Annotated in this window: 54 protein-coding genes, 2 tRNA genes and 3 pseudogenes (2 of these 59 cut by a window edge); 47 read left to right on the forward strand and 12 right to left on the reverse strand. The window is 67.5% G+C overall.

The window, feature by feature from the left end; genetic code table 11:
* Positions 1-176: the beginning of a L,D-transpeptidase family protein gene (locus BJF87_RS02910; protein WP_281430766.1), read on the reverse strand. Its footprint begins 559 nt before the window's first position; the window shows 176 of its 735 coding nt (coding positions 1-176); its start codon is at positions 174-176; its stop codon lies beyond the left edge, outside the window.
* Positions 177-429: 253 nt separating this feature from the next.
* Positions 430-615, reverse strand: a complete 186-nt coding sequence (locus tag BJF87_RS27185) for a hypothetical protein (RefSeq protein ID WP_006360020.1) — start codon at positions 613-615, stop codon at positions 430-432.
* Positions 616-826: 211 nt separating this feature from the next.
* Between BJF87_RS27185 and BJF87_RS02920 the strand changes: the two genes are divergently transcribed.
* Complete coding sequence (locus BJF87_RS02920; RefSeq protein ID WP_230461801.1) at positions 827-1096, forward strand: hypothetical protein; 270 nt, start codon at positions 827-829, stop codon at positions 1094-1096.
* Positions 1097-1211: 115 nt separating this feature from the next.
* Here BJF87_RS02920 and BJF87_RS02925 read toward each other — a convergent pair.
* Positions 1212-1285: transfer RNA gene (locus BJF87_RS02925), tRNA-Gly, on the reverse strand.
* A 164-nt stretch (positions 1286-1449) separates the two neighbouring features.
* On the opposite strand from BJF87_RS02925, the gene BJF87_RS02930 reads away from it, so the two are divergent.
* From BJF87_RS02930 to clpX, 5 genes are all read left to right on the forward strand, one after another.
* Positions 1450-1523: transfer RNA gene (locus BJF87_RS02930), tRNA-Pro, on the forward strand.
* 87 nt (positions 1524-1610) lie between these two features.
* Positions 1611-2975, forward strand: a complete 1365-nt coding sequence (gene tig, locus BJF87_RS02935; RefSeq protein ID WP_006360018.1) for a trigger factor — start codon at positions 1611-1613, stop codon at positions 2973-2975.
* A gap of 258 nt (positions 2976-3233) precedes the next feature.
* Complete coding sequence (locus tag BJF87_RS02940; protein WP_006360017.1) at positions 3234-3833, forward strand: ATP-dependent Clp protease proteolytic subunit; 600 nt, start codon at positions 3234-3236, stop codon at positions 3831-3833.
* Between the two features lie 59 nt (positions 3834-3892).
* On the forward strand, positions 3893-4591 hold the full coding sequence (locus BJF87_RS02945) for an ATP-dependent Clp protease proteolytic subunit (protein ID WP_005198934.1): 699 nt from the start codon (positions 3893-3895) through the stop codon (positions 4589-4591).
* Positions 4592-4789: 198 nt separating this feature from the next.
* On the forward strand, positions 4790-6070 hold the full coding sequence (gene clpX, locus BJF87_RS02950; protein WP_075862606.1) for an ATP-dependent Clp protease ATP-binding subunit ClpX: 1281 nt from the start codon (positions 4790-4792) through the stop codon (positions 6068-6070).
* Positions 6071-6151: 81 nt separating this feature from the next.
* On the opposite strand, the gene BJF87_RS02955 is transcribed toward clpX, so the two are convergent.
* On the reverse strand, positions 6152-8458 hold the full coding sequence (locus tag BJF87_RS02955; protein WP_042375904.1) for an FdhF/YdeP family oxidoreductase: 2307 nt from the start codon (positions 8456-8458) through the stop codon (positions 6152-6154).
* A gap of 49 nt (positions 8459-8507) precedes the next feature.
* Here BJF87_RS02955 and BJF87_RS02960 point away from each other — a divergent pair, with 49 nt between their 5' ends.
* The 12 genes and pseudogenes from BJF87_RS02960 to proB all read left to right on the forward strand — a co-directional run bounded on the left by BJF87_RS02960 (position 8508) and on the right by proB (position 22512).
* The gene (locus BJF87_RS02960) at positions 8508-9155 is read left to right on the forward strand and encodes a molybdenum cofactor guanylyltransferase (RefSeq protein ID WP_084813141.1); all 648 of its coding nucleotides are present in this window, start codon (positions 8508-8510) and stop codon (positions 9153-9155) included.
* Between the two features lie 36 nt (positions 9156-9191).
* On the forward strand, positions 9192-9359 hold the full coding sequence (locus BJF87_RS02965; RefSeq protein WP_006357951.1) for an SDR family oxidoreductase: 168 nt from the start codon (positions 9192-9194) through the stop codon (positions 9357-9359).
* 52 nt (positions 9360-9411) lie between these two features.
* A pseudogene (locus BJF87_RS02970) lies at positions 9412-12083 on the forward strand (valine--tRNA ligase).
* Positions 12080-13606, forward strand: a complete 1527-nt coding sequence (locus tag BJF87_RS02975; protein WP_006357949.1) for a folylpolyglutamate synthase/dihydrofolate synthase family protein — start codon at positions 12080-12082, stop codon at positions 13604-13606. The pseudogene BJF87_RS02970 and the gene BJF87_RS02975 overlap by 4 nt, the downstream one beginning before the upstream one ends.
* A complete protein-coding gene (locus BJF87_RS02980; RefSeq protein WP_006357948.1) occupies positions 13603-13992 on the forward strand; it encodes a DUF4233 domain-containing protein in 390 nt (129 codons plus the stop codon). Before BJF87_RS02975 ends, BJF87_RS02980 begins: the two co-directional genes overlap by 4 nt.
* Positions 13993-14198: 206 nt before the next feature.
* Positions 14199-14675 (forward strand): hypothetical protein, encoded by a 477-nt coding sequence (locus BJF87_RS02985; protein ID WP_006357947.1) that lies wholly within the window; start codon positions 14199-14201, stop codon positions 14673-14675.
* A 38-nt stretch (positions 14676-14713) separates the two neighbouring features.
* Positions 14714-15130, forward strand: coding sequence for a nucleoside-diphosphate kinase (gene ndk, locus BJF87_RS02990; RefSeq protein ID WP_006357946.1), 417 nt, complete (start codon positions 14714-14716; stop codon positions 15128-15130).
* A gap of 436 nt (positions 15131-15566) precedes the next feature.
* Entirely contained in the window at positions 15567-18914 is a 3348-nt protein-coding gene (locus BJF87_RS02995) for a translation initiation factor IF-2 N-terminal domain-containing protein (RefSeq protein WP_075862608.1), read from the forward strand.
* Between the two features lie 281 nt (positions 18915-19195).
* On the forward strand, positions 19196-19507 hold the full coding sequence (rplU, locus tag BJF87_RS03000; RefSeq protein WP_006357944.1) for a 50S ribosomal protein L21: 312 nt from the start codon (positions 19196-19198) through the stop codon (positions 19505-19507).
* A 38-nt stretch (positions 19508-19545) separates the two neighbouring features.
* The gene (rpmA, locus tag BJF87_RS03005; protein ID WP_005198946.1) at positions 19546-19809 is read left to right on the forward strand and encodes a 50S ribosomal protein L27; all 264 of its coding nucleotides are present in this window, start codon (positions 19546-19548) and stop codon (positions 19807-19809) included.
* Between the two features lie 95 nt (positions 19810-19904).
* Positions 19905-21371, forward strand: a complete 1467-nt coding sequence (obgE, locus tag BJF87_RS03010) for a GTPase ObgE (RefSeq protein WP_035754083.1) — start codon at positions 19905-19907, stop codon at positions 21369-21371.
* Positions 21372-21391: 20 nt separating this feature from the next.
* Positions 21392-22512, forward strand: a pseudogene (gene proB, locus BJF87_RS03015) (glutamate 5-kinase).
* 19 nt (positions 22513-22531) lie between these two features.
* On the opposite strand, the gene BJF87_RS03020 reads toward proB, so the two are convergent.
* Together BJF87_RS03020 and BJF87_RS03025 are read right to left on the reverse strand one after the other, a co-directional pair.
* Positions 22532-23410, reverse strand: a complete 879-nt coding sequence (locus BJF87_RS03020; protein WP_006357941.1) for a Sir2 family NAD-dependent protein deacetylase — start codon at positions 23408-23410, stop codon at positions 22532-22534.
* Between the two features lie 21 nt (positions 23411-23431).
* Positions 23432-24019, reverse strand: coding sequence for a TetR/AcrR family transcriptional regulator (locus BJF87_RS03025; RefSeq protein ID WP_006357940.1), 588 nt, complete (start codon positions 24017-24019; stop codon positions 23432-23434).
* Between the two features lie 120 nt (positions 24020-24139).
* Between BJF87_RS03025 and BJF87_RS03030 the strand changes: the two genes are divergently transcribed.
* Complete coding sequence (locus BJF87_RS03030; RefSeq protein WP_075862609.1) at positions 24140-24991, forward strand: alpha/beta fold hydrolase; 852 nt, start codon at positions 24140-24142, stop codon at positions 24989-24991.
* Positions 24992-25040: 49 nt separating this feature from the next.
* Here BJF87_RS03030 and BJF87_RS03035 read toward each other — a convergent pair whose 3' ends face one another.
* The 3 genes from BJF87_RS03035 to ectA form a co-directional block, all read right to left on the reverse strand.
* Positions 25041-25481 (reverse strand): ectoine synthase, encoded by a 441-nt coding sequence (locus BJF87_RS03035; protein WP_042375860.1) that lies wholly within the window; start codon positions 25479-25481, stop codon positions 25041-25043.
* Positions 25478-26767, reverse strand: a complete 1290-nt coding sequence (ectB, locus tag BJF87_RS03040) for a diaminobutyrate--2-oxoglutarate transaminase (protein WP_075862610.1) — start codon at positions 26765-26767, stop codon at positions 25478-25480. Before ectB ends, BJF87_RS03035 begins: the two co-directional genes overlap by 4 nt.
* Before the next feature lie 218 nt (positions 26768-26985).
* Complete coding sequence (gene ectA / locus BJF87_RS03045; protein ID WP_075862611.1) at positions 26986-27513, reverse strand: diaminobutyrate acetyltransferase; 528 nt, start codon at positions 27511-27513, stop codon at positions 26986-26988.
* A 164-nt stretch (positions 27514-27677) separates the two neighbouring features.
* On the opposite strand from ectA, the gene rsmD reads away from it, so the two are divergent.
* From rsmD to BJF87_RS03185, 28 genes and pseudogenes are all read left to right on the forward strand, one after another.
* Positions 27678-28238 (forward strand): 16S rRNA (guanine(966)-N(2))-methyltransferase RsmD, encoded by a 561-nt coding sequence (gene rsmD / locus BJF87_RS03050; protein ID WP_006357935.1) that lies wholly within the window; start codon positions 27678-27680, stop codon positions 28236-28238.
* A gap of 38 nt (positions 28239-28276) precedes the next feature.
* The gene (gene coaD / locus BJF87_RS03055; protein WP_006357934.1) at positions 28277-28765 is read left to right on the forward strand and encodes a pantetheine-phosphate adenylyltransferase; all 489 of its coding nucleotides are present in this window, start codon (positions 28277-28279) and stop codon (positions 28763-28765) included.
* Positions 28766-28887: 122 nt separating this feature from the next.
* Entirely contained in the window at positions 28888-29736 is an 849-nt protein-coding gene (locus BJF87_RS03060) for an ATP synthase F0 subunit B (protein ID WP_075862612.1), read from the forward strand.
* Between the two features lie 42 nt (positions 29737-29778).
* The gene (locus tag BJF87_RS03065) at positions 29779-30462 is read left to right on the forward strand and encodes a DUF177 domain-containing protein (protein WP_187346454.1); all 684 of its coding nucleotides are present in this window, start codon (positions 29779-29781) and stop codon (positions 30460-30462) included.
* Positions 30455-31183 (forward strand): ribonuclease III, encoded by a 729-nt coding sequence (gene rnc, locus BJF87_RS03070; protein ID WP_075862613.1) that lies wholly within the window; start codon positions 30455-30457, stop codon positions 31181-31183. The genes BJF87_RS03065 and rnc overlap by 8 nt, the downstream gene beginning before the upstream one ends.
* A 26-nt stretch (positions 31184-31209) precedes the next feature.
* Positions 31210-32070: a bifunctional DNA-formamidopyrimidine glycosylase/DNA-(apurinic or apyrimidinic site) lyase gene (gene mutM / locus BJF87_RS03075; protein WP_035754090.1), complete on the forward strand. Its 861-nt coding sequence runs from the start codon at positions 31210-31212 to the stop codon at positions 32068-32070.
* Between the two features lie 223 nt (positions 32071-32293).
* The gene (locus BJF87_RS03080) at positions 32294-33688 is read left to right on the forward strand and encodes an HNH endonuclease signature motif containing protein (RefSeq protein ID WP_051405976.1); all 1395 of its coding nucleotides are present in this window, start codon (positions 32294-32296) and stop codon (positions 33686-33688) included.
* A 103-nt stretch (positions 33689-33791) separates the two neighbouring features.
* Positions 33792-34250 carry an OsmC family protein gene (locus BJF87_RS03085; protein ID WP_035754092.1) on the forward strand — a complete coding sequence of 153 codons (459 nt, stop codon included), beginning with the start codon at positions 33792-33794 and terminating at the stop codon, positions 34248-34250.
* A gap of 4 nt (positions 34251-34254) precedes the next feature.
* Positions 34255-34536 carry an acylphosphatase gene (locus BJF87_RS03090; protein WP_006357925.1) on the forward strand — a complete coding sequence of 94 codons (282 nt, stop codon included), beginning with the start codon at positions 34255-34257 and terminating at the stop codon, positions 34534-34536.
* Positions 34537-34594: 58 nt separating this feature from the next.
* Positions 34595-38203: a chromosome segregation protein SMC gene (gene smc, locus BJF87_RS03095; RefSeq protein WP_006357924.1), complete on the forward strand. Its 3609-nt coding sequence runs from the start codon at positions 34595-34597 to the stop codon at positions 38201-38203.
* Positions 38200-39747 carry a signal recognition particle-docking protein FtsY gene (gene ftsY, locus BJF87_RS03100; protein WP_006357923.1) on the forward strand — a complete coding sequence of 516 codons (1548 nt, stop codon included), beginning with the start codon at positions 38200-38202 and terminating at the stop codon, positions 39745-39747. Before smc ends, ftsY begins: the two co-directional genes overlap by 4 nt.
* A gap of 210 nt (positions 39748-39957) precedes the next feature.
* Positions 39958-41306 (forward strand): annotated as a pseudogene (locus BJF87_RS03105) (ammonium transporter).
* Positions 41307-41356: 50 nt separating this feature from the next.
* Positions 41357-41695 (forward strand): P-II family nitrogen regulator, encoded by a 339-nt coding sequence (locus tag BJF87_RS03110; protein ID WP_005198965.1) that lies wholly within the window; start codon positions 41357-41359, stop codon positions 41693-41695.
* Positions 41696-41810: 115 nt separating this feature from the next.
* Positions 41811-44351, forward strand: coding sequence for a [protein-PII] uridylyltransferase (locus tag BJF87_RS03115; RefSeq protein ID WP_075862614.1), 2541 nt, complete (start codon positions 41811-41813; stop codon positions 44349-44351).
* A 38-nt stretch (positions 44352-44389) separates the two neighbouring features.
* Positions 44390-45949 (forward strand): signal recognition particle protein, encoded by a 1560-nt coding sequence (ffh, locus tag BJF87_RS03120; RefSeq protein WP_006357920.1) that lies wholly within the window; start codon positions 44390-44392, stop codon positions 45947-45949.
* A 3-nt stretch (positions 45950-45952) separates the two neighbouring features.
* A complete protein-coding gene (locus BJF87_RS03125) occupies positions 45953-47047 on the forward strand; it encodes an amidohydrolase family protein (protein WP_006357919.1) in 1095 nt (364 codons plus the stop codon).
* Positions 47048-47448: 401 nt separating this feature from the next.
* Positions 47449-47901: a 30S ribosomal protein S16 gene (gene rpsP, locus BJF87_RS03130; protein WP_006357918.1), complete on the forward strand. Its 453-nt coding sequence runs from the start codon at positions 47449-47451 to the stop codon at positions 47899-47901.
* Complete coding sequence (locus tag BJF87_RS03135) at positions 47898-48140, forward strand: RNA-binding protein (RefSeq protein ID WP_006357917.1); 243 nt, start codon at positions 47898-47900, stop codon at positions 48138-48140. The genes rpsP and BJF87_RS03135 overlap by 4 nt, the downstream gene beginning before the upstream one ends.
* 26 nt (positions 48141-48166) lie before the next feature.
* The gene (rimM, locus tag BJF87_RS03140; protein WP_075862615.1) at positions 48167-48700 is read left to right on the forward strand and encodes a ribosome maturation factor RimM; all 534 of its coding nucleotides are present in this window, start codon (positions 48167-48169) and stop codon (positions 48698-48700) included.
* Entirely contained in the window at positions 48700-49419 is a 720-nt protein-coding gene (trmD, locus tag BJF87_RS03145; RefSeq protein ID WP_075862616.1) for a tRNA (guanosine(37)-N1)-methyltransferase TrmD, read from the forward strand. The genes rimM and trmD overlap by 1 nt, the downstream gene beginning before the upstream one ends.
* A gap of 35 nt (positions 49420-49454) precedes the next feature.
* Positions 49455-49808, forward strand: a complete 354-nt coding sequence (locus BJF87_RS03150; protein WP_075862617.1) for a YbaB/EbfC family nucleoid-associated protein — start codon at positions 49455-49457, stop codon at positions 49806-49808.
* The gene (locus BJF87_RS03155; protein ID WP_075862618.1) at positions 49805-50140 is read left to right on the forward strand and encodes a hypothetical protein; all 336 of its coding nucleotides are present in this window, start codon (positions 49805-49807) and stop codon (positions 50138-50140) included. Before BJF87_RS03150 ends, BJF87_RS03155 begins: the two co-directional genes overlap by 4 nt.
* Positions 50137-51138 (forward strand): hypothetical protein, encoded by a 1002-nt coding sequence (locus BJF87_RS03160; RefSeq protein ID WP_075862619.1) that lies wholly within the window; start codon positions 50137-50139, stop codon positions 51136-51138. Before BJF87_RS03155 ends, BJF87_RS03160 begins: the two co-directional genes overlap by 4 nt.
* A 156-nt stretch (positions 51139-51294) precedes the next feature.
* Positions 51295-51636, forward strand: a complete 342-nt coding sequence (gene rplS / locus BJF87_RS03165; RefSeq protein ID WP_005198975.1) for a 50S ribosomal protein L19 — start codon at positions 51295-51297, stop codon at positions 51634-51636.
* Between the two features lie 18 nt (positions 51637-51654).
* Positions 51655-52506 (forward strand): signal peptidase I, encoded by an 852-nt coding sequence (gene lepB / locus BJF87_RS03170; protein WP_075862620.1) that lies wholly within the window; start codon positions 51655-51657, stop codon positions 52504-52506.
* 22 nt (positions 52507-52528) lie between these two features.
* Positions 52529-53215, forward strand: coding sequence for a ribonuclease HII (locus BJF87_RS03175; RefSeq protein WP_075862638.1), 687 nt, complete (start codon positions 52529-52531; stop codon positions 53213-53215).
* Positions 53212-53523 carry a DUF2469 domain-containing protein gene (locus tag BJF87_RS03180; protein WP_005198978.1) on the forward strand — a complete coding sequence of 104 codons (312 nt, stop codon included), beginning with the start codon at positions 53212-53214 and terminating at the stop codon, positions 53521-53523. The genes BJF87_RS03175 and BJF87_RS03180 overlap by 4 nt, the downstream gene beginning before the upstream one ends.
* 114 nt (positions 53524-53637) lie before the next feature.
* Complete coding sequence (locus BJF87_RS03185) at positions 53638-54030, forward strand: YraN family protein (protein WP_075862621.1); 393 nt, start codon at positions 53638-53640, stop codon at positions 54028-54030.
* A 28-nt stretch (positions 54031-54058) separates the two neighbouring features.
* Here BJF87_RS03185 and BJF87_RS03190 read toward each other — a convergent pair whose 3' ends face one another.
* From BJF87_RS03190 to BJF87_RS03200, 3 genes are all read right to left on the reverse strand, one after another.
* On the reverse strand, positions 54059-55363 hold the full coding sequence (locus BJF87_RS03190) for a DUF4185 domain-containing protein (protein ID WP_075862622.1): 1305 nt from the start codon (positions 55361-55363) through the stop codon (positions 54059-54061).
* 98 nt (positions 55364-55461) lie between these two features.
* Positions 55462-56100, reverse strand: coding sequence for a 5,6-dimethylbenzimidazole synthase (gene bluB / locus BJF87_RS03195; protein ID WP_075862623.1), 639 nt, complete (start codon positions 56098-56100; stop codon positions 55462-55464).
* Between the two features lie 29 nt (positions 56101-56129).
* Positions 56130-57671 carry the 3' portion of a DUF222 domain-containing protein gene (locus BJF87_RS03200; protein ID WP_075862624.1) on the reverse strand. Its footprint extends 60 nt past the window's final position, so the window shows 1542 of its 1602 coding nt (coding positions 61-1602); the start codon falls outside the window, past its right edge — the gene reads right to left on this strand; its stop codon occupies positions 56130-56132.

Consider the following 57671-nt stretch of genomic DNA (forward strand, 5'->3'; position numbering starts at 1 on the left):
CCCGGGATCACGGTGACGGGTGCAGCGTTCGCAACGCCGGGGAGGGCGAGAGCCATGGCCAGGACGCCGACGACGATCCCGCTGAGGCGTCGAGTGGAGCGTCGACGAGACCGCGAGGTCGGCACTTTGTTGGTCTGCACTAGTCGTACCTTCGGTTCGATGAATATCTCGCGCATTACATCTGAAAGCGCTAATCCATCGTTACACAACCGTTGTCTAGCGGCCAAGGAGTGCGGACGTCTCATCGGCGCCACGATCGCGAACGGTGGGTGCGAGCTGGCAAAAAGCCGTGGTGAACGCATCGACCATAGCTCGTGTGACGGTAGTCACACTCGGATGACATACTGCGCCGATCATCTCATTGGCGTACATCATCGCCCCAGTTGTGGCGATGTCAACAGGATCGGTTGTCCACTGGGGCGTCGGGGATCAGGCAGGTTGCGGGTGCTCCGTGCGCACGTGTCGCACGGGCTGCGCACATGCCTCGTCGCGACAGACGAGCATGACGTCGACGCGTTCGAGTCCCGTCTCGGATTCGGTGACGTCCCTGCGTATATAGAGCGGCGCGCCGCAGGTCTGACACTTTCGCTGGGTTTTCGTGTGTGAAGAGGGCATGCACCCACCCTACGCGAGTGTGTCGTGGGTCACAGCTAGGTTTCGGCTTCGCGAACTGCTCAAACATGGCTGCCGGGCGGAGGAACGTATATGTCGGCACCCGGGAAGGAGAGGGCGCGTGCACGAGAGTGCACGCAGGTCGGGAGACATTTCCGCGCGGAGGGGGGTGCTGACGTCTGCGAATGGAAGACCGAGAGCAATGAACCGACCCTTGACCACCTTGACGTTCGCTGTCGCCACCGCCACCGCCGGGCTTTTCGGTGGCGCGGCACTTGCGAGCGCCGACGCACCATGCACGATGCCCATCGCCAACGGGCAGACAGCTCCGTGTCCGCCACCCGTCATCTCGACGGGTCCGGGGGAGAACGGTCCGCTGAAGGAAACCCCGACGACACCGCCACTGCCGGAACTCCCGCCGTTCTACGACTATCCGTACGACTTCTACGAGTTCGGCGACGGCTTCCCGTTCTTCGAATTCTGAGGTCTGCCGTGATCCGCGGTAGCTGACCGGCCGGAGAAACGAAACGACCCTGGTCCGTTCGTCTTTCGACGGACCAGGGTCGGGTCGTGTCCTCGACCGGATTCGAGGACTGTGGTGGAGCGGGTGACGGGAATCGAACCCGCGTAGCTAGTTTGGAAGACTAGGGCTCTACCATTGAGCTACACCCGCGTGCGATGAGTGACTGTACATGGCGGCGCGCCGGATTTCTAAATCGGGATGGGTGGCGCTGCGTCCGGCACCCGTTGGTCGCGTCGCAACAGGCGCCACGTACTATCTTCTGTTGGCCCTGATGCGCGGTCGGCCGTGAGGCCTCCACCGCGTGCGCAGGACCGCGGGATGTGGCGCAGCTTGGTAGCGCATCCGCTTTGGGAGCGGAGGGTCGCAGGTTCAAATCCTGTCATCCCGACTTGTCGATTGTGGCCGTGTGGGTCACGGGGGCACACCACCCGAAACCGAACTTTCATCACCACCGCAGATATAAGGAGCAGTAGGCGTGAAGAGCACTGTCGAGCAACTCACCCCGACCCGAGTGAAGCTCAATGTCGAGGTCCCGTTCGAGGAGCTGTCCGCAGACTTCGACCGGGCATACCGGTCGTTGGCCCAGCAGATCCGGATCCCCGGCTTCCGTCCGGGCAAGGCGCCCGCCAAGCTGATCGAGGCCCGCGTCGGTCGCGACTCGGTCCTGGCGCAGGTCGTCAACGACGCCATCCCCGCCAAGTACTCGGAGGCCGTCGCCGAAACCGAGACCAAGGCCATCGGCCAGCCGGAGATCGATCTGTCGGAGCTGAAGTACGGCGAGTCCGTCACCTTCACCGCCGAGGTCGACGTCCGCCCGGAGATCACCCTGCCCGACTACTCGACCCTCTCGGTCGAGGTCGACGCCATCGAGATCGACGAGGCCGCCGTCGACGAGCAGCTCGAGGGCCTGCGGGCCCGCTTCGGCACCCTCAAGGGTGTCGAGCGCGGCATCGAGAACGGCGACTTCGTGTCGATCGACCTCGAGGCCACCGTCGACGGCGAGCCCGTCGAGGAGGCCACCACCGAGGGCCTGTCCCACGAGGTCGGCTCCGGCCAGCTCATCGACGGACTCGACGATGCCCTCATCGGCCTGAAGGCCGGCGAGAGCAAGGAGTTCACCACCAAGCTCGTCGCCGGCGACCACGCCGGTGACGAGGCACTGGTCAAGGTCACCGTGCAGTCGGTCAAGGAGCGCGAGCTCCCCGAGGTCGACGACGAGTTCGCCCAGATGGCCAGCGAGTTCGACACCGTCGAGGAGCTGCGTGCGAGCCTGGCCGAGCGCGTCGAGCAGTCGGCGAAGCTCGAGCAGGCCAACAAGATCCGCGACGCCGTGCTCGAGAAGCTGATCGAGACCGTCGATGTCCCGTTGCCGGAGAAGGTCGTCGCCGAGGAGATCGAGGGTCAGCAGCACCAGATCATCCACGCTCTCGGTCATGACGACGAGCAGGTCGCGAAGTTCCTCGAGGCGCAGGGCAAGACCCGCGAGGAGTGGGACGCCGAGGCGCGCGAGGAGGCCGAGAAGTCGGTCAAGCAGCAGCTGCTCCTCGACGCGATCGCCGATCAGCAGGAGACCGAGGTCAGCCAGGACGAGCTGACCCAGCAGATCATCTTCACCGCGCAGCGCTACGGCATGCAGCCGCAGGAGTTCATCCAGCAGCTGACCCAGGCCAACCAGGTCGGCGCGGTCTACGCCGACGTCCGTCGCGGCAAGTCGCTGGCCGGCATCGTCGGCGAGTTCACCGTCACCGACACCAAGGGCGCGACCGTCGACACCGCCGAGTTCTTCGGCGGCAACGACGAGGACGCCGAGTCGGACGAGGCGGCCGACGCCGACAACTGAGTCGACCCGGAACCTCACCACGCATCACCGATCGCCGGTCCCCGTTCGCGGGGGCCGGCGATCGGCGTCGGGTGCACCGTTCTGCATTCGCCGTTCACTGTGACGACCCGTTCTGCTCTCAGCGAATAGACGTGTCCTCGGGAGTGCCGGTGGGTGTGGATTGGTTAGTGTCGGTGAGGACGCCATCAGAGAAGAGAACATGTGCGACGCCCGAGACGGCGCGCACAGGTCATGACAACAAGGCAAAGGTAGGAACCCGTGAGTGAGCCGACCATCCACACACCCTCGATGAGTTCGGGTGTGGCTGGGTTGAACCTGACCGATTCGGTGTTCGAGCGTCTGCTGCGCGAACGCATCATCTTCCTGGGCACCCAGGTCGACGATGACATCGCCAACCGGCTGTGCGCACAGATCCTGCTGCTCGCCGCCGAGGACCCCACCAAGGACATCCACCTCTACATCAACTCGCCTGGTGGCTCGGTCACCGCGGGCATGGCCATCTTCGACACCATGCAACTCGCCGAGTGCGACGTCGCCACCTACGCGATGGGCATGGCGGCATCCATGGGCCAGTTCCTCCTCGCGGCCGGCACCAAGGGCAAGCGCCATGCCCTGCCGCACGCGCGGATCATGATGCACCAGCCGTCGGCGGGTATCGGCGGCACCGCGGCCGACATCGCCATCCAGGCCGAGCAGTTCGCGCTCACCAAGAAAGAGATGAACAAGCTCAACGCCGAGTTCAGCGGTCAGCCGCTCGAGAAGATCGAGGCCGATGCCGACCGCGACAAGTGGTTCACCGCAGAAGAGGCCAAGGAGTACGGCTTCGTCGACAAGGTGATCTCGCGTCCGGGTCAGTGACCCGGTCGATCGCGCGATCCAGCCACCCTCGAGCCACACCTACTCATTTGGAGCAACAGATGACCAACTCCCTTTCCCTGGACGGCATGCCCGCCGAGGTCGCCGCCGGTATCCCCGCGTCGGCGTTGGCGCTCAAGAACATCGAGGCGCGCTACATCCTGCCGTCGTTCATCGAGCACACCCCCAACGGTCAGCGCCAGTACGATCCGTACGCCAAGCTGTTCGAGGAGCGCATCGTCTTCGTCGGTACGCCGATCGACCAGGTCGTGTCCAACGATGTGATGGCGCAGCTGCTCGTCCTCGAATCGCAGGACCCGGATCGCGACATCACCATGTACATCAACTCGCCCGGCGGCAGCGTGCCCGACATGCTCGCCATCTACGACACGATGCAGTACGTCCACTGCGACATCGTGACCGTGTGCCTCGGCGAGGCGGCCTCGGCCGCGGCGATCCTGCTCGCCGGTGGAACCCCGGGTAAGCGTGCGGCCCTGCCGAACGCGACCGTGCTGATCCACCAGCCGCGCACCGGCGGTGCCTACCAGGGTCAGGTCTCCGACCTCGAGATCCAGGCCGCCGAGATCGAGCGCATCCGCGACCGGCTCGACGAGATCCTGTCCAATCACACCGGCCAGGACAAGGCGAAGATCCGCAAGGACACCGATCGCGACAACATCCTGACCGCTCACGCGGCCAAGGAATACGGAATCATCGACGAGGTCTTCGAATACCGCAAGAAGTCGATGAAGAAGTCCTAGCGACAACCCACAACCAGCACAGAAGTCGCGGGGATTTTCTGTCGCGACATTTGGCCTTATCGGTCGAAGTTCGAGCGGTGCGCGGGTACCGTCGGGTTACTGGGCATTCGGAGGTCGTCAGATCATCCGTGCCCGACTGCGCGCGACGCGACGGACCACGACGACAGTCCGGCAACGAGGAAGTAGGTACTACGCGAGATGGCACGAATCGGAGACGGTGGCGACCTGCTCAAGTGCTCTTTCTGCGGGAAGAGTCAGAAGCAGGTGAAGAAGCTCATCGCCGGCCCAGGCGTGTACATCTGCGATGAGTGCATCGACCTGTGCAACGAGATCATCGAGGAGGAGCTCGCCGAGAACGGCGACGTGAAACTCGACGAACTCCCGAAGCCCGCGGAGATCCGCGACTTCCTCGAGAAGTACGTCATCGGTCAGGACACGGCCAAGCGCACGCTCGCGGTGGCCGTCTACAACCACTACAAGCGCATCCAGGCGGGGGAGAAGAAGGACTCCCGCACGGGTGAGACCGTCGAACTGATGAAGTCGAACATCCTCATGCTCGGCCCGACCGGTTGTGGCAAGACGTACCTCGCGCAGACGCTGGCCAAGATGCTGAACGTGCCGTTCGCCATCGCCGACGCCACCGCCCTCACCGAGGCCGGCTACGTGGGTGAGGATGTCGAGAACATCCTGCTGAAGCTGATCCAGGCCGCCGACTACGACGTCAAGCGCGCCGAGACCGGCATCATCTACATCGACGAGGTCGACAAGATCGCCCGCAAGAGCGAGAACCCGTCGATCACTCGGGACGTGTCCGGTGAGGGCGTGCAGCAGGCGCTGCTGAAGATCCTCGAGGGCACTCAGGCATCGGTGCCACCGCAGGGTGGTCGCAAGCACCCGCATCAGGAATTCATCCAGATCGACACCACCAACGTGCTGTTCATCGTGGCGGGTGCGTTCGCGGGTCTCGAGAAGATCGTGTCCGAGCGAATCGGCAAGCGCGGCTTGGGGTTCGGCAACGATGTGGCGAGCAAGGACGACGTCGACACCACCGATCAGTTTGCCGACGTCATGCCGGAGGACCTGATCAAGTTCGGGCTGATCCCCGAGTTCATCGGCCGTCTGCCGGTCGTCGCCTCGGTCACCAACCTCGACAAGGACTCGCTGGTGAGCATCCTGTCGGAGCCGAAGAACGCACTGGTGAAGCAGTACACCCGCCTGTTCGATATGGACAACGTCGAACTCGAGTTCACCCAGGACGCCCTCGAGGCGGTCGCCGACCAGGCGATTCATCGCGGCACCGGTGCTCGTGGTCTGCGCGCCATCATGGAAGAGGTACTGCTGCCGGTCATGTACGACATCCCGAGCCGCGACGACGTCGAGAAGGTCGTCGTCACCGTTGAGACGGTGCGCGACAACGTGTTGCCGACCATCGTGCCGCGCAAGGCCTCCAACGACGAGCGCCGCGACAAGACCGCCTGACGCGATCTCTTCGTAGACGACGAGAATCCCCGCCCGGATCGCCGGGCGGGGATTCTGTTCTCTCGCCTGAGGTCCGGCGGGTCAGGCCGGTTCGAGCCGGATGACCACGGCCTTGGACACCGGGGTGTTGGATTCCTTCGCCACCGAGCCCAGCGGCACCAGCGGGTTGGTCTCCGGGTAATAGGCGGCCGCGTTGCCCTGCGGGGTGTCGTACGCGACGATCTCGAAGCCGCGCACGCGACGCTCTTCGAGGCCGTTCTCGCCCTCGAACTCCGACACGATGTCCACGCGCTGGCCGTCGTGCAGTCCGAGTGCGGAGAGGTCCGCGGGACTGACCATGACCACATGCCGGTTGCCCTTGATCCCGCGGTAGCGGTCGTCGTGGCCGTAGACGGTGGTGTTGTACTGATCGTGGCTGCGCAGCGTCTGCAGGATGAGACGCCCCTCCGGGATGTGCACCCATTCGAGCGGATACGTCGCGAAGTTGGCCTTGCCGTTCGGGGTGTCGAAGGTCCGGTCGTCGCGGGGTGGATGCGGCAGGACGAAACCGTCGCTGCGCCGGACACGGATGTTGAAGTCCTCGAACCCCGGGATCACCCGTTCGATGCGATCGCGGATCGCGTCGTAGTTCCCCTTGAGTTCCTGCCACGGAACCGGATGATCGGCGCCGAGGGCGGCGGTGGCCAGGTCGCAGACGATGGCGACCTCGCTGCGCAGGTCGGCCGACACCGGCGGCAGCGAGCCCCGGGACAGGTGCACCACCGACATCGAGTCCTCGACCGAGACACGTTGGGCCACACCGTTGATGACGTCCCGGTCGGTTCGTCCGAGCGTCGGCAGGATGAGCGCCGCGCGACCGGTGACGGTATGCGATTCGTTGAGCTTGGTCGACACCTGTACGGTCAGGGCGCAGCGACGCAGCGCGTCTGCGGTGGCCTCGGTGTCGGGGGTGGCGGAGACGAAGTTGCCGCCCATCCCCATGAAGACCCGCACCTTGCCCGCGGCCATCGCGTTGATCGCCGCGACGGTGTCGTACCCGTGCTCGCGCGGGCTGACGATCCCGAACTCGGCATCCTGTGCGGCGAGGAAGGATTCGGGCATCTTCTCGAAGATGCCCATCGTGCGGTCGCCCTGGACGTTGGAATGGCCTCGCACCGGGCACAGTCCGGCCCCGACCTTGCCGATCATGCCGCGCAGCAACAGCACATTGGTGCCCTCGGCGATCGTCGCGACCGCGTGACGGTGCTGGGTGAGTCCCATCGCCCAGCACAGCACGATGCGCTGCGAGGTACGTACGGCGTCGGCGAGGTCGACGATCTGGGCTCTCGTCAGTCCCGTGATGGCGGCGACCTCGTCGATGTCGACGTCGTCGAGCAGGGCGAGGTAGTCCTCGGTGCCGGCGCACGACCCGGTGAGGAACTCGTGGTCGAAGACGGTGCCGGGGTTCGCCTGCTCGGCGTCGCGTAGCAGTCGGGCGACGCCCCGGAACAGGGCCATGTCCGAGCCGAGCCGGACCTGGAGGAAGTCGTCGGCGAGTTTGGTGCCCTCACCGATGACGCCGCCGATCTTCTGCGGGTCCTTGAACCGCATCAGGCCCGCCTCGGGCAGCGGGTTGATCGCGACGATCCGCGCCCCGTTGTTCTTGGCCTTCTCGAGGGTGGCCAGCATCCGTGGATGGTTGGTGCCGGGATTCTGGCCGGCGATGAGGATGAGGTCGGCGGCCTCGAGGTCGGGAACGGTCACCGACCCCTTGCCGATGCCGATGGACGTACCGAGCGCGGCGCCCGACGATTCGTGGCACATGTTCGAGCAGTCGGGGAGGTTGTTGGTCCCGAGGCTGCGTGCGAGCAGCTGGTAGACGAAGGCGGCCTCGTTGCTGGTCCGCCCGGAGGTGTAGAAGACGGCCTCGTCGGGGGAGGCCATCGCGGCGAACTCGTCGGCGATGATGCGGTTGGCGTCGTCCCAGCTCACCGGGCGGTAGTGGGTGTCGCCGGGGGCGAGATACATCGGATGCGCCAGCCGGCCCTGCTGCGAGAGCCAGTAGCCGCTGCGGGTGGCGAGGTCCTCGACGCTGTGGGCGGCGAAGAACTCGGGGGTCACCGAGCGCTTGGTGGCCTCCTCGGCGACGGCCTTCGCGCCGTTCTCGCAGAACTCGGCGTGTTTGCGGTGGCCGGGGGTCTCCGGCCAGGCGCAGCCGGGACAGTCGAATCCGTCGCGCTGGTTGAGTTTGACGAGCGTCTGCACGGTCCGCACCGGGCCCATCTGCTCGAGTCCGCGCTTGAGCGCCACGGCCACCGCGGGTACGCCGGCGGCCCAGGTCTTCACATGCTTGCGGTGGACATCGGTGGGCTCGTCGACGCGGGGGCCACCATCGGGGGTATGGCTCATGATGTCCATCTTGCCTCGTCGAGGTGATGGATCACGCACACTGGGTGTTGTGACTCAAGACACGGGATCAGACGGTTCGAAACTGGCGGCGATCGTTCTGGCCGGCGGGCGTTCGCGGCGGATGGGCAGCGACAAGGCGGCACTGGACTGGGAGGGTGAGCCGATGCTCGCCCGCGTGGTGCGGGTCGTCGCGCAACGGTGCGATCCGGTGCTCGTCGTGGCCGGTGCGACGTCGGCGGCCTTCCGCGGCATCGACGACATCCGGGACCGCGCGGCACCCGGCATCGACCGGTCCAGGGTGCACTGGGTGACCGATGAGCAGGAAGGGGCCGGCCCGCTGGGCGGGCTGGTGGCAGGCCTGGCCAAGGCCGCGGCCGACGGCGCCGACCTCGCTTTCGTGTGCGCCACCGACATGCCGCTGATCGCGCCCGAGCTCATCGACGAACTCCGACTGGGGCTCACCGACTCCACTCAGGCGGTGATCGCGCGCGACGCGCAGCGCGACCACCCGATGGCCGGGATCTACCGGACCGACGCGGGACCGGTGATCGCCGATCTGGTGGCCGGTGGTGAGCGCCGGATGCTCGGTGCGGTCGAGGCACTCAACACCCACCGCGTGGGCGTGTCCGACCCCGAGTGGCTCGTGAACGTGAACGCGCCCGAGGACCTGCATCGTCTGCGTGTGACGACGGGCTGAGCGCAGTTGAACGCCGGCCGAGGAGTTCAGTCGCCGGTGGGCGTCCGCGGCGTTGCCGTGGCGTATCGGCTCGGCGAGCCGGTCGACGTGACCCGGCTCCTGCTGTTCCTCACGTCGCCGGAGGCGTCGTTCATCACGGGGGCGGAGTACGTCATCGACGGCGGACTCCTCCTCGGTCCGGCACTTCAGGCCGAGACCGCATGAACCCGTCCGCGAGTGAGGACCGGGGCGAGGTCACACCCGGCGGAAACATAGAATGGCGGCCGTGACATCACTCGACCCGACATCCGCGCCGCCCGAGAACGAGTTGCCGAAATCCTGGGACCCCGCCCAGCACGAGGCGACGCTCTACCAGGCTGGGTCGATGCCGGCTACTTCACCGCCGACGCGAAGAGTGACAAGCCCCCGTTCTCGATCGTGATCCCGCCGCCCAATGTCAACGGGTCGCTGCACATGGGTCACGCCTACGAGCACGTCCTCATGGACGCGTTGTCGCGTCGTCGCCGGATGCAGGGCTACGAGGTGCTGTGGCTGCCCGGCATGGACCATGCCGCGATCGCCATGCAGACGATGGTCGAGCGCAAGCTGGCCGCCGAGGGCAAGACCCGCGACGACCTCGGCCGCGAGGCCTTCATCGAGCGCGTCTGGGCCGAGAAGGCCGAGATCGGCGGCAACATCGGTGAACAGATGCGCCGGCTCGGCGACAGCGTCGACTGGTCGCGCGAGCGCTTCACGATGGACGAGGGTCTGTCGCGTGCGGTGCACACGGTCTTCAAGAAGATGTTCGACGACGGGTTGATCTATCAGGCGGAGCGCCTGGTCAACTGGTCGCCGGTCCTCAAGACGGCGGTCAGCGACATCGAGGTCAGCTACGCCGACGTCGAGGGCGAACTCGTCAGCTTCCGTTACGGCTCGCTCGACGACTCCGAACCCCACATCGTGGTCGCCACGACGCGTCTGGAGACCATGCTCGGCGACACCGCGATCGCCGTGCACCCCGACGACGAGCGGTACAGGCACCTGATCGGCACCGAACTGCCGCACCCGTTCCTCGACCGGAACATCCCGATCGTCGCCGACGACTACGTCGACCCCGAATTCGGCAGCGGCGCAGTCAAGATCACCCCGGCGCACGACCCCAACGACTTCGCGCTCGGCCAGCGGCACAACCTGCCGATGCCGACGATCATGGACGAATCGGCCCGGATCGCCGACACCGGAACGCAATTCGACGGAATGGACCGTTTCGAGGCGCGCGTCAAGGTCCGCGAGGCGCTCGCCGAGCAGGGCCGCATCGTCAAGGAGGTGCGCCCGTATCTGCACAGCGTCGGACACTCCGAGCGCACCGGTGAGCCGATCGAACCGCGCCTGTCGATGCAGTGGTGGGTCGACGTCTCGTCGCTGGCGAAGTCCGCCGGCGACGCCGTCCGAGACGGCTCGACCGTGATCCATCCGAAGTCGATGGAGCCGCGCTGGTTCGGTTGGGTCGACGACATGCACGACTGGTGCATCTCGCGGCAGCTGTGGTGGGGCCATCGCATCCCGATCTGGTACGGCCCCGACGGCGAGGTCGTCTGCGTCGGACCCGACGAGAAGGCGCCGGAGGGTTACGTCCAGGAGACCGACGTCCTCGACACCTGGTTCTCCTCGGGCCTGTGGCCGTTCTCCACGATGGGCTGGCCGGATGAGACCGACGATCTCGAGAAGTTCTATCCCACTTCGGTTCTCGTCACCGGATACGACATCCTGTTCTTCTGGGTGGCGCGGATGATGATGTTCGGCACCTACGTCGGCAAGGACCTGGGCCCGGGCCGCGAGATCCCGTTCCACAACCTGTTCCTGCACGGCTTGGTCCGCGACGAGCACGGCCGCAAGATGTCGAAGTCGAAGGGCAACGGCATCGACCCACTCGACTGGGTGGAGCGCTTCGGCGCGGACGCACTGCGCTTCACGCTGGCGCGCGGCGCCAACCCGGGTGCCGACATCTCGGTGGGCGAGGACCATGCCCAGTCGTCGCGGAACTTCGCGACCAAGCTGTACAACGCGACGAAGTTCGCGCTGATGAACGGCGCCAAGGTTGCCGAGCTGCCCGCCGCGGAGGCACTGACCGACGCCGACCGCTGGATTCTCCGGCGCCTCGGCGAGGTGCTCGCCGAGGTCGACGCCGGTTTCGAGTCCTACGAGTTCTCCAAGGCGTGCGAGTCGCTCTACCACTTCGCCTGGGACGAGGTGTGCGACTGGTACCTCGAGCTGGCCAAGGTCCAGTTCGCCGAGAACGACGAGAAGCGTTCGGAGACGACCTCCATCGTGCTCGGCGCGGTCCTCGAGCCGCTGCTGCGGGCGCTGTCGCCGGTGATGCCGTTCGTCACCGAGGTGCTCTGGAAGACGCTCACCGGGGGCGAGTCGCTGGTGATCGCCGAGTGGCCGACGCCGTCCGGGCAGGACTGGTCCGCCGATTCGGCGGCCCGTGTCGCCGACCTGCAGCGACTCATCACCGAGGTCCGCCGCTTCCGCAGCGACCAGGGACTCCGCCCCGGTCAGCGGGTGGCCGCACAGTTCGACGGACTGGGGGAGTCGGGCATCGAGCCGCTGCTGCCCTATGTGCAGTCGCTGGCACGTCTCGATCCCGCCGGGCCCGGCTTCGGGGCCACCGCGACCATCGAGGTCCGGCTGTCCGTCGCGACCGTCACCGTCGCGATCGACACGTCGGGAACCGTGGACGTCGAGGCCGAGCGGAAGCGTCTCACCAAGGACCTGGCGGTCGCCGAGAAGGAGCTGGCGACCACCTCGGCCAAGCTCGGCAACGAGCAGTTCCTGTCCAAGGCCCCCGACCACGTGGTCAGCAAGATCCGTGATCGCCAGCGGATCGCGACCGAAGAGGTCGAGCGTCTGAACGCGAAACTGGCGAGTCTGGCCGGCGGCGCGTGAGCGACGAGACCGGCTTCCCCGAAGAGGATCCCGCCGTCGTCGGCGAGGATCCGCTGGGATTGTCGGAACTGCTCGACGCGGAGGAGCGGGCGGCGGACGCCGAGACCGACCGCCCACCGCTGACCGTCCACGACAGCGCCGACGATCTCGCCGAACTCGCCGAGGTCGAGGCCGAACTCGACACCCGCTGGCCCGAGACCAGGATCGAACCGTCGCTGACACGTATCGCGGCGCTCATGGATCTGCTCGGCTCGCCGCAGCACAGTTATCCGGCGATCCACGTCGCGGGCACCAACGGCAAGACGTCGGTGACGCGGATGATCGATGCGCTGATGACCGCGCTGCACCGGCGGACCGGACGCATCACCAGCCCGCACCTCCAGCGCGTCACCGAGCGGATCTCGGTGGACGGCAAGCCGATTCGTGCCCGGACCTACATCGACACCTACCGCGAGCTCGAGCCGTACATCACGATGGTCGACGACAGCTCTACCGCGGCCGGCGGGCCGCGCATGAGCAAGTTCGAGGTGCTGACCGCGATGGCCTATGCGGTCTTCGCCGAGGCGCCGGTCGACGTCGCGGTGGTCGAGACCGGCATGGGCGGACGCTGGGACGCCACCAACGTCATCGACGGCATCGTCTCGGTCATCACGCCGATCGCCATGGACCACGCCGACTATCTCGGTGACACGCTCTCCGCCATCGCGGGGGAGAAGGCCGGCATCATCAAGCCCGGTGAGCCGGATGCCGTCGGTGCCGTCGACCCGGTCACGATCATCGCCGAGCAGAACCCCGAGGTCATGGAGGTGCTGCTGCGCGCGGCGGTCGATGCGGGCACGGTCGTGGCCCGTCAGGGTTCGGAGTTCGCGGTCCTCGGATCGGCCACCGCCGTCGGTGGCCAGATGCTCACGATTCAGGGGTTGGGCGGCGTCTACGACGAGGTGTTCCTCCCGCTGCACGGTGCGCATCAGGCCGCCAACGCGTCGCTGGCGCTCGCCGCGGTCGAGGCGTTCTTCGGTGCCGGTCAGGACCGTCAGCTCGACATCGACGCGATCCGGAGCGGCTTCGCCACGGTCGGTAATCCCGGCCGCCTCGAGCGGCTCCGCAGCGCACCGACGGTCTTCGCCGACGCCGCGCACAATCCGCACGGCGCGAACGCACTGGCCCAGGCGCTGGCCGAGGAGTTCGACTTCCGGCGCCTCATCGGCGTGGTCGGCGTGCTCGGTGACAAGGACGCACGGGGACTGCTCGAGGCGCTCGAGCCGGTGCTCGACACCGTCGTCGTCACCAACAACGGTTCGCCGCGTGCCCTCGACGCCGAGACGCTCGCGGAGTACGCGACCGAGGTGTTCGGCGAGGAACGGGTCGTCGTCCAGCCGTTCCTGCCCGACGCCGTCGAAGAAGCCATCGCCCTCGCGGAGGAAGCCGAGGGCCAACGAGTCTCGGGTGCGGGCGTCGTCATCACCGGCTCGGTCGTGACCGCCGGTGCCGCGCGCACCCTGTTCGGTAAGGAACCCTCATGACCCGGTACACCCCACCCGCCAACGACCCGTGGAAGGGCCTGCGCGGGGTGATGGCCGGGACGATGATCCTCGAGGTCATCGTCGTCATCCTGGCGTTCCCCATCGTCTGGCGTCTCGGCGGCGGTCTGACCTGGGTGTCCGGCGGATACCTGATCCTCCTCGTGCTCGCGATGATCGTGGCCGCCGGGATGCAGGGCCGCCCGTATGCGCTCAAACTCGACCTCGCCCTACAGGTGGCGGTGATCGCCGGTGGTGTCTTCCATTGGTCCATCGCCGCGGTCGGCGTGGTCTTCGGGTCGGTTTGGCTCTACATCGTCTACATCAAGCGGGATGTGGAGAAGCGCGTCGAAATGGGCATGCTCCCCGGTCAGGAACCGATCGACTGACCGGCCCCCACCTGGGTGGTCAACGCTGTCGGAGACCACGGTTTGGTGGTCGCAAGACCTGTGGCCGGACCGTTATCGGCGAAGCGGAGCGGACTGCGGGAGTTGCTGCAACAATGGCGCAAGCCGAGGGGGAGCGGACCGGTTCCCGCCCGGCTTCCTTTTCATCGCGACCCGCAATCGCAGCGCCATCCAACGTGAGGACGTACGTGCAGTTCCTGTTTTCCCGGACACCCGCCGGTATCGATCGCCCCCGCACCTCCGCCCGTCTCGGCCGCACGGCCGGAACGGCGCTGCTCGGGGCGGCCGCCTTCGCGCTGAGCGCTCCCGCCGTCGCGTCGGCGGAACCCGCGCCCCAGCAGACGCCCCCGGCGCTCGAGGCGTTCGCGGTGCCCGAGGCAGGCGCGCCGGTCCCCGTCTCGCAGGGTGAGTTCAGCTACGTCGCGACCCATGCCATCACCAAGCGCGCAGCGGGGATGAAGGCGCCTGAGGCCATCGCGACCATGCCGGTGCCCGCCCAGTACCGTCCGGCGAATCTCGCTCTGGCGCAACAGTTCGACCTCGCTCTCGCCGGTGCGCTCGCGTCACCCGGTGGGTGTCTGCAGATCGTCGTCGACCCGCAGGCGCGCTCCGGCAGCCTGTTCAACTACGGGTTCTTCCCGGTCGCCGGTGAGTACTGCTCCTGACCGTCGGAATCCTCCGGCCGGTCGATAAGGTGTCAGTCGTGACTGAACGCACTCTCGTACTCATCAAGCCGGACGGCGTCGAACGCTCGCTCGTCGGCGACATCATCAGCCGTATCGAGCGCAAGGGGCTTACCCTCGTCGCTCTCGAGCTCAAGACCGCAAGCGACGAGGTCGCCCGCGGCCACTACGCCGAACACGCGGACAAGCCCTTCTTCCCCTCGCTGCTGGAGTTCATCACCTCCGGCCCGCTGGTCGCCGCCGTCCTGGAGGGTCCGCGCGCCATCGCGGCCTTCCGCCAGATCGCCGGCGGCACCGATCCCGTGGAGAAGGCAGTGCCCGGCACCATCCGCGGCGACCTCGCCCTGAACACGCAGTACAACCTGGTCCACGGCTCGGACTCCCCGGAATCGGCCGAGCGTGAGATCGCCATCTGGTTCCCCGAACTCGCTGGCTGACCGGGGTCACCTCGGTTCGACTCGGTTCGACGCGCGTGTCAAACGCGCATACTTTGCGGTCATCCGACCCCCGTGTGGGATACTTGCAGGGTTATCGCCGACACACTTTGTCGACGATGGCCGGATGACGCGCCTTGGTTCGGCGCGTCGCGGTGCGGCAGTCTCGCACCGCGACGCCCACAACCACAGCTGACCCCGCCGAGGTTCGTACTGCTGCCAGCAGCCGAACACTCAGGCTTCGCCCTGTGCCCGGTGTCGTGGAAGGCGCCCGGGATGCGGTCATCGACACAGCAAGAGCGTTCTCTGCTGAACCGACACTCGGCTCAGCGTGATGACGCGCAGACCACACAACACCGGCCATACGTGGACCGGGACACAGAGCAGACCCTCGCGTGGCCGCGTCAGCCCGACGCGCCCGGGGGTTCGAGGAGACTGAGTGACCGACAACGGGTCACCGGCTGACGCGAACGCAGCGCCAGAACCGGTGGAAGAATTTCCCAGCAAACTTCGTGTGCACGCACTGGCCCGCTTCCTGGGCCTGACGAGTCGGCAGGTGCTTGCGCACCTGGCCAATCTCGGGGTGCAGACACGCAGCCCCCAATCGAGCGTCGACCGTGAGTTGGCGCAGGCCGTGGCCGAACGGGTGCGGGCGAACGTCGATGCGGACGAGCCCGGCGTGACGCCGGCCGCCGCCGAGGAGGCCGCCCCCGAGGCGGCAGCCGACGTAGCCGCCACGACGGCAGAACCGGTCGCCGAGGAACCGGCCGCCCAGGAGCCCGCCCCCGAGGCGGAGGCCCCGAAGGCCGACGAACCGCCGAGCCTGTTCTCGGCCGCCTCGACGCGATACGACGAGCCGGTTGCCACGCCCGCCGCCGAGTCCGACGCGTCCTACGGCACCCAGCCGCTGTTCCTGCAGCCGCAGGCCCCGGCCGACAAGCCGAAGGCAACCCGCGCGGCCAAGCAGGCGGAGAAGACCGAGCAGGTCGACAAGCCCGCGAAGGCCGACGACTCGGACAAGCCGGAGGAAGCGTCGTCCACCGACGCCGATTCCGGCGCGACGACTCAGGAAGCCAAGGCACCCGAGACGAAGATTGCCGAGACGAAGGCTCCCGAAGCGGAGACCGTCGACTCGGATGTCTCCGACGAGACCGGCGCGGAGAACACCGACAGCTCCGACTCCGAGAGCGGTGACAACTCCGACACCGACGACTCGGGATCGGGTCGTAACCGTCGTCGGCGTCGCGGACGTCGTGGTCGCGGCCGCGGTCGCGGTGACCAGGGCGGTGACGGCGAGTCGGGCGATGCCTCGGACGACGACGACACCGACGACAAGGCCGAGGACACGACCCCCGACGTCGACTCCTCGACCGAGTCCGGCGAGACGACGACGGACGAGGCTGCAGACGATTCGAAGTCGGACGAGCCGACTTCTCGCCGCCGACGCCGTCGTCGGTCAGGGTCGGACACCTCGGAGGAGGCCGACCGCAAGGACTCTGCCTCCGACGACTCGTCGAAGGGCGAGTCGAAGGACGACGATTCCGATGACGACTCGGACGACAACGACGACGAGTCCGGTGACGATTCGGGTGAGGCGTCCTCGACCCGCCGCCGGCGTCGGCGTCGCCGCCGCAAGGGCGGGGGAGAGCCCGACGAGGGTTCGCCGGACGATCCGCCGAACACCGTCGTCCACGAGCGTGAACCCCGCAGCAAGCGGGCGCGCGACGAGGTGCAGGGCATCTCCGGTTCGACGCGACTCGAGGCCAAGCGTCAGCGCCGCCGCGACGGCCGCGACGCCGGTCGCCGGCGTCCGCCGATCCTGACCGAGTCGGAGTTCCTGGCCCGTCGTGAGGCCGTGGACCGCGTGATGGTGGTGCGCGAGCGCAGCGCCAACAGCAGCATCACCGACAGCGACGGCCACGACCATGCCGCGGTGGAGGACTACACCCAGGTCGCGGTCCTCGAGGACGGTGTCCTCGTCGAACACTTCGTCACCACGGCGACGTCGTCGTCGATGGTCGGCAACATCTACCTCGGCCGCGTCCAGAACGTGCTGCCCGGCATGGAGGCGGCCTTCGTCGACATCGGTCGCGGTCGCAACGGCGTGTTGTACGCCGGCGAGGTCAACTGGGACGCCGCCGGACTCGACGGCGGCTCGCGGAAGATCGAGCAGGCGCTCAAGCCCGGCGACCACGTGCTTGTACAGGTCAGCAAGGACCCGGTGGGACACAAGGGTGCCCGCCTGACCACGCAGATCTCGCTGGCCGGCCGGTACCTCGTCTACGTGCCCGGCGGGTCGTCGACCGGTATCAGCCGCAAGCTGCCCGACGTCGAGCGCAAGCGTCTCAAGCAGATCCTGTCGAAGCTGGTCCCCGAGGACGCCGGCGTGATCATCCGCACCGCCTCCGAGGGAGTGAGCGCCGAGGAGCTCGGTGCCGACATCGCCCGCCTCGAGGCGAAGTGGAAGTCGATCGAGGAGTCGGTCGAGAGCGTCAAGAAGTCCGGCTCCGGCGCGCCGAAGGCCCTCTACGAGGAGCCCGACCTGCTGGTCCGCGTGGTTCGCGACCTGTTCAACGAGGATTTCAAGAAGCTCGTCGTCGAGGGCGACAAGGCGTGGAACCTCGTCGAGGGCTACGTCAGCTCGGTTGCGCCCGACCTCATGGAGCGGGTGGAGAAGTTCAGCAAGCCGCATGCGGATGCCCCGGACTCGTTTGTGGTCCACCGCATCGACGAGCAGCTCGCGAAGGCGCTCGACCGCAAGGTGTGGCTGCCCTCGGGCGGCACGCTGATCATCGAGCACACCGAGGCGATGACGGTCGTTGACGTCAACACCGGCAAGTTCACCGGTTCGGGCGGAAACCTCGAGGAGACGGTCACCCGTAACAACCTCGAGGCGGCCGAGGAGATCGTGCGGCAGATGCGTCTGCGCGACATCGGCGGCATGATCATCGTCGACTTCATCGACATGGTCCTCGAGTCGAACCGGGACCTGGTGCTGCGTCGACTCACCGAGGCGCTGGCGCGGGACCGCACCCGTCACCAGGTGTCCGAGGTGACCTCGCTCGGCCTGGTCCAGATGACCCGCAAGCGTCTCGGAACCGGTCTGCTCGAAGCATTCTCGACCCCGTGCACCTCGTGTGGCGGGCGTGGACTCATCGTGCACGCGAATCCGGTCGAGGTGCGCGGCGACGATTCGGCGAAGTCGGACGGCGCGGGCTCCAAGCGTTCGCGCCGCGGCAAGAAGAAGTCGGAGGCCCCCGCCGAGGTGGCGGCGCCCAAGGCGGCTCCTCCGGCGATCCCGCCGCACAAGCCCGCCGCCGAGCACCCGTTGTTCCGGGCGATGGCCGCGAATCACCACGACGACGAACATCCCGAGGGCGAGCACCACGAGGGTGAGCACGTCGAGGTCGAGCAGGCTGTCGCGACTGCCGCCGAGACCCCGCCGGAGACGGAGGCAGCGCAGGCCCAGGAACCCACCAGGGCTGACGAACCCACCAAGGCCGACGAACCCACCAAGGTCGAAGAACCCGCCGAGGCCGCGGAACCGGCCGCGTCGACCGACGGCCAGGCGCCTGCGGCGAAGCGTCGCCGACGGGTGGTCCGGCGTCCGGCGCAGACGACGACCGCACCGGAGAACGTGGTGATGACGGCCGTGGACGCGGCTCCGGAAGCGCCCAAGACCACCTTCGGTCCCGTCTCCACGGGAGAGCCGGTGGTTGCGGTGCGTCGACGCCCACGGAAGCGGACGGCGGGCAGGCCCGCCGGACCGCCGCCGGCAGAAAGCTGAGGTCCGAGGTGAGGGACCGGCGGGGCGAGTTTGACCCGGCCACCGCCGTTCCCGTAACCTTGGAAAGTCGCCTCCCGCGGAGGGTCTGCGCTGTTCTGCGTGCCACGTGCACCGGCAGCGGCGCGAATCCCGTGGCAGGCCCTCTGGTGTGATCTACAGCCACTCCCGGTCAGCTGACTGGGTCGACTGCGGCCCGCACCGGCATGCACACAACGAACGCCTTCGAGAGCGCCTCGGCGCTGGCGAAGGGCCCGACCAGACGAGTAAGAGGAAGAACTTCGATGGCAACGTACGCGATCGTCAAGACCGGCGGTAAGCAGTACAAGGTCGCTGAGGGCGACATTGTCAAGGTCGAGAAGATCGACGGAGAGATCGGCGCCACGGTGAGCCTGCCGGTCGCGCTTGTCGTCGACGGATCGAACCTGACCACCGACGCCGACAAGCTGGCCAAGATCTCGGTCACCGGCGAGGTCGTGGAGCACGTCAAGGGCCCCAAGATCCGCATTCACAAGTTCAAGAACAAGACCGGCTACCACAAGCGCCAGGGTCACCGTCAGAAGCTGACGGTCCTGAAGGTCACCGGCATCAAGTAGTTCGACAAGCTTCGCGAAGACCTCAGGAGGACTGACACATGGCACATAAGAAGGGCGCATCCAGCTCCCGCAACGGTCGCGATTCCAATGCCCAGCGACTCGGCGTGAAGCGCTTCGGTGGCCAGCAGGTGAGCGCAGGAGAGATCCTCGTTCGTCAGCGTGGCACCAAGTTCCACCCCGGCGTGAACGTCGGTCGCGGTGGCGACGACACCCTGTTCGCGCTCGCCGCGGGCGCGGTGGAGTTCGGCAGCAAGCGTGGCCGCAAGACGGTCAACATCGTCCCGGAAACCGCTCAGGTCTGACCCGAGCACTCCGGCACGACAAGCCTTTTCGCAGGGCGGGCAGGGTCATCACGTACCCGGCCCGCTCTGTTCTTTTTTGACGGAAGAAGGATTCGATGTCACGGTTCGTCGACCGCGTGACCATTCACGTCGCGGCGGGCAACGGTGGCCACGGTTGCGCCTCGGTTCACCGGGAGAAGTTCAAACCTCTCGGCGGCCCGGACGGCGGCAACGGCGGTAACGGCGGGTCGGTGCGACTCGTCGTCGACCCGCAGGTGCACACCCTGCTCGATTTCCACTTCCGTCCGCATGCCAAGGCGGGCAACGGCAAGCCCGGCGCCGGTGACAACCGCGACGGTGCCATGGGTGAGGACCTGGTCCTCAACGTGCCCGACGGTACGGTCGTCCTCGACGAGAACGGCACGATCCTCGCCGACCTCGTCGGCACCGGTACGACCTTCGAAGCCGCTCAGGGTGGCCGCGGTGGTCTCGGCAACGCCTCGCTCGCGTCGAAAGCCCGTAAGGCTCCCGGGTTCGCACTCCTGGGTGAGGAGGGCCAGCAGCGTTCGCTCGTCCTCGAGCTGAAGTCGGTGGCCGACGTCGGCCTCGTCGGCTTCCCGTCGGCGGGCAAGTCGTCGCTGGTGTCGGTGCTGTCGGCGGCCAAGCCGAAGATCGCCGACTACCCGTTCACCACGCTCGTGCCGAACCTCGGTGTGGTCCAGACCGCCGGTGACGTGTTCACCATCGCCGATGTGCCGGGTCTGATCCCGGGCGCCTCGACCGGTCGTGGTCTCGGCCTGGAGTTCCTGCGCCATCTCGAGCGGTGTGCTGTCCTCGCGCACGTCGTCGACTGCGCGACCCTCGAGCCCGGACGCGACCCGGTGTCCGACATCGACGCCCTCGAAGCCGAACTCGCCGCCTACAAGCCGGCACTCGACGCCGATCACGGTCTCGGTGACCTGGCCGAGCGGCCGCGTGTGGTGATCCTCAACAAGGTGGACGTCCCCGACGCCGCCGAACTCGCCGATCTCGTGGAACCCGAACTCGCCGAACGCGGTTGGCCCGTGTTCCGGATCTCGGCAGTGGCCCACGAGGGTCTGCGGGAACTGACCTTCGCGCTGGCGAAGATGGTCCGCGAGTACCGGGAAGCCCAGCCCGCCAAGACACCTCGCCGGGCGATCATCCGTCCGAAGGCCGTCGACGACACCGGTTTCACCATCGTCCGCGACCCCGAGATCGAGGGCGGCTTCATCGTCTACGGCACGCGGCCGGAGCGCTGGATCGCCCAGACGCAGTTCGACAACGACGAGGCCGTCGGTTACCTGGCCGATCGTCTCAACCGCCTCGGCGTCGAGGACGAACTGGTGAAGATGGGTGCCGAACCCGGCGCCCCGGTCACCATCGGTGCGGTCACCTTCGACTGGGAGCCGAGCACGCCCATGGGCGACGACGTCCCGGTCACCGGGCGTGGCACCGACATCCGACTCGACCGCAACGACCGTGTGGGTGCCGCCGAACGCAAGCAGGCCCGCCGGTTGCGGCGCGGACTGCCCGTCGAGGACGGAGAGCAGGACCAGTCGTGACCGCGGAGGTCGGCATCGAGGTGCGCGGCGTGCGGGAACAGATCGCGCACGCGCGCAGCGTGGTGGTGAAGATCGGCTCGTCGGCGCTGACCGACCTGGCCGAGGGACTCGACCGGGACCGGCTCGACGCCCTGGCGGACGCGCTCGAGGCGCGGATGCGCGCCGGCTCCGACGTCATCGTCGTGTCGTCGGGTGCGATCGGCGCGGGCATCGCCCCGCTCGGTCTCAAGAAGCGTCCGACCGACCTCGCCACCAAGCAGGCCGCGGCCAGCGTCGGACAGCTCGCCCTGGCGCACGCATGGGGTACTTCCTTCGCTCGGTACGGTCGCACCGTCGGGCAGGTCCTGCTGACCGCCGACGACATCTCGAACCGCTCGCATCACGCCAATGCCCAACGCACACTTGACCGTCTGCGGTCGCTCGGTGCGGTTGCCGTGGTCAACGAGAACGACACGGTCGCGACCAACGAGATCCGGTTCGGCGACAACGACCGGCTCGCCGCGCTCGTCGCCCACCTCAGCGGGGCGGACGCCTGGTGCTCCTCTCCGACGTCGACGGCCTGTACGACGGCGACCCGCGCAAGGTCGGCGTGGACGGTCGGCGGGCGCGTCTGATCCCTGAGGTGAACGGGCCCGAGGACCTCGACGGCGTCATCGCCGGATCCGGGGGAACGCTCGGCACCGGCGGGATGGCCTCGAAGCTCGCCGCGGCCCGTCTGTCCGCGGACGCCGGTGTCCCGGTTCTGCTCGCCGCCGCGTCGTCCGCCGCGCAGGCGCTGGCCGATGCCTCGGTGGGCACGGTGTTCGCTGCCCGCGAGGAGCGGTTGTCCGCACGTCGCTTCTGGGTGCGTCACGCCGCCGACGCGCGGGGGAGGATCGTCCTCGACGACGGTGCGGTGGCAGCGGTATCCCGCAGGCGCCGTTCGCTTCTCGCAGCCGGCGTGGTCGGCGTCGAGGGCCGGTTCTTCGACGGCGACGTCGTCGAGCTGGTGGACCAGCGGGGCGTCGTGAAGGCGCGCGGGGTGGCATCCTATGACTTCGACGACATCACGTCGATGATCGGCCGTCAGACCGACGAACTCCCGCCCGAACTGCAGCGTCCCGTGGTGCACGCCGACGACCTCGTCGTCGTCTCGCGCTGAGCGTTGCCCGCTCGCGGACCTAGCGGTTCGCGAGCGCCGGTAGCACCACCCCGGCCCGGTGGTCGATCTTGAGCGATGCCAGCTCGTCGGCGCGGGTGTGGCCGCGATTGACGATGATCAACGGTTTGCCGGCGCGATGCGCCCTCCGAGCGAACCGAAGGCCCGACATGACCGTCAGCGACGATCCGACCACGAGTAGGGCATCCGCCTCGTCAACCGCCGAGAATGATTGCTCGACAAGAGGTTTGGGAACCGTCTCGCCGAAGTAGACGATGTCGGGTTTGAGGATGCCGCCGCAGTGCGGGCAGTCGATCATCCGGAAGTCCGTGGTGTCGGCGAGCATCGCGTCGGCGTCTGGCGCCACCTCGATGGCCCCACGCCCAGCCACGCGTTCGGCGAATCCGGTGTTGATCTCCTCGAGCTGTTGCGCGAGACGGTGCCGGGAGATCCGCCAGTCACACCGCAGGCAGCGCACGCGGCCGTAGCAGCCGTGCAGCTCCAGCACGCCCCTCGTCCCGGCCTTGGTGTGCAGCATGTCGACGTTCTGGGTGATCACCGCGGACACCCGGCCCTGGTCCTGCAGGCCGGTGAGTGCGAGGTGTGCCGGGTTGGGGAGGGCGGCGTCCATGTGGCGCCAGCCGACGTGGTTGCGTGCCCAGTAGTGCCGCCGGAACTCGGGGGAGGACAGGAACATCTCCAGGGTCATCGGCGTGCGCGGCGGCGACCCCGGGCTGCGGTAGTCGGGAATGCCCGAGTCGGTGGAGATGCCGGCGCCGGTCAGGACCGCGGTTCGGCGTCCGGCCAGGATGTCCGACGCGAGATCGATACGCTCGGCGACGTCGTCGTCGAGCGGTGTGTGGTCGGCCGGGGCGTGGCCGAGCTGAAGACGAGTGCGCACCCTGCCCAGGATAGGCGCGACTCAGACCGCGTCGACCTGGTCCAGCGCCGCGGTGGTCTGCGCGACAAACCATCGTTCCCACCGGTCGGGGGTCCACCCCCGATCTCCGACGAGGCGGAGCCAGGCGGTGCGCGAGGCGAGCATCCACATCGAGTCCACGTGCTCGTCGGCCGGCTCTTCTCCGAGGATCAGCGTGAGCGCCCAGCGCACCTCGGCCCAGCGGGTCTGTTCACGCTGGTCCCGCAGGATCGCCGCGTCGTCGTCGGTGACCGCGGCCTGGTCGAGAACGTGCTGGATGGCGGCCGACCGGAGGTGCGCGGCACTGAGCCAGCTCGCGGCAGCCCGGATGCGTGTGGCTCGATCGCCGTGTCCCATCGCCTGGTATTCAGTGGTCTCGCGGACCGGAACGGTCTCGTCGCGGCGCAGTGCCGAGACGATGCACGCGTCGAGCAGGTCGAGTTTGTCGGCGAACTGCCGGTAGACGGTGGGCCGTGTCAGCCCGGCGCGGGCCGCGACGGCGGCCATCGTCGTCGTCACCCAGCCTTCCTGGCAGAACATGGTGGTGGCGGTGTCGATGACCAGGGCGCGATTCTCGCGGGCGCGTGTCATTCGTAAAGCCGACGAGTAGGACCTGACCACGGGGATCAGTCTAGACATAATTCGAAATACACGGTGTAATGCCAATTATGGGTGACCCGCTCCGGGTGACCACCACGGGCGGGAGCGGCCATGACCGAATTCGATGTACCGACGCGTTTGGGGCGCATACGCGTTCGCGACGTCGGCGAGGGGCCGCCGGCGGTCCTGTGGCACAGCATGTTCGTCGATTCGGGTAGCTGGGATCGGATCGTTCCCGGGCTCGCGGGCCGACGACGGCTGTTCATCGTCGACGCCCCGTGGTGCGGTGCGAGCGAGAAGTCAGCCGCCGCCGCCGACATCGAGGCGTGTGCGGATGCCGCGCGGGAGATCATCGCGACGGTGGGGGATGTGTGCGGTGCCGAGGCCGTCGACTGGGTGGGCAACGCGTGGGGCGGTCACGTCGGCATGCATCTGGCCGCCGTCGAGCCGGAGCGGATCAACACACTGGTCGCGATGAGTGCGCCGACCCGTCCGATCGACCGGGCACTGCGGCGCCGGATCGGACTCCTGTTGCCGATGTACCGCGTCATCGGTGCGCGAGGCCCGGTGTGGTCGGCGATCTCGACCACGCTGTTCACCGACCGGACACGCAGCGACGATCCGGAGGCGATCGCGGTGTTGCGGCGCGGACTCCGGGCTTCCGGGCGGTCGATGATCCCGGCCATCCGCACAGCCATTCTGAACCGCACGGACCTCACGTGGGCGGCTGCGCGGATCACCTGTCCGGTGCTGTTCGTGACGACCGACGACCGCGGCGAGTGGACACCCGAGGAGGCCCGCGAGGTCGCGGCCACCATGCTCGATGCCCGTGAGGTCACCATCCGGGAGGCCCGGGTGATCCCGGCTCTCGAGCAGCCGGGCCAGACCGTTGACGCGGTGCTGGACTTCTGGGCGCAGAAGGCAGAAGAATTGCCACTCCCGGCGACAACCGCTGATAGCTAGCGATTGTCACCGGAAGTGGCGATCCTGGTGGGTCTTCTCAGGGGGCCGATCAGGAGGCCGCGGTCTCCTCGATGGCATCCTCGGCATGCTTGCCGGTCGGCTGCGGGACGGCGACCAGGGGGTACACGCCGTTCTCGTCGTGGACCTCGGTGCCGACCACCGGGGGATTGAACACGCACAGCATGCGCATCGGCGTGTCGGCGGTGACCGTGTGGCGTTCGTGGCCGTCCAGCAGATACATCGTGCCGGGGGCCAGGGGATGGGTCTCACCGGTCTCCCGGTTGAGCAGGGTGCCGGTGCCCTCGACAAGCCAGACGGCCTCGATGTGGTTGGCGTAGTGGAACTCGTTGACGCTGCCGGCTTCGATGGTGGTCTCGTGGAACGAGAACCCCACACCGTCGCCGCCGAGGACGATTCGCTTGGAGCGCCAGTGGCCGTCGGCCACGTCACGCTCGGTTCCGGTGATCTCTTCGGTGGTTCGGACGATCATCCGATCACCTCCTTGACTGCGTCGGAAAGGATGGACAGGCCGCGGTCGAGGTCCTCGCGCGAGATGGTCAACGGCGGGAGCAGCTTGACGACCTCGTCGGACGGACCCGACGTCTCGGCCAGCAAACCTGCGCCGAAGGCCAGCGCGCAGACCTTGCCTGCTGCCGTGTGGTCCTCGAACGCCAGGCCGCGGACCATGCCGCGACCGCGCGTCGAGATTCCCTCGTAGCGGTTGCAGAGGTCGGAGAAGACCTCGTGGATGCGCTCACCCTTCGCGTGGATGTCACGGCTCAGGGTGTCGTCGGACCAGTAGGCCTCGATGGCCTTGGCGGCGGTGACGAACGCGGGGTTGTTGCCGCGGAAGGTTCCGTTGTGCTCCCCGGGGGTCCAGACGTCGAGTTCCGGCTTGAACAGCGTCAGGGCGAACGGCAGACCGTAGCCGCTGATCGACTTCGACAGGGTGACGATGTCGGGCTTGATGCCGGCTTCCTCGAAGGAGAAGAAGTCGCCGGTGCGGCCGCAACCCATCTGGACGTCGTCGACGATGAGCAGGATGTCGCGGCGCTCACACAGGTCGGCCAGGGCGCGCAGCCATTCGGCGCGTGCGACGTTGACGCCGCCCTCGCCCTGCACGGTCTCGACGATGACTGCGGCGGGGCGGTTGAGGCCACTGCCCGAGTCGTCGAGGACGCGCTCGAACCAGGCGAAGTCTTCCATGACGCCGCCGAAGTAGTTGTCGAACGGCATCGGGGTCGCATGGACCAGGGGGATGCCGGCGCCGGCACGCTTCATCGAGTTGCCGGTCACCGACAGCGAGCCCAGCGTCATGCCGTGGAAGGCGTTGGTGAAGCTGATGATCGACTCGCGGCCGGTCACCTTGCGGGCCAGCTTGAGTGCCGACTCGACGGCATTGGTGCCCGTCGGTCCGGGGAACTGGATCTTGTAGTCGAGTCCGCGGGGCTCGAGAATGTGCTTGGTGAACTTCTCGATGAAGTTGCCCTTGGCGACGGTGGCCATGTCCAGTCCATGGGTGATGCCGTCGGACTGGATGTACTCGATCAGAGCTTTCTTGAGCTCGTCGTTGTTGTGGCCGTAGTTCAGCGAACCTGCGCCGGCGAAGAAGTCCAGGTACTCCCGACCGTTCTGGTCGGTGATGTAGGAGCCCTTGGCGGTGGTGAAGACCGCCGGCCAGTTGCGGCAGTAGCTGCGGACCTCGGACTCGTGCGTGGTGAACACAGAGTCGTCGAAAGTCTTGTCGAGAACAGGGGTGGTGTCGAGAAGTTGCATGACCTGCTTCCTTCTTCTTGGTATAACCGCGCTACAGCTATGTGAGCGCAGGCGTTCCGGTGCGGTTCGACGACCGCGTGTACCCAGAACTCGGAAATTTATGCCGGTTGTCGGCAACTTTTTCTGACTAGTGCCAACGACGTTGGGGCACTGCGTATTTCGATGGTGATCGGACTTACAACCCTCGACACGGGTGTGCCGGGATCACGCGCGAGCGCTCAGGGCTCGGGGATCTCCGGTTCGAGCATGTAGAGGTCCTCGGGCTCGTGCGAGTCCGGAAAAGTGTTGGCGGCGAACAGGTCACGGCGCTCGAAGCGGAGACCGCGGGCCTTCGCGACCGACTCGAACAGTCGCTGCGACGGGATGTTGTCGGGACTGATCGTGGTGTGCATCGCCACCATTCCGTGGCGGTTCGCACGATCGAACAGGTGGTGCAGCATGGACCCGGCGACGCCGTGTCCACGCATCGAATCGTCCACGGCGACCTGCCACACCATGAGTGTGGAGGGGTCGCTCTGGCGGCGATATCCGGTGACGAAGCCGACCGGACGGCCGTCTACTTCGGCGACGATCGAGGTGTCGGCGAAGTCGTGGCACCACAAGACGTAGGAGTACGACGAGTTGACGTCGAGAACCTTTGAGTCCGAGGCGATTTCCCAGAGGCGGGTACCGTCGGCGACAGTCGGCATCCGATAGTCGACGGTGAGGACAGTTGTTGGGGCCGTTCCTGCTTGTGAAGGGCTCATAACGCTCTCGACGTTAACAACGGGTATCCGGGAAGTCACCCACCAGCGGAAATTGCCTCATCGAACCCCTACCTTCTACCTGTTCAGACATGCAATGTGAAGTGGGTCACAAGAGTGTCACCCACGCGTCGATTCGGGGGTTCCCGGGGGAGCAGAATGGCCCCATGACGAGGATCATCGCGGGCGAGCTACGGGGTCGACGGCTCCGCGTTCCGGACGAGGGAACTCGTCCCACTTCCGACCGCGTGCGGGAGTCGGTCTTCAACATGCTCGACGCCCGATTCGATCTCGGCGGGCTCTGGGTCCTCGATCTGTACGCCGGGTCCGGGGCCCTCGGCATCGAGGCGGTCTCGCGTGGTGCGGCCGGCGCGACGTTCGTCGATTCCGCACGGAAGGCCGCCACCGTCATCGGCGCGAATGTGAAGGCCTGCGGGATCGCCTCGTCGGCCACCGTACTGACACGACCGGTGTCCGCCTACCTGTCCTCGCCGCCCGAGCGGAGATACGACCTCGTGTTCTCCGACCCGCCGTACGCGGTCGATGCGGCCGCACTGTCCGAGGATCTGACCAAGCTGGCCGCGTCCCGGCTCGCCGACGGCGCGCTGGTGGTGGTGGAGCGCTCGGCGCGCTCGACCGGTGACATCTGGCCCCGCGACTTCGAGGTCGTCGTCGACAAGAACTACGGCGACACCCGCGTCGAGGTCGGGGAGTTCATCGGCTCCTGACGCGCCTGATGTGTGGGGCCGGACGGTAAGTTCAGGCCATGACGACGGCAGTGTGTCCCGGTTCCTTCGATCCCTTCACCCTCGGCCACCGCTATGTGGTCGAACGCGCCGCGGCGTGTTTCGACGAGGTGGTCATCACCGTGGTGGTCAATCCGAACAAGCGAGGCATGTTCGGTGTCGACGAGCGGATCGCGCTCATCGAGGAGGACTGCGCGGATCTGCCCGGCGTGCGGGTCGATCGCTGGGAAGGCCTTCTCGTCGACTATCTGAAGCAGGAGTCGATCCACACCATCGTCAAGGGCCTGCGTTCGGCGGTCGACTTCGACTACGAGGTCCCGATGGCCCAGATGAACCGCGCACTCGCCGACGTCGAGACGGTCTTCCTGCTCACCGACCCCCGGTTCGCGCATGTGTCCAGCTCGCTCGTCAAAGAGGTGGCCAAGCTCGGCGGTGACGTCACGCCCTTCCTGTCGCCGCACATCCACAAGAACCTGACCGCGAAGCTCACCGGGGAGCGTTCCGTCTAGGACCCACCTGCGGGAATTGCGACACACCCCACGCGCTTCACTAATCACAGGCGCAACATTCGGCACAATAGTCACAGATTCACCAACTGTTGCAAACAGGCAAGCGCCGGATTGGGGTGGCTGTGTACCGGGTATTTGAGGCTCTCGACGAACTCGTGGCGATTGTCGAGGAGGCGCGGAGTGTGCCGATGACCGCGGGCTGTGTCGTGCCGCGCGGTGACGTGCTCGAACTCCTCGACGACATCAAGGACTCCATCCCGGGCGAACTCGACGACGCGCAGGACGTCCTCGATCAGCGCGACACCCTCATCGGCGATGCGCGCGAGCACGCCGAGACGACGGTGGCCAAGGCCGACTCCGAGTCCGAGGCCGTGCTGGCGCACGCCCGCGCCGAGGCCGACCGCATCCTGTCCGAGGCCAAGGCGCAGGCCGACCGCATGGTCGACGAGGCGAGCTCGCACTCGCACTCGCTCGTCGAGGACGCCACCGAGGAGGCGCGCCGGCTGCAGACCAGTGCCGCCCGCGAGTTCGAGGCCGTCACCGGTCGCGCCCGCGCCGAGGCGCAGCGCACCGTCGATGCGGCGAACAACACCTACGACAAGTCGGTGGCGGACGGCATCGCCGAGCAGCAGCGCCTGGTGTCGGAGACCGAGGTCGTCGGTGCGGCCAAGTCCGAGGCCGAACGCATCATCGACGCGGCCCACGCGGAGGCGGATCGCCTGCGCGGCGACTGCGACGTGTACGTGGACGAGAAGCTGGCCCAGTTCGAGGAGATCCTCACCGGCACACTGCGTTCGGTGAACCGTGGACGTCACCAGCTGCGCACCGGTGCGGGCATGCACGACTACGTCGAATACCCGCGTAGCGTCGATGAGCCGGCTCGCGACTCCCGTGGCGACAACTCGCGGTCGCGTGAGACCTCGACCCGGAATTCCTACGACCGCGACCAGGGATCCCCGCTGGCGGTGTGACCCGCCGGGTGACCGGTCACGCACACGCCGTGGCGTCAGTCGATGATTCGTGATCGCGGGCGTATGGTGCAGTTTGTGTCTGATCATGCTGTGACATCAGAAACGTCGCACGGACCCGATTCCACGCCGCGGCGCGATCCCTTCGTCCTCGACGTACGGTCGCTGGGTCGTCGCCCGGGAACCATGTCCGAGGTGCACAAGACGGTGACGACGCCCGACAAGCTCGGCGTCGAGATGATCGGCATTCCCGCCGGCTCGGACGTCGACCTCGATCTCCGGCTCGAATCGGTGAGCGAGGGAATCCTGGTGACCGGCACCGCGTGCGGTGAGACGGAGGGGCAGTGCTCGCGCTGCCTCGAGCCGATCGACGGCACGGTGACGGTGTTCCTCACCGAACTGTTCGCCTACCCGGACAGTGTGACGGAGCAGACCACCGAGGAAGACGACGTGCACCGCATCGTCGACGACCGCATCGATCTCGAGCAGTCGATCATCGACGCCGTCGCTCTGGAACTGCCGATGTCGCCGCTGTGTTCGGAGGACTGCCCCGGGCTCTGCCAGGTGTGCGGCATCCGGCTGGCGGTGGCCGAGCCGGGGCACGCGCACGAGCTGATCGATCCCCGCTGGGCCGGTCTCGCGAACAAGTTCTCGGAGTTGTCCGACGAGAAGCCCGGCGACGAGACGTCCGCAGGCGAGAACCCGGACGATCAGGAACGTCGTGACTGACGCCACCCGCGAGGACGGTCGTCGTGCCGCATTGCTCGCCGCTCTCGACACCGACATCCCCGAAGACCTTCTGACGCTGGCGCTCACGCACCGTTCGTATGCGTACGAACACGGCGGTCTGCCGACCAACGAGCGTCTGGAGTTCCTCGGTGACTCCGTTCTCGGCGTGGTGATCACCGAACGTCTGTACCTGCATTTCCCCGACCGTCCCGAGGGTGAACTCGCGAAGATCCGTGCGAGCGTGGTCAACATGCACGCGCTCGCCGACGTGGCACGCGGTCTCGGCGACGAGGGTGGCCTGGGCAAGTACCTGTATCTCGGTCGTGGCGAGGAGATGACGGGCGGTCGAGACAAGGACTCGATCCTCGCCGACGGTCTCGAATCCCTGTTCGGCGCGGTGTTTCTCAGCCACGGCCTGGAGACCTCGCAGCGGATCATCCTGCGCCTCTTCGACGAACGCATCGAGAAGGCCGGACAGCTCGGCGCCGGTCTGGACTGGAAGACCTCGCTGCAGGAGCTGAGCTCCGAACGCGGCTATGGCCCACCGCAGTACCAGATCTCGTCCACCGGCCCGGATCACAACAAAGAGTTCACCGCGATCGCGATGATCGCGGGGGAGAACCTCGGCGAGGGCGTCGGACGGACCAAGAAAGAGGCCGAGCAGCAGGCGGCGGCCCACGCGTGGAAGGCGCTCACCGAACGCGCCGAAGCGTCGTCGTGACAACAGCGTCGTGACAACAACTCTTCATGCCTGAACTACCCGAGGTCGAGACCGTCCGCATGGGTCTCGAGAAGCATCTGACCGGACGGACCGTGACCGCGGTCGAGGTGCTGCATCCGCGTGCCGCCCGCCGCCACGTCGGCGGCGAGCCCGACCTGATCGGTCGCCTCGCGGGCAAACACGTTACCGGAGTGCGGCGTCGCGGCAAGTACATGTGGATCGACGTCGCCGACGACACCGACCGTGCCGCCCTCGTCGTGCATCTCGGCATGAGCGGGCAGATGCTCATCGCCCGCGACGGGGCGCCCGACCACACCCATCTCCGCATCCGCGCACACCTCGACGACGACAACGAACTGCGGTTCGTCGATCAGCGGACCTTCGGAGGTTGGCATCTCGACGACTATGTGGATGACATCCCGGTGTCGGTGGCGCACATCGCTCCCGACCCGTTCGACCCGGCTTTCGACGCGGCGGCCGTCGTGAACCGTATGCGCGCCAAGCACTCCGAGATCAAGCGGGTCCTGCTCGACCAGACCGTCATCTCCGGCGTCGGCAACATCTACGCCGACGAGGCGCTGTGGCGCGCGCGGCTGCACGGTGCACGCATCGCCGAGACGATCTCGCGCAAGAAGCTGCTTGAACTGATCGACGCGGCCACCGCGGTGATGACCGAGGCGGTGGAGGTCGGGGGCACGTCCTTCGACGCGTTGTACGTGAACGTGAACGGTCAGTCGGGGTACTTCGAACGCTCGCTCAACGCCTATGGGCGCGAAGGGCAACCGTGCCGGCGGTGTGGTGCGATCATGCGGCGGGAATCTTTCATGAACCGCAGCTCTTACTTTTGCCCGAAGTGCCAGACTGCTCCACGGCGTCGCACACGTTGAGTCCGTAGTGCTCCCTGCGCTTACGTGCGGAGCGTGACCGCGGCGAAGCCGCTGTGCAGGCATCGACGAGTCCGGTGAAGGCTACGAGCGTTCCGCGGAACGCTCGAAGAGCCTTGGCCAGCTGTTTTGTCGGTGGGCGCCGCTAAGTTGTTCGTATATCCGTTCGAACAGCTGGGGGCTTGGGGTGTCTGTTTCGGTGCTGCACGGTGAGAATGTGTCGTCGATGTTCGATGGCGCGGATCCGGCGTCCTTGTCCGATGACGTGTTGGAAAGCAGAGTGCTGGCTTATGCCGCGCAGATCACCGCGCTCCCGGCCGAGTTCTTGTCTCTGGTGGCGGAATTGGATGAGCGGGAGTCGTGGCGGGGGCCGGGTGTGCATTCGCTCGCGCACTGGCTCTCGTGGAAGGCGGGTGTCTCTCAACGCACAGCGCAGGAGCAGGTACGGGTGGCGAAGGCTCTGACGGAGTTGCCGTTGATTCGGCAGGCGTTCGGTGCGGGGCGGTTGTCGTATTCGAAGGTGCGGGCGTTGACGCGGGTCGCGACCGCGTTGCGGGAGAAGGAACTGGTGAATCTGGCGTTGTCGTGTACGGCGTCGCAACTGGAGCGGGCGGTCCGTGCGATAGGACAGATCGACCGGGATCGTGGCATCGAGTCGGAGAATCGCCCACCGGTGGAGTCGACAGGCCGGTGGAAGTGGAATGCGGATGGCTCCTTGTCTGTGTCGCTGACGCTGTCTCCGCTAGACGGTGCCCGGCTTCTTGCCGGTGCGGTCCGGGCAGAGTACGAACGCACCCGGACCTGCGACGATGCGGATCTGTCCGCGGTGTCGAGCGTTCCGCGGAACGCTGCAAGCGAGTTGGAAACCGTGGATGGGGAACCGGACTCCGAGGTCAAACCGGCGAATCGTCGGGACCTGTGGCGAAATGTGCCGTCGAATCTGGCGCCGGCGTTGGTGGCCATGGCAGACATGGTGCACGAGGGGATCGCGATGCCTGATCTCGCACCGGGAGCCGAGATCCTGATACATACCGACGAGGGTGGGCAGCAGGCACACCTTGATGACGGGCCGGCACTGTCGGAGGCTGAGTTGGACGAGGCGCACTGCGGTGCTGCGGTTCGGAAGGCGTTGTCCAGCAGGGTTTCCGGAGCGCCGGGGAAGTTGGCGTTGCTGGGGTTGGGGCGTAAGTCGCGGACGCCGAACAAGGCACTCGTCAGGGCGTTGTTCGTGAGAGACCGGTGCTGTCAGATGCCCGGCTGTGAACGCACACGGCATCTGCACGCCCATCACGTGGTGTTCTGGTCGGCCGGTGGGGAGACCGAGTTGGACAATCTGATCTTGTTGTGTGGAAGCTGTCACCGTGCGTTGCATCGGGGTGAGTTCAGTATCACCGGGCGTGGGTCGCAACGGTTTTCGTTCCACCGGCCGGGCGGTTCGGTGATCGACGTGAGTCCCGCGAGACACGTGCCGGGGCAATGGTCGCCTGATGCGCGGGTGGCTGCGGATTCGACGGTGCCCGTGGGCGGCGGCAAGCTCGACCTCGGGTATGCGACCGAGTTGATCTACGCGGTGTGGGAATGGAAAGAACGCAACGCAAGCCGAGAGGCGGCAGCTGCCTGACGACGTCGGGCACGACCGGTTCGGGAATTCGTCCTGATCCACGGCTCTTACTATGGTCAGCGGTGTCAGCGCCGCCCCGCCGCCTGAGAGGACTCATCCCAGCATGACGATCGAACAGAACACCGCCGCCCCGGCCGCGACCGCGGAGCCCGCGCACACCGACCTCTGGGTCGAGCGCACCGGGACCCGGCTCTACACGGGGCGCAGTTCACGGGGTGCCGAGGTGAAAATCGGTTCGCAGGACGTCGACGGGGTCTTCACCCCGGGCGAACTGCTCAAGATCGCGCTCGCGGCGTGCACCGGCATGTCGTCGGACCGTCCGCTTTCGCGCCGCCTCGGCGACGACTACGACGCGACGATCCGCGTCAGCGGTGACGCCGACCGTGAGAACGAGGTGTACCCGCGGATCTCCGAGATCCTCGAGGTCGACCTCTCCGAACTCGACCCCGATGCCGCGCAGCGCCTGCTCGTCGTCGTCGAGCGCGCCATCGACGCGGTGTGCACGGTCGGCCGCACCATCAAGGCCGGCGCCGAGGTCGACCTGAAGATCGAGACGGACTGACACCATGACGACCGACCGGGTCCGACTGTCGGCGTTCGTGCACGGCCACGTCCAGGGTGTGGGCTTCCGATGGTGGACGCGGTCGCGGGCCCTAGAACTCGGTCTGGTCGGCTACGCGTCCAATCAGGCCGACGGACGGGTGCACGTCGTGGCCGAGGGGCCCCGCGACACAGTGGCGGCGTTGCTCGACGCGCTCCGGTCCGGAGAGACCCCGGGCCGGGTGGATCTGGTCGTCGACAGTCTCGAGTCGGCACGCGGAGACCTGACCGGCTTCCTCGAACGGTGAGCGCTGAACGGTGAGCGTTGCCCGAAACGCATCGCGATGGTGAGTACTCTGTACCGTCGTGCACCTCAAAAGCCTGACCCTGAAGGGCTTCAAGTCGTTCGCCTCGGCGACGACCCTGCGCTTCGAGCCGGGTATCACGTGCGTCGTCGGTCCCAACGGCTCGGGTAAGTCCAACGTCGTCGACGCCCTGACCTGGGTCATGGGCGAACAAGGCGCCAAGGCGCTGCGCGGCGGGAAGATGCAGGACGTGATCTTCGCCGGCACCTCCGGACGTCCGCCGCTGGGACGTGCGGAGGTCACGCTCACCATCGACAACGCCGACGGTGCGCTGCCCATCGAATACTCCGAGGTCTCGATCACCCGCCGCATGTTCCGCGACGGCGCCGGCGAGTACGAGATCAACGGCAGCACCTGCCGCCTCATGGACGTGCAGGAACTGCTCTCCGACTCCGGTATCGGCCGCGAGATGCACGTCATCGTCGGCCAGGGCCGCCTGTCGGCGATCCTGGAGTCGCGTCCCGAGGACCGTCGCGCGTTCATCGAGGAGGCCGCAGGCGTCCTCAAACACCGCAAACGCAAGGAAAAAGCGGTCCGCAAGCTCGACGCGATGCAGGCCAACCTGGCGCGCCTCACCGACCTCACCGCCGAGCTACGGCGTCAGCTCAAGCCGCTCGGCCGACAGGCCGAGGTCGCCCGCCGGGCGCAGACCGTGCAGGCCGATCTCCGCGACGCCCGGCTGCGCCTCGCCGCCGACGACCTGGTGATCCGCCGAGCCGAGATGGCCGAACACGCCGCCGTCGAGGACGAGGTCCGGCGCCGCCAGGACGAGGTGGCCGAGCAACTCGACGAGGCCAACGCGCAGGTCACCGAACACGAACAGCATCTCGCCGAGGTCACCCCGGCCGCCGCGGCGGCGAGCCGCGCCTGGTTCCGGCTGTCGGCGCTGGCCGAACGCGTCGACGCGACCCGCCGGGTCGCCGCCGAACGCAGCCGCTACCTCAGCGAGACCGCCACCGAGGCCACCGGACCCGATCCCGAGGAACTCGAGGAACAGGCCCTCGAAGCCGCCGAACTCGAGGCCGAACTGACCGAGGGCGTCGAGATCGCCGCCGAACAGCTCGAGACGGCACGCGAGGTGCTCCGCGAGCGCGAATCGATCGCCGAGGCCGCGGAAGCGGCACACCTGGCCGCCGTCCAGGCCATCGCCGACCGTCGGGAGGGTCTGGCCCGTCTGGAGGGCCAGGTCGACAACCTGCGGACGCGGTCGGAATCGGTCGACGCCGAGGCCGACCGCTTGACCGCTGCCATCGCCCACGCCACCGAGCGTGCGGAAAATGCTGCCTCACAACAAGATTCGGCGGCCAGTGAACTCGCGCAGCTGGAATCCTCCGAGCAGGCCCTCGACGAACACCACGAACGGTGCGTCGCCGCGCTGAACCTGTCCAACGAACGCGTCGCGACCCTGCAGGCCGAGCACCGCGAAGCCGAGCAGTCCATCGCCTCGCTGTCGGCGCGCGTGGAAGCCCTCGCCATGGGTCTCGAGCGCAACGACGGCGGTGCCTGGCTGCTCGACAACGCGCCCGACGGGTTACTCGGACCGATGTCGGAACTGCTCACCGTCGAGCCCGGTTTCGAGACCGCGATCGCCGGCGCCCTCGGCCCCGCGGTCGACGGCATCGTCACCGTTGACGGCATGGCGGCCATCCGTGCGCTCGAGGCCCTCAAATCCGGCGACGGGGGACGGGCCGCGCTGATCTGCGGTGGCCTCACCGAATCCGTCCGACCACGAGACGTCGCACTGCCCGACGGTGTGCGGTGGGCGGCTTCGGCGGTGACCTGCGGGCCGGAGATCCGCAACGCGATCGACACCGTCCTCGCCGACACCGTCGTCGTCGACGATCCGGCCCAGGGACTCGAGATCGCCCGTCGCCACGGCGTGCGCGTGGTCACCCACGCCGGCGACCGCATCGGCCCCGCGTCGATCGAGGGTGGCTCGTCGCGTCGCCCGTCGACGCTCGAGGTGCAGTCGGCCATCGACGCCGCGACCGAGGAACTCGCCGCCACCCGCCGCCGCGTCGAAGAGCTGGAGGCGGCACTCGACGGTGCTCTCACCGAACAGCGCGAACGCCGCGAAGCGGCGGAGGAAGCGCTCGCCGCGCTGCACGAATCGGATTCCAGTGTCGGCGCCGCCTATGAGCAGATGGCCCGGCTCGGCCACGAGATCCGCACCGCCCGTGCGGAGGCCGATCGCTTCACGCGTCAACGCAACCTCTTGGAAAAGGGTCGCGCCGAGACCCTGGAATCCCTGCACGAACTCGAGGAACGGTTGCGGCTGGCCCGCGACGAGTCGGATTCCGGACCGGAGATGGCGGCCGACGACTCCGAGCGGTCCACGGCCGCGGCAGCGGTCGGGATCGCCCGCGGCACCGAGATGGAGGCCCGTCTGGCACTGCGCACCGCCGAGGAACGTCTCGCCTCGGTGCGTGGGAAGGCCGACTCGTTGCGTCGAGCCGCCCAGCGTGAGCGGGAAGCACGGGAACGGGCGCGTCGTCAGGACGAGATCCGCCGGCAGGCCGCGGGTGTCGCGGCGGCGGTCGAGCGGGCCGGTGCCCGGGTCGCCGAACGTCTCGCGGCGGCGGTCGCGTCGGCGCAGGCGGGTCGCGACGAACTCGAGGAGATCCGGATCGCGCGGTCGGCGACTCTCGACGAGCTGCGCGTGCGGGCCGGTGAACTGACCACCACGCTGAACTCGTTGCGCGACACCGTGCATCGCGACGAGGTGGCCCGCGCCCAGGTGGCACTGCGCATCGAGCAGCTCGAGGAGCAGATCCTCGAGACGTTCGCGATGTCACCCGACGACCTGATCGCCGAATACGGTCCCGACGTACCGATGCCGCCCTCGGCACTGGAGATGCAGGAGTACGAGGAGGCCAAGGCGCGCGGCGACCAGGTGGTGGCCCCGGCGCCGATGCCGTACGACCGCGCCACCCAGGAGGCGCGCGCGAAGAAGGCGCAGAAGGACCTCAACACCCTCGGCCGGGTCAACCCGCTCGCGCTCGAGGAGTTCGCGGCGCTGGAGGAGCGCTACAACTTCCTGTCCTCGCAGCTCGAGGACATCAAGGCCGCCCGCAAGGACCTGCTCGACGTCATCGAGGAGGTGGACGCCCGCATCCTGCAGGTGTTCACCGAGGCCTACGCCGATGTCGAGCGAGAGTTCGGCCAGGTCTTCCAGACGCTGTTCCCCGGCGGTGAGGGCCGCCTGGTGCTGACCGAGCCCAACGACATGCTCACCACCGGCATCGAGGTGGAGGCCCGGCCGCCGGGTAAGAAGGTGAAGAGGCTGTCGCTGCTGTCGGGCGGGGAGAAGTCCCTGACCGCGGTCGCGATGCTCGTGGCGATCTTCCGCGCCCGCCCGTCGCCGTTCTACGTCATGGACGAGGTCGAGGCGGCGCTCGACGACACCAACCTGCGCCGACTCATCAAGCTGTTCGAGCAGCTGCGGGAGAAATCGCAGCTGATCGTCATCACACATCAGAAGCCCACGATGCAGATCGCCGACGCCCTCTACGGCGTCAGCATGCGCGGGGACGGCATCACGACCGTCATCTCGCAGCGCATGCGCGGCGTGAACATGCCCGTGGCTCAACAGGAGGACACCAGCCAGTGAACACCGGAATCATCATCGGGATCGTCATCGCGGTGGTCGTCATCGCCGCGCTGATCGTGCTCGGACTGGTGCTGGCGCGTCGTCGTCGCATCTCGCTGTCCGACACGACGACGCAGCCGGAGATCGTCGACGGCACCACCCGTCAGGTCGACCGGTCCGGGGGATACCAGGCGGGGTCGGGCTTCAGCTTCAGTCGCGGTGACACGGCTCTGGCCGAACCGCCGGCCCGCAAGCCGGAACCACCGCGTGAGCCGGAACCGCAGCCCAAGCCGGAAGCGCCGGTCCAGCCGGTGGCGGAGCGCACCGACGTCGACGGCCAGCCAGCGATCGGCGACGACGCCGCGGTGCCGCGTGACTCCCATCGCCGCGGGATCACCGAGGTGTCCCTCCCGGACGTGATCGAACCGGCCGAGGCAGAACCGGAAGCCGCCCAACCGGAGACGACCCAACCGGAGACGACCGAGCCGGAGACGACCGAGCCGGAGGCGCTGGCCGCAGAACCCGAGACGGCGGCGCCGGAGGCAGCCCAGGCCCCGGCGGTCGAAGAGCCGGTGGTCGAGGAGCCGGTGGTCGAGACTCCCGACGACGCGTCGGGCGCGGTGGCGGCACCGCCGCGCGAGGAGATCGCGCCGACTGCGGGGCGTCTGGGCAAGCTGCGCGGACGGCTGTCGCGGTCGCAGGGTGCGATCGGCAAGAGCGTGCTCGGTCTGCTCGGCGCGGGTGACCTCGACGAGGACAGCTGGGAGGAGATCGAGGACACCCTGCTGATGGCCGACCTCGGTACGGCCACCACCATGACCGTCGTCGAGAACCTCCGTACGGAACTGGCCGCCAACCCGGTGAAGAACGCGGGGGAGGCGCGGGCTCTCCTGAAACGGGTGCTCGTCGAGCAGCTCGATCCGACCCTGGACCGGTCGATCCGCGCGCTGCCGCATGCGGGGCGTCCGGCCGTCGTGCTGGTGGTCGGGGTCAACGGCACCGGAAAGACCACGACCACCGGCAAGCTGGCCCGTGTTCTCGTCGCCGACGGGCGTCGCGTACTGCTGGGGGCCGCCGACACCTTCCGTGCGGCCGCCGCCGATCAGCTGCAGACCTGGGGTGAGCGGGTCGGAGCGGAGATCGTGCGCGGCAAGGAGCAGGCCGATCCGGCCGCCGTGGCGTTCGACGCGGTCGACCGCGGGATCGCCACGGGTGTCGACGTCGTCATGATCGACACCGCGGGCCGACTGCACACCAAGACCGGCCTGATGGACGAGCTGGGCAAGGTCAAGCGAGTGGTGGAGAAGAAGGCGCCCGTCGACGAGGTGCTGCTCGTGCTCGACGCCACCGTCGGCCAGAACGGTCTGATGCAGGCGCGGGTGTTCGCCGAGGTCGTCGACATCACCGGCGTGGTGCTGACCAAGCTCGACGGCACGGCCAAGGGCGGCATCGTCTTCCATGTCCAGAAGGAGCTCGGGGTGCCGGTGAAACTGGTGGGTCTGGGCGAGGGCGCGGACGATCTGGCACCGTTCGAGCCGGAGGCGTTCGTCGACGCACTGCTGTGAAGTCGATTCACGATCGGCAAACCGGGGCGCAGTAGTGCCGGGATGAAACTGAGACAGGCCTCAGAGGCAACCTCGTATTTTACCTGAGCGAAATATAAATCGTTCATCGGGTTACGTGCCCGAAACGTCAAGGCACCACTGCCGAAACCGAGTGCCGACAAAGTCTTGGGAGGCGCCGAGCCGTCGGCGCATCCTGAGGAGGTTTTCACAGTGGTTTTGGCTCAGTTGCCAAACGAATCGTTTGGCCCGATCGACACGGGCAACACGGCATTCATGCTTGTGTCGGCCGCGCTTGTGTTGCTGATGACCCCAGGTCTCGCGTTCTTCTACGGGGGTTGGCGCGCGGCAAGTCCGTCCTGAACATGATGATGATGTCGTTCGGTGCGTTGGCGTCGATCAGCGTCGTCTACGTCCTGTGGGGCTTCTCGATGTCGTTCAGCGACGGCATCACCGGTGAGAGCGATATTCTCGGTCTCTTCGCCAACCCGTTCGCGCTGTTCGGCTCAGATCAGCTCATGAGCACGATCGGCGAGGGAGACACCGAGCAGTACGTCACTGCCGGACTGTCGGTGCCCGCCGTCATCTTCATGGGATTCCAGCTGACCTTCGCGGTCATCACCGTCGCCCTCATCTCCGGTGCGCTCGCCGAGCGCGTCAAGTTCTCGACCTGGATGGTCTTCACCGTCATCTGGTCGACGATCGTCTACTTCCCGCTGTCCCACATGGTGTGGGGCGGACTCGTCGGTGGTGGCGGACTCCTCGGCGCCGGCGAGGACAGCATCGCGGCGAAACTGTTCGGAACCACCGACGGTGAGGCGAATGTCGCACCGATCGACTTCGCGGGTGGCACCGTCGTGCACATCAACGCCGGTATCGCGGCGCTGGTGCTGGTCCTCATCATCGGCAAGCGAGTCGGCTTCGGTCGCACCGCCTACCGCCCGCACAACATCCCGTTCGTGATGCTCGGCGCGGCACTCCTGTGGTTCGGCTGGTTCGGTTTCAACGTCGGGTCCGAGCTGGGTGCCGACCTTCTCGCCGGCCAGGTGTGGGTCAACACGACCGCAGCGACCGCCGCCGCGATCATCGGCTGGCTCGCAGTCGAACTCATCCGCGACAAGCACGCCACCAGCGTCGGCGCCGCGTCGGGCATCGTGGCCGGCCTGGTCGCGATCACCCCGGCCTGTGGTGCGCTGACCCCGGTCGGCTCGCTGATCCTGGGTGTCATCGCCGGTGCTCTGGCTGCCCTCGCCATCGGCATGAAGAACAAGTTCGGCTACGACGACTCGCTCGACGTCGTCGGCGTCCACCTGGTCGCCGGCCTGTGGGGCACCCTCGCCATCGGTCTCCTGGGCAAGGACGTCGGTCTCCTCTGGGGTGGCGATTACAAGCAGCTCGTGGTGCAGGCGGTCATCGCCTTCTTCGCGCTGGCCTTCACCGCTGTGCTCACCGCGATCATCGCCTTCGCCCTCAAGCCGCTCGGCTGGCGTGTCAGCGATGAGGACGAGAAGAGCGGCATCGACGAGGCAGAACACGCCGAGACTGCCTACGAGCTGGCATGACGCTCACGCCAAATCGCTACTACGCTGACACCCGTGGAGAGGGATAACAAATGAAGCTGATCACTGCAATCGTCAAGCCGTTCACGCTCGAGGACGTCAAAGCCGGCCTGGAGCAGGCGGGAATCCTGGGTATGACCGTCAGCGAGGTCCAGGGTTACGGACGCCAGAAGGGCCACACCGAGGTCTACCGCGGCGCCGAGTACTCGGTCGACTTCGTGCCGAAGGTCCGCGTCGAGGTCGTCGTCGACGACTCGGCCGTGGACAAGGTCGTCGACGTGATTGTCGAGGCCGCCCGTACCGGCAAGATCGGTGACGGCAAGGTGTGGGTCTCGCCGGTCGAGTCGGTGGTGCGCGTCCGCACCGGCGAGCGCGGCGGCGACGCTCTGTAAGTGAGCTCGTGCCCTTTCTGAACCCCAGCGCGGCCCCGCGTCCGACGACGAGTCGGGCGCGGGGCCGCACCGTTCAACCCCCGAGACCGAGGAGCCTCCCGTAGCCGCCACCGACCTGGCCAAGACCCGCCGGCAGCTCACCGAGTCGAGCCGGAACGGGAAACTCGACGCACCGGCGCTCCGCCAGGTGCTCGTCGACCTGCACGAGTTCTGGCTCACCAGCAAGGGCGCCGAGCTCGGCATCAAGTCCCACAGCGGATTCGCGATCGTCGCGGTCGGCGGTCTGGGACGCGGCGAACTGCTGCCGTACTCCGACCTCGACCTGATCCTGCTGCACGACGACATGCCCGTCGAGCGGGTGTCCGAGGTCGCCGACGGGCTCTGGTATCCGTTGTGGGACGCCAACATTCCCCTTGACCACAGCGTCCGGACCGTGCCGCAGGCGCTGCAGGTCGCAGGCGAGGACGTGACCGCCGCCCTCGGCCTGCTCGAGGCCCGCCACATCGCAGGCGACGAGGACCTGTCGAGCCTGCTGATCGGTGGCGTACGCCAGCAGTGGCGCAACGACATCCGTAATCGTTTCCCCGACGTGGTCGCCCATGCGCAGGATCGCTGGCGTCGTGCCGGCGACATCGCGCACCGCGCGGAACCCGACCTGAAGAACGGTCGAGGAGGGCTGCGCGACGTCCAGCTCCTCGGTGCCCTGGCGATCGCCCAGCTCACCGACGGAATGGCGAATCTGCGGCCGGATTCCCCCGGCGCCGGACCGCAGGTCGCGTACGAGCGTCTCCTCGACATCCGGACCGAGCTGCACCGCATAGCTGGTCGCCCGCGCGAGCAGGTCCGCGCCCAGGACGCCGACGAGATCGGTGCCGCGCTGCGGATCGGGGACCGGTTCGACCTGGCGCGCGTCATCAGCGACTCCGCCCGAACCATCAGCTATTCCATCGACGTCGGTCTGCGGACCGCGGGGAATGCTCTCCCGCGTCGCGGGCTGGCCAAGCTGCGCCGTTCACCGCTGCGTCGGCCGCTCGACGAGGGCGTGGTCGAGCACAACGGTGAGATCGTGTTGGCGCGCAACGCGATTCCGAGCAAGGACCCCGGACTCATCCTCCGGGTGGCCGCCGCGTCGGCGCGGACGGGTCTGCCGATCAGCGCATCGACCCTGAGCCGACTGGCCGACTACGCACCGGAACTGCGGGAGCCGTGGCCGGTCGAGGCGTTGAGCGACCTGCTGGTCCTGCTCAGCTCGGGTCACCACATGGTCGACCCGATCGAGGCGCTCGACCGCACCGGACTGTGGGGCAGACTGCTCCCGGAATGGGGTGCGGTTCGCGACCTCCCGCCGCGCGACGCGATCCACACCTGGACAGTCGACCGTCACCTCGTGGAGACGGCGGCATATGCGAGTTCGATGACGACGCGGGTCTCGCGGCCCGATCTCCTCGTTCTCGGCGCGCTCATCCACGACCTCGGGAAGGGGCGCGGCGCCGACCACAGCATCGTCGGCGCCGAGCTCGCCGTCCAGATCGGCAATCGCTTCGGCCTGTGGCCGCAGGATGTGACGATCCTGTCCGACATGGTGCGGCACCACCTGCTGCTGCCGCAGGTCGCGACGCGCCGCGACCTCGACGACCCGGCCACCGCCGAATTCGTCGCCACCACCCTGGGTCACAACCGGGTGCTGCTGGAACTCCTTGCGGCACTGGCCGAAGCGGATTCGCTGGCAACGGGTCCCGGCGTGTGGGGAGAATGGAAGGCCTCACTCATCGGCGAGCTCGTCCGGCGGTCCATGCGCCACATCGACGGCATCCCGCCCGCGGTGCCCGAGCCGCTCACCCCCGAGCAGTTGGCGATCGCCGCCGAGGGGGACTACGCGGTCCGGCTCGTCCGCGCCGACGGTCAGCACACCTACGACGTCACGATGGTGGCACCGGACCAGCCCGGTCTGCTGTCGAAGATGGCCGGGGTGCTCGCGCTCGGCGGTCTGCGCTCGCACAAGGCCTGCGCCCAGAGCGTCGACGGCAAGGCGATCAACTCCTTCATCGTCGTGCCGATGTTCGGCAGTCCGCCCGACGCGGGTCTGCTCCGCCAGCAGCTCATCGCCGCGGTGAACGGCAAGCTCGACGTCCTCGCGCGTCTCGACGCGCGCGAGCGGGATTCGCCGATACCCACGATCGCCTCGGTCAGCACTCTCCCTGGGACGATGGTGAGCCTCGGGGCGAGTGCCGGCAGCACCGATCCCGACGTCGACGGGGCGGGTCACCCGAAGAACGCCGTGCCCGCACTGTTCGCGGTCGCGCCGCCGCGGGTGACCTGGCTCGATGCCCCGGAGCCCGACGCCGCCGAGGGTGCGGTGCTGCTCGAGGTCCGGTCCGACGACCGGATCGGGTTGCTGAGCCGAGTGAGTTCGGTGCTGGAGAAGTTCGGTGCCGACATCCGGTGGGCGAAGGTCTCGACCCTGGGTGCGACCGTCGTCGACATCTTCAGCCTGCGGTTGGCCCCGAATGCCGAAACCGCCGACACCGAGCAGTTGCGTGCGACGATCACCGACGCGATCATCGCGGTGTGCCCGCCGCCGCAGCCCAAGCGTGACGAGGAGGACGGCCCGCAGACGCCCGGCGGGACGGGACGGTCCGGAGTGCCGATCTCCTAAATGGAATGACCGGGGAACCACATGGAAGGATGGGACCCATGTTCGATTCCCTCTCCGACCGGTTGACCGGTGCCCTGAAGGACCTCCGCGGCAAGGGGCGGCTCTCCGATGCCGACATCGACCGCACCTGCCGCGAGATCCGGCTCGCCCTGCTCGAGGCCGACGTCTCGCTGCCGGTGGTGCGCGCCTTCATCGCGCGGATCAAGGAACGGGCGAAGGGTGCGGAGGTCTCCGCGGCGCTGAACCCGGCCCAGACGGTCGTCAAGATCGTCAACGAGGAACTCATCGGCATCCTCGGCGGCGAGACCCGCCGGGTGCGGTTCGCGAAGAACCCGCCCACGGTCATCATGTTGGCCGGTCTGCAGGGCGCCGGTAAGACGACCCTCGCCGGCAAGCTGGGCAACTGGCTCAAGCAGCAGGGACACACGCCGCTGCTGGTGGCCTGTGACCTCCAGCGTCCGGGCGCGGTCTCGCAGCTGCAGATCGTCGGCGAGCGTGCGGGCGTGCCGGTCTTCGCGCCGCACCCCGGCACGGGCGTCGGCGGCGAGGGAACACTCGGCGTCACCTCCGGCGACCCGGTCTCGGTCGCCCGAGCCGGTGTCGAGGAGGCGAAGGCCAAGCACTACGACGTCGTCGTCATCGACACCGCGGGCCGCCTCGGTATCGACGCCGAGCTTATGAAGCAGGCCTCCGACATCCGCGACGCCACCACGCCCGACGAAGTGCTGTTCGTCGTCGACGCGATGATCGGTCAGGACGCGGTCACCACCGCCGAGGCCTTCGCCGACGGCGTCGGTTTCACCGGTGTCGTGCTGACCAAACTCGACGGCGACGCCCGCGGCGGTGCCGCCCTGTCGGTACGCGAGGTCACCGGTCAGCCGATCATGTTCGCGTCCTCCGGCGAGAAGCTCGAGGACTTCGACGTTTTCCACCCCGACCGCATGGCCAGCCGGATCCTCGGCATGGGCGACGTGCTCAGCCTCATCGAGCAGGCCGAGCAGCACTGGGACGCCGAGCAGGCCGAGGCCGCCGCGGCCAAGATCACGCAGGGTGAGCTGACCCTCGAGGACTTCCTCGAACAGATGCTGATGATCCGCAAGATGGGACCCATCGGCAACATCCTGGGCATGCTCCCCGGCGCGGGCCAGATGAAGGACGCGCTGTCGCAGGTCGACGACAAGCAGCTCGACCGGGTCCAGGCGATCATCCGCGGCATGACCCCCGCCGAGCGGGACAACCCGAAGATCATCAACGCCTCGCGCCGCCTGCGTATCGCCAACGGTTCGGGCGTGACCGTCAGTGAGGTCAACCAGCTCGTCGACCGCTTTTTCGAGGCCCGCAAGATGATGGCCCAGATGTCGGGGCGCATGGGCATGGGCGGGATGAACCGGAAGTCCAACCGCAAGGGCAAGAAGGGGAAGAAGGGCAAGGGACGCGGTCCCACGCCGCCGAAGGTGCGCGGTGGCTTCCCGGGGATGCCGGGTGGTATGCCCGCCGGCTTCCCGGACCTGTCCAACATGCCCGCCGGACTCGACCAGCTGCCGCCGGGCCTCGAGGGCATCGACGTCTCCCAGTTCCAGCCCAAGAAGAAGAAGTAGCCGATGGGCGGCACGGCGGAGGGTGACACGGCCCGCCACTACCGCGGCACCGATCCGCTCACCGGCGAACCGATCGAGTTCTGGGTGTCCGGTGAGACCATCAGCCACACGGCCATCGCCGATGCCGAGACCGCTGTCGACGGCGGCTGGATTCTGCCCGGTCTCGTCGACGCCCACAATCACGTCGGCATCGCACCCGGCCTCGGCGTCGACATCGAGCAGGCCCGCGGTTTCGCGTACGCCGACGCCCGGGCCGGGACGCTCCTGATCCGCGAGGTCGGCTCACCGCTCGACACCCACCCGCTCGACGATGATCCGGCGTGTCCGCGGTTCATCCGCTCCGGCAAGCACATCGCCCGGCCCAAGCGCTATCTGCGCGACTACGGAGTCGACCTCGACGACCCAGACGAGCTGGCCGCCGAGGTGGCACGCCAGGCGCGGGCCGGCGACGGCTGGGTGAAGATCGTGGGGGACTGGATCGACCGCGACGCCGGCGACCTCGCGCCGCTGTGGACGCGGGACCAGATCGAGGCCGCCGTCGCCGTCGCACACGAACACGGCGCCCGGATCACCGCGCACGTCTTCGGCACCGACGCCCTCGTCGACCTCATCGGAGCCGGTGTCGACTGCATCGAACACGGCACCGGGCTCACCGCCGATCTGATCGATCAGCTCGTCGAACGCTCGATCGCGTTGGTGCCCACCATGATCCAGGTGGAGAACTTCCCGGGCATCGCCGACGGCGCCGAGCGGTTCCCGACCTACGCCGCCCACATGCGCCGGTTGCACGCCGACGCGCCGAAGGTGTTCGAATCCGCCCGCGAGGCCGGGGTCGCGATCTTCGCCGGGACCGACGCCGGCGGGTTCGTCGAGCACGGGCGCATCGTCGACGAGATCGAGGCGCTCTCGAAGGTCGGTCTGGGCAACGCCGGGGCGATCGCAGCAGCGTCCGTGCAACCTCGACAGTGGCTCGGCGCCGACCTCCTGGCCGACGGCGACCGCGCCGATTTCGTGGTCTACGGCGAGAACCCTTGCGATGACCTGGGGGTCCTGCGTCATCCGCAGGCAGTGGTGTCGTCGGGCCGAAACATTCTGTGAGCAACGCCACAAGGTGACTGCTGGTTGCGTTTACCTACTGCCGCGTAAGGTAGCAACCGCGTTGCACAGGTTCGTAAGGGGACGAACCGATCAGCTCAGTGCAGACCCCGCCGAAACCGGGGGTGAAAACGGGGTTTCGGTGAGGGTCGCGCAAGCCTGGGGGCCGAATTCATCGGTAGGCAAGTGGCGTTGGCGACGTACGGCATGTGGTTGTTCTCGCGGGGTGGACAACCACATGCCGGATTTCTTTCCGGAGCCTCTGGTCTGGCAGAATGGCTCGACGGTTCGTCGGATGCGGTCACGGCCGCCCGACGGTCACACCGAAACAGACGCAAAACCGGGTCCACCATTCCGGGTGGGTCGCAGAATTGCGCAGTGACCACACGAAAGTAGAAGAAGTCATGGCTGTCAAGATCAAGCTCACGCGGCTCGGCAAGATCCGCAACCCGCAGTACCGCATCGTCGTCGCCGACGCTCGGACCCGCCGCAACGGCCGGGTGATCGAGACCATCGGCAAGTACCACCCGAAGGAAGAGCCCTCGCTGATCGAGGTCGACTCCGAGCGCGCCCAGTACTGGCTGGGTGTCGGCGCACAGCCGACCGAGCCTGTGGCCGCGATCCTCAAGGTCACCGGTGACTGGCAGAAGTTCAAGGGCCTGCCGGGCGCCGAGGGCACCCTGAAGACCGCCGAGGCGAAGCCGTCCAAGCTCGACGTGTTCAACGCTGCGCTCGCCGCCGCCGAGAACGAGCCGGTCGCCGCGGCCACCACCCCGAAGAAGAAGGCCGCCAAGAAGGACGAGGCCCCGGCAGAGGAAGCTGCCGCCGAGGCTCCTGCCGCCGAGGGTGACGCGTGAGCGCTGTGGTCGCCGACGCGGTCGAGCATCTCGTCCGCGGAATCGTCTCGAACCCTGACGACGTCCGGGTCGACCTCGTCACCGGTCGTCGCGGCCGGCTCGTCGAGGTCCACGTGAGCCCCGACGATCTGGGTAAGGTCATCGGCCGCAACGGTCGGACGGCCACCGCCCTGCGCACCCTCGTCTCCGGTATCGGCGGACGCGGCATGCGCGTCGACATCGTCGACACCGACCGCTGACGGCCGACTCGCAGGACGAACGCATCGTGGATCTCGTCGTCGGACGCGTCGTGAAGTCGCACGGCATTCGTGGCGAACTCGTCGTCGACGTCCGTACCGACGAACCCGAACTGCGTTTCGCTCGCGGCTCGGTGCTGCGCGGCCGACTGCCGCGCGGTGGCGGAGAACGTGGATTCACCGTGACAGCCGCCCGGGAACATTCCGGGCGGCTGTTGGTGTCTCTCGAGGGCGTCGCCGGCCGCGATGCGGCCGACGCCCTGCGCGGCACCCTGTTTCTCATCGACTCCTCGGAGGTCGAACCGTCCGACGATCCGGACGAGTTCTACGACCATGAACTCGAAGGCGTCCCGGTGCAGCTCACCGACGGAACCGAGGTGGGCGTCGTCGAATCGGTGCTGCACATGCCCGGCGGCGAACTGTTGTCGGTGCGCACCCCCGACAAACGTGAGGTCCTCATCCCGTTCGTGCGGCAGATCGTCCCGACGGTGACCCGCGAACTCATCGTGATCGACCCGCCCGAGGGCCTCCTCGATCCGGACTCGGCCGACGGCGCGCAGTGATGCGCCTCGACATCGTCTCGATCTTCCCCGAATATCTCGATCCGCTGCGGGTTGCATTGCTGGGCAAGGCAATCGACGCCGGCCGCATCAGCGTCGACGTCCACGACCTGCGCGAGTGGACACACGATGTGCACCGCAGCGTCGACGACTCGCCGTACGGCGGCGGACCCGGCATGGTCATGAAGCCCGAGGTGTGGGGGCCGTGTCTCGACGACGTGTGCCCCGACGACGCGCTTCTCGTCGTCCCGACCCCGGCCGGTGTGCCGTTCACCCAGGCGACCGCCCAGCGGTGGAGCGCCGAGAGACATCTCGTCTTCGCCTGCGGCCGCTATGAGGGCATCGACCAGCGTGTCTTCGACGACGCGGCGCGCCGGGTGCGTGTCGAAGAGGTGTCTCTCGGCGACTTCGTCCTCATCGGCGGCGAGGTCGCGGTCATGGCGATGATCGAGGCGACGGTCCGGCTGATCGACGGTGTCCTCGGGAATCCTCGCTCGCACCAAGAGGATTCGTTCTCCGACGGGCTCCTCGAAGGGCCGAGCTACACGCGCCCGGTGAGCTGGCGCGGGCTCGACGTCCCGCCGGTGCTGCTCAGCGGCGATCATGCGAAGGTCGCGCGGTGGCGGCACGAGCAGGCTCTCGAACGGACCCGTGCCCGCCGGCCGGATCTTCTCGCCGAGCCTGTGAATCCCCACGATGGCCCCGAGGCCGATCCCCGCTAGGATTCGGCACAACTCGAGCGCACGGGGGAGGGCAGATGCAGGGCTATGAGGCCATGGTCGACGAACTCGACCGTCAACGCGCCGAACTCGCGCAGACCCGTGCCGCGCTGTCGGCGTTGACCTCCCGTGCGATCAGTCGCGACCGGCTCGTCGCCGTCACCGTCAATGCACGCGGCCTCGCCGTCGACATCTCGATCGATCCCACCGCGTTGCGTCGCTACCGTGCGGATCAGCTCTCCGAACTCCTCACCACCCTCATCGCCGAAGCCGATCATGCGCTGAGTACCCGGCGCAGTGAACTTCTCGCTGCCGCAACGGGTTCCGGAGTGGACTACGCCGACGCCCGTCTCGACACCGCCCGTCTCGACACCGCCCGGACCACCCGATGACGGCCGGAGGGCGCCGGAACCGGATCGCCGCGGACGTGGGCACCGCGGCGGATCTGTCCGCGCGCCTGGCCAACGCCGAGGCGCGGCTGGGTACGGTGCACTCCGAACTCGTCGAACTGCTCGCCGACATCGACACCGCGGTCGGGGTCGGGGAGGGGGCGATGGCCTTCCGCCGGGGTTTCGGTCCCGCGAGCATCGAGTCGAGTGACCTGCTGCGGACCGCGGTCGCGCGCCTCGCCGAACATCGGCGGGCGCTGACCTCCGGCGTCGAGTCACTCGCCGCCGCCGATGCCGACGCCGCAGCCGCCTTCGAACCCGGTGACCCGCGGTGAACTCTGCGCCCCGACAGATCGCGGACGAACTCGCACCGGGGGTGTGGCCGGGCGCGGACCCGATGTCGCTCCGTGAGGCCGCACGACGGGCACGCGTCCTCGCCGAATCCGTGGAACGGGTGACCGACGTGGTCGTCTCGGCCACCGCCGCGTACTCATCGCCGGCCGCCGGCGGCGCGGCCGTCGAGGGGGAGTTCGGCGACGCCGTCGTCGACGGGCTGGCCGAGGTCACCGGCGCCGGACCACAGTCCCTGCCCCACGTCGCCGAACGGCTTCGCGCCATGGCCGCGTCATTGGACACCTATGCCGATGTCGTCGTGGAGACCGAGCAGCAGCTGACGACGATCGCCCTCGTCGCCGACCGTGACCGGCATCGTGCGGAGGTCTTCGCCGAGGTCGGGGACGATTCGTGGCGGGTGAGTGCGGCAAGCGCCGGACGTCTGGCCCTGACGGCTGCCGGCGACGACTACACCCAACGGTCCGAGGAGGCCGGACAATCCGCCGGCGGAACCCCGCCCGCGGCGACCAGCGGAATGATGCCGTTCGCCCCGATGGGTGCGATGGGCGGTGCCGGAGCGATGGCCGCGGGCCTGGGTGCCGCAGTGGGCGCCGCCGCGTCGGGCGCCGACCGGGACACCGCCGGGGGAGACCTCACCTGGTTGCGCCGCCGCGCCGACGCCCTGCAGTCGACGGTGCCGCCGACCATCGCGGGCTGGTTCCGGACCGCGGTCGGCGTCGGCGTCGGAGCCCGTGGGCGCCGCGTGGTCGTCGTCGGGACCAACGATCCGCAGCCATACCAACGCGCGGGGCTCGAACTAGCCGACGACGAGGCGCTGACCGCGAACGGGCGCGCACCCGAACTCGCGATCGTCGAACACATGACGAGCTCGGGGATCACGTGCACGGCGATCGCCGCAGCCACCCCGATGGACTCGGCCACCGTGTCGGCGCTGCGGGCCGCCGACGTGGTCGCGATGGCGCCCGGTTCACAGCGCTGACCGGCGATTTCGTCCGACCGGGGTGTCTCTGGCACAATAGTCGGGTTGCCTGTCCCGTGTGACGGGCACCGACGACTCGGAGTATGAACCGGTCCGAAGCCGCAAGGCCCGCCAGGTTCCTCTGCTCAACGTTCACGCCAGAATAGGACCCAACCAATGAACACGCTCGACTTCCTCGACAAGCAGTCCCTTCGCGACGATGTCCCGGAGTTCGGCCCCGGCGACACCCTCGACGTCCACGTCAAGGTCATCGAGGGCAGCAAGGAACGCGTCCAGGTGTTCAAGGGTGTCGTGATCCGTCGCCAGGGTGGCGGCGTCCGCGAGACCTTCACCGTCCGCAAGGTGTCCTTCGGCGTCGGCGTTGAGCGCACCTTCCCGGTGCACAGCCCGAACATCGCCAAGATCGACGTCCTCACCCGCGGTGACGTCCGTCGCGCCAAGCTCTACTACCTGCGTGATCTGCGCGGCAAGGCCGCAAAGATCAAGGAAAAGCGCTGACGCGTCTACCCTGACGAGGTGGCCGACACACAGCGACCCAGCGACGATCGCGACCTTGACACCGAAGGCAACGACGGTGAGAAGCGTCCCTGGCGGTTGAAGTCCGATCCGGACGAGGCCGAGGACGGCAATCGCAAGTCGGGTTCCGGCTCGTTCTTGCGCGAGGTCGCGATCATCGTGGGGTGCGTCCTGCTCCTCACCTGGCTGCTGCAGACCTTCATCGGCCGGCAGTACGTCATCCCGTCGGAGTCGATGGAGTCGACTCTGATCGGTTGCGACGGGTGCACCAACGATCGCATCGTCATCGACAAGTTGGTCTACCGCTTCGGTGACCCCGAGCCCGGTGACGTCGTCGTCTTCAAGGGACCGTCGGAATCATGGAACGGTGCCTGGGTGTCCCCGCGCTCGACCAACCCGGTCATGCACAAGATGCAGGATGCGCTGTCGTGGTTCGGTTTCGCACCGCCCGACGAGAACAATCTGGTCAAGCGCGTGATCGCGACCGGCGGGCAGACCATCGAGTGCCGCAACGACGAGGGTGTCGGCGTGAAGGTCGACGGCAAGCCGTTGCGCGAGCCGTACATCAACATGGACCTGCAGCGCGAGACCCTGGCGGCCTTCGGGCCCGCTTCCGGGGTCAGCGACGAGCTGCCGCCGTGCCTCGGCCCGGACTTCGGTCCGATCAAGGTGCCCGAGGGCAACGTGTGGGTGATGGGCGACAACCGCCTCAACTCGCAGGACTCGCGGTACCACGTCGACGACCAGTACCAGGGCACCGTTCCGGTCAGCGACATTCGCGGCAAGGTCCGGACCATCATCTATCCCTTCTCGCGGATCGGTGGTGTCGGGTCGATCAATCCTCAGCAATGACCGTGTGGGGATTGCAGACACCATGAGCCGCTGGCCACCGCGTTCGCCCGTCCGTCGGGCAGCCGGACTGCGGACCTTCGAGTTCGCGCTCCACCGGCAGGGCCTCGGCCCGGTCGCGGGGGTCGACGAGGCCGGTCGCGGTGCGTGCGCCGGGCCGCTGGTGGTCGCGGCATGCGTGCTGAAACCGACGCAGCTGGCCTCGCTCGCCGACCTCGACGACTCCAAGCGGCTCACCGAGAAGACCCGTGAGACGCTGTACCGGTCGGTGACCCGGTACGCGCACGCCTGGAGCGCGGTGATCATCGACGCCGCCGAGATCGACCGGATCGGCATCCATGTCGCGAACATCGAGGGGATGCGCCGAGCGGTCGCCGCACTCGACGTGACTCCCGGATACGTGCTGTCCGACGGATTCGTGGTCCCCGGTCTGACCGCGCCGTCGCTGCCCGTGATCGGCGGTGACGGGGCCGCGGCCTGCATCGCGGCCGCGAGCATCATCGCGAAGGTGACGCGGGATCGGATCATGGTCGCGATGGACGCCGACCTGCCCGGCTATGATTTCGCGATCCACAAGGGATACAGCACTGCTCTTCACATGTCCCGCATCGATGCGGCGGGACCGTCACCACAACACCGCATGTCGTACCGGAACGTCGCGGCACGAGTGGTCTCCAGCGCAAACGACAACAGGGATAGGCTTACAGGATGAGTGCTGAGGATCTCGAGAAGTACGAAACCGAGATGGAACTCTCTCTGTACCGCGAGTACAAGGACATTGTCGGCCAGTTCACCTATGTGGTGGAGACCGAGCGGCGCTTCTACCTTGCCAACGCGGTCGAGATGATTCCCCGCAACACCGACGGCGAGGTGTACTTCGAGCTTCGGATGAGTGACGCCTGGGTCTGGGACATGTACCGGCCGGCGCGTTTCGTCAAGCAGGTTCGGGTGATCACCTTCAAGGACGTCAACATCGAGGAGCTCGAGAAGCCGGAGCTGCGTCTTCCCGACGAGCCCTGAACTCTCATGGGGTGATCCGGCCACCTTGTGGGTGGCGGGGTGGTTCTCCACAGATTCGGCCGCGGCGGGTGTATTCCCGCCGCGGCCGAGTCGTGTTCGGGGAACCTTCAGCGCATGAGCAATCGCCGCGCGCACGTGGGCAAGCTGGGGGAGGACATCGCCGCCGAGTTCGTCGGCTCACTGGGTTGGGTTGTGCTGGAGCGCAACTGGCGCAACCGGTATGGCGAGCTCGACCTGATCGCCGTCGACCCCCAAGACCCGGCTGGTCCCACGCTGGTGGTCGTCGAGGTGAAGACGCGTGCCAGCCGCACGTTCGACGACGCCGTGATGGCCGTGACCCCGGACAAGCTCGCCCGGATGCGCCGGCTCGCCCGGACCTGGCTCACGGGGCAGGAACGACGATGGCATCAGATCCGGTTCGACGTCATCAGCGTGCAATTGGATGGCTTCACTCCCGACGACGCCGCGGCGGTGCGTGTGAGGCACCACCGCGGAGTCCACGAGTGAGTCTTCGAGTCGCTGCCGGGGCCGGCGGCTACAGCTTGCCGAGGTCGGAGCGGATGAGCATCACGTTGTAGTCGCTCCAGCGTGAGGCGTTGAAGTACAGCTCTTTTCCGGTGCCCGTCAGAGCCGGCGACGTCGGCAGCATCATCGGCCCGTAGACCACCGGGTTGCCGGGGGCCACGATGTTCCGCGGCGAGCTCCACGGGCCCTCCGGATGGTCCGCGGTGCGGAGCCGGATGCCGTTGTCGCCGTCGAGCATGATGTATTTGTTCAGGTACGGGCTCCAGGCGACGGACAGTTCGCTGACCGGCTGACGGGCGACGACGCCTTCGGTGTCGTGGATGTCGCTGATGCTGTTGACCCACCCGGTGTTCTGACCGGACCAGTACTGGTACTTGCCGAGGTCGAGGATGTCCGCAGGCTTGAACCGCGCCAGGAACGCGGCCCCGAAACGGCCGTTGGGCGTACCGAATTGGTAGATGTAGTCCTCTTCATCGGTGCCGGGCCGGCCGCGCATGTACGCGTTCTGCTGGAACTTGCCGTTGTTGACGTCGATCGCGCGCAAGTTGCCGGGGAGTGCGAGGTCGATCGGTGCGTTGATGAGGATGGTGTCGGGGTCGCTGGTCCAGGTCTGACCGTTGTTGTCGGAGTACGCGATACCCGAATAGTTGGTGATCCAGTTGCCTGCCGAACCCCAGGACCGCACCGACATGTAGTTGATGTACTGCCGAAACCCGTTGCCGTGGGGGAGCGAGATCGCGGCGGTCGGGATCGTGGTGACCTCGATGTTCGAGATGCCCAGTGAGGGGATGAGTTCCTCGGCGTAGTTCGCTCGACCCCTGATCACGGTGCCCGAGTTCACGTCGCCGGCGACGCCGTCGGGGATGGTGATCTTCCCGTCGGTGAAGTCGTCGTCGTTCGTGCGCAGCAGGACGTTGTGCCGCCATTCCTGACCGGCGACACTGCAATTGCCGAAGGTGTCGCCGAACGCCATCAACGTCTGCCCCCGGCCGTTGTCCCAGGCGATGCCGAGGTCGGTGCCGCTGATGCCGAAGCGGTCGTAGGTGTCGTTGTTGCTGCGCGGCCCGGTGACCCAGCTGAGAACCTTCGAGATGTTCCCGTTGTAGACGGGGAGCGGGCCCTGCGGCCCACGCTCGGGGCTGGTGGAACTTCCGGACGAACCCGAGGAACCGAACAAGCCGGACCCCGCACCGGGGTTGCCGCACGGTGCGGCCTCGGCGACGCCGGTACCGGCGGTCAGGACGATCGCGGAGGTACCGAGTGCGAAAGCTCCCGCCAGCGCCAGTCGGACACCCTTGGTGAAACGGCTGGGCACTCAGACCTCCGTGTGACAGGTGTTGCTGAAGTTGTGGACGTGACTATTGTTACTAGAGTTGTGTCACAGAAGGCCCCGAGATGGGTCACGATCCGGTGTCAGCGGATGAGGTGCCGCTTCTCCGACTCGGTGCGCGACTGCCAGCCGACGCGTTCGAGTTCTGGAATGTCGTTCTTCTGTTCGGGATATCCGACGCAGAGGTAGGCCACGAGCTTCCAGGTGGACGGGACCGCGAGGGCGGCGGCCACCTCGTCGGGCTCGAGGATGGACACCCACCCGATGCCGACGCCACGGGCCCGAGCCGCCAGCCACATCGTGGTGATTGCTGTGACGACGGAGTACTCGAGTGTCTCCGGCACGGTCTGGCGACCCAAGCCGTGGCCCTGGTCGGCATCGGGCTCGCAGAACACGGCCAGGTGGACCGGAGCGTCGTCGAGGCCGGCGAGTTTGAGTGACGAGTACAGCTGTGCGCGTTCGCCGGTGTACCCGTCGAGCGCTTCGGCGTTGCAGCGGACGAAGCTGTCGCGCACGGCCTCCCGCGCCGACCAGGTCTGCACCTCGACCCACCGCCAGGGCTGACTGTTGCCGACGGACGGTGAGAGCTCTGCCGCTTCGAGGATCTCGGGGAGGAGATGCGGCTCGAGCGGTTCACGACTGAACCGGCGGACGTCGCGGCGCCAACGGAAGAGTCGGTTCAGGTCGTCGACGAACGCGTCGTCGAAAGTTCCGTCACTCATCGGTTGTCGAGCCTAGCGAGGGCGATCGATCAGAACGGCGCCGGTCCGTCGATTTGCTCGCGGCGTTCGCGTTCGCGCCGGTTACGGGCACGTTCGGCCCTCCGCCGGGCGTGCTTCGCGGCGGTTCGGTTGTTCGGTGGCGGGGTGTCGTCACCGGTGATGACCCGCGGGGTGGGTGGGGCCTGGGCGGGTTGCTCGAAGCGGATGCGGCGCAGGTTGGGGAAGAGGTCTTCCAGGGTTTCGGCGTCACCGAGGATGCGGTGTCCCTCGGGGGTGATGCACTCGGTGATCAGGCGGCCGTCTTCGTCGCGGTACTGGACGTCGATCCAGTCGCCGAAGGTCTTGTGTAGGTGCCCGTACCGGCATTTTGGGTTGAGGTTCTCGCTCGAAGTCGCGCCGCCCCGGGAGGGGTTCTGGCGGTCGAATTCGGCGACGTGGTCGAGGTCTGAGTCGAATGCCGAGTGGTCGCAGAAGGGTTCGCCACAGTAGCCGTGCCGGCTGCGCACGAAATCCGCGCACGCTTGGGTCGGCCGGTACGGATCTGACGGCAGGGAGCCCGGGTAGACGATGACCAGCTCGGTCGACGGCGCGGGAGTGTCGTCTGTGTCGGGACCGTCGGTCTCGGCGACCACGCCCATCGGAGGGGTCCTGACCGGGGTCAGCGGTGTGATGACGGCATCGGGTCGGGCGGCGAGGTCACGGACATGTTCGTCGATGACGACGCCGTGTCCGTCCATCCAGCCGATCCCGGGTGCGCCGTTCAGTGTGGCTGCGTCGGTGACCACGTGGATGCGGACCTCGGAGCTAACCGACGCGACGACGTCCCCGAGGTCACGGACCTGGGCGGTGCAGTCGTCGCGACCGCAGAGGCATTCGAACGCGGTGCCCGTACACAGGGCGAATACCGCATCGGAGTTGCGTTGCCCGACGGTGCGGCCGTCGTGTTTGCACACCGAGTCCGCGAGTGCGCGGACGGCTTTGGCGGCGATGCGGGTGTTTTCCGCGGACATGACCGCGGAGAACACGCCGGTGCCGTCGTCGAGGATGTCGATCCACATGCCCCGGTTGTCGAGGGCTTCTTTGCGGCGTTCGCGTACCAGGTCGGGGTCGTGGCGGAACACCAGGCGGTCGACCATGTCTCGCAGGCGTGCGCGGCTCCACGCGCCCTTCTTGGTGCGGAGGTTGGCGGCGATGTCGGCGTCGAGGATCGGGATGATCGACGAGTCGGCGGGGATGAGTGCGGTGCGGGATGCGATCACCTGCAGCTGCCAACGGGTCGTGATGCCATCGCGCAGGGTGTCGAGTACCTCGGGCAGGTTCTCGTGCAGGGTGATGGTTTCGTCGATGAGGATCTCGGCTTGGCGTCGTGTCAAAGACAACTGGCGCGACACCCGCTGGACGCAGTCGGCCTCACCGGTGACGACGATCCCGCCGTCGAAGGTGTTGCCGGTGGTTATGCAGCGTTCGGCGATCGCGTGCACCGTCTTGTATCGGGCCCAGTGTTCGTGTGATTCGCGGCATTGGGACGCTTTGAGTTCGTCCATGAGGGAGTACATGTCGGCGTCGTAGGG

The sequence above is a fragment of the Gordonia sp. CNJ-863 genome, assembly GCF_001942325.1.
In the GTDB taxonomy this organism is placed as follows: Bacteria; Actinomycetota; Actinomycetes; order Mycobacteriales; family Mycobacteriaceae; genus Gordonia; species Gordonia alkanivorans.

What these genes read in the sequence shown, in the direction of transcription:
- BJF87_RS27185 (WP_006360020.1), bottom strand. Translation starts at nt 615, where the DNA reads ATGCCCTCTTCACACACGAAAACCCAGCGAAAGTGTCAGACCTGCGGC.
- BJF87_RS02945 (WP_005198934.1), top strand. Translation starts at nt 3,893, where the DNA reads ATGACCAACTCCCTTTCCCTGGACGGCATGCCCGCCGAGGTCGCCGCC.
- clpX (WP_075862606.1), top strand. Translation starts at nt 4,790, where the DNA reads ATGGCACGAATCGGAGACGGTGGCGACCTGCTCAAGTGCTCTTTCTGC.
- BJF87_RS02955 (WP_042375904.1), bottom strand. Translation starts at nt 8,458, where the DNA reads ATGAGCCATACCCCCGATGGTGGCCCCCGCGTCGACGAGCCCACCGAT.
- BJF87_RS02980 (WP_006357948.1), top strand. Translation starts at nt 13,603, where the DNA reads ATGACCCGGTACACCCCACCCGCCAACGACCCGTGGAAGGGCCTGCGC.
- rplU (WP_006357944.1), top strand. Translation starts at nt 19,196, where the DNA reads ATGGCAACGTACGCGATCGTCAAGACCGGCGGTAAGCAGTACAAGGTC.
- rpmA (WP_005198946.1), top strand. Translation starts at nt 19,546, where the DNA reads ATGGCACATAAGAAGGGCGCATCCAGCTCCCGCAACGGTCGCGATTCC.
- obgE (WP_035754083.1), top strand. Translation starts at nt 19,905, where the DNA reads ATGTCACGGTTCGTCGACCGCGTGACCATTCACGTCGCGGCGGGCAAC.
- BJF87_RS03025 (WP_006357940.1), bottom strand. Translation starts at nt 24,019, where the DNA reads ATGACACGCGCCCGCGAGAATCGCGCCCTGGTCATCGACACCGCCACC.
- BJF87_RS03030 (WP_075862609.1), top strand. Translation starts at nt 24,140, where the DNA reads ATGACCGAATTCGATGTACCGACGCGTTTGGGGCGCATACGCGTTCGC.
- BJF87_RS03035 (WP_042375860.1), bottom strand. Translation starts at nt 25,481, where the DNA reads ATGATCGTCCGAACCACCGAAGAGATCACCGGAACCGAGCGTGACGTG.
- ectB (WP_075862610.1), bottom strand. Translation starts at nt 26,767, where the DNA reads ATGCAACTTCTCGACACCACCCCTGTTCTCGACAAGACTTTCGACGAC.
- ectA (WP_075862611.1), bottom strand. Translation starts at nt 27,513, where the DNA reads ATGAGCCCTTCACAAGCAGGAACGGCCCCAACAACTGTCCTCACCGTC.
- rsmD (WP_006357935.1), top strand. Translation starts at nt 27,678, where the DNA reads ATGACGAGGATCATCGCGGGCGAGCTACGGGGTCGACGGCTCCGCGTT.
- coaD (WP_006357934.1), top strand. Translation starts at nt 28,277, where the DNA reads ATGACGACGGCAGTGTGTCCCGGTTCCTTCGATCCCTTCACCCTCGGC.
- BJF87_RS03065 (WP_187346454.1), top strand. Translation starts at nt 29,779, where the DNA reads ATGATTCGTGATCGCGGGCGTATGGTGCAGTTTGTGTCTGATCATGCT.
- mutM (WP_035754090.1), top strand. Translation starts at nt 31,210, where the DNA reads ATGCCTGAACTACCCGAGGTCGAGACCGTCCGCATGGGTCTCGAGAAG.
- BJF87_RS03080 (WP_051405976.1), top strand. Translation starts at nt 32,294, where the DNA reads ATGTTCGATGGCGCGGATCCGGCGTCCTTGTCCGATGACGTGTTGGAA.
- BJF87_RS03085 (WP_035754092.1), top strand. Translation starts at nt 33,792, where the DNA reads ATGACGATCGAACAGAACACCGCCGCCCCGGCCGCGACCGCGGAGCCC.
- BJF87_RS03090 (WP_006357925.1), top strand. Translation starts at nt 34,255, where the DNA reads ATGACGACCGACCGGGTCCGACTGTCGGCGTTCGTGCACGGCCACGTC.
- BJF87_RS03110 (WP_005198965.1), top strand. Translation starts at nt 41,357, where the DNA reads ATGAAGCTGATCACTGCAATCGTCAAGCCGTTCACGCTCGAGGACGTC.
- ffh (WP_006357920.1), top strand. Translation starts at nt 44,390, where the DNA reads ATGTTCGATTCCCTCTCCGACCGGTTGACCGGTGCCCTGAAGGACCTC.
- BJF87_RS03125 (WP_006357919.1), top strand. Translation starts at nt 45,953, where the DNA reads ATGGGCGGCACGGCGGAGGGTGACACGGCCCGCCACTACCGCGGCACC.
- rpsP (WP_006357918.1), top strand. Translation starts at nt 47,449, where the DNA reads ATGGCTGTCAAGATCAAGCTCACGCGGCTCGGCAAGATCCGCAACCCG.
- trmD (WP_075862616.1), top strand. Translation starts at nt 48,700, where the DNA reads ATGCGCCTCGACATCGTCTCGATCTTCCCCGAATATCTCGATCCGCTG.
- BJF87_RS03150 (WP_075862617.1), top strand. Translation starts at nt 49,455, where the DNA reads ATGCAGGGCTATGAGGCCATGGTCGACGAACTCGACCGTCAACGCGCC.
- BJF87_RS03155 (WP_075862618.1), top strand. Translation starts at nt 49,805, where the DNA reads ATGACGGCCGGAGGGCGCCGGAACCGGATCGCCGCGGACGTGGGCACC.
- rplS (WP_005198975.1), top strand. Translation starts at nt 51,295, where the DNA reads ATGAACACGCTCGACTTCCTCGACAAGCAGTCCCTTCGCGACGATGTC.
- BJF87_RS03175 (WP_075862638.1), top strand. Translation starts at nt 52,529, where the DNA reads ATGAGCCGCTGGCCACCGCGTTCGCCCGTCCGTCGGGCAGCCGGACTG.
- BJF87_RS03180 (WP_005198978.1), top strand. Translation starts at nt 53,212, where the DNA reads ATGAGTGCTGAGGATCTCGAGAAGTACGAAACCGAGATGGAACTCTCT.
- BJF87_RS03185 (WP_075862621.1), top strand. Translation starts at nt 53,638, where the DNA reads ATGAGCAATCGCCGCGCGCACGTGGGCAAGCTGGGGGAGGACATCGCC.
- bluB (WP_075862623.1), bottom strand. Translation starts at nt 56,100, where the DNA reads ATGAGTGACGGAACTTTCGACGACGCGTTCGTCGACGACCTGAACCGA.